The 56,828-nt window shown below is 67.5% G+C and carries 57 protein-coding genes (1 of these 57 running past the window's edge); 27 read left to right on the top strand and 30 right to left on the bottom strand.

All coding sequences use genetic code 11. The features are described from left to right. The 3 genes in view from G154_RS06740 to G154_RS06730 are tightly spaced (at most 30 nt apart) and all read right to left on the bottom strand, a layout consistent with a single transcriptional unit that may run on beyond the window. Positions 1-297, bottom strand: partial view of a hypothetical protein gene (locus tag G154_RS06740; protein WP_023985221.1) — the start only. The gene continues 306 nt to the left of window position 1, outside the view; 297 of the gene's 603 nt are visible here — the first part of the coding sequence; the start codon lies at positions 295-297; its stop codon lies off the left edge, out of view. Between the two features lie 30 nt (positions 298-327). Beyond that, positions 328-1,029 (bottom strand): PaaI family thioesterase, encoded by a 702-nt coding sequence (locus G154_RS06735; RefSeq protein WP_081649944.1) that lies wholly within the window; start codon positions 1,027-1,029, stop codon positions 328-330. Then, complete coding sequence (locus tag G154_RS06730; protein WP_019512806.1) at positions 969-2,258, bottom strand: adenylosuccinate synthase; 1,290 nt, start codon at positions 2,256-2,258, stop codon at positions 969-971. The genes G154_RS06735 and G154_RS06730 overlap by 61 nt, the downstream gene beginning before the upstream one ends. A 69-nt stretch (positions 2,259-2,327) precedes the next feature. On the opposite strand from G154_RS06730, the gene G154_RS06725 reads away from it, so the two are divergent. Genes G154_RS06725 through G154_RS06715 form a run of 3 tightly spaced genes read left to right on the top strand, consistent with a single transcriptional unit; the run spans position 2,328 to position 4,640 of the window. Further along, positions 2,328-2,909: a hypothetical protein gene (locus tag G154_RS06725; protein WP_023985220.1), complete on the top strand. Its 582-nt coding sequence runs from the start codon at positions 2,328-2,330 to the stop codon at positions 2,907-2,909. Positions 2,910-2,922: 13 nt separating this feature from the next. Then, positions 2,923-3,702 (top strand): site-2 protease family protein, encoded by a 780-nt coding sequence (locus tag G154_RS06720; RefSeq protein WP_019512808.1) that lies wholly within the window; start codon positions 2,923-2,925, stop codon positions 3,700-3,702. 44 nt (positions 3,703-3,746) lie between these two features. Next, positions 3,747-4,640 carry a cation diffusion facilitator family transporter gene (locus G154_RS06715; protein ID WP_023985219.1) on the top strand — a complete coding sequence of 298 codons (894 nt, stop codon included), beginning with the start codon at positions 3,747-3,749 and terminating at the stop codon, positions 4,638-4,640. Positions 4,641-4,650: 10 nt separating this feature from the next. On the opposite strand, the gene G154_RS06710 is transcribed toward G154_RS06715, so the two are convergent. Next, positions 4,651-5,067: a DUF3151 domain-containing protein gene (locus tag G154_RS06710; protein WP_019512810.1), complete on the bottom strand. Its 417-nt coding sequence runs from the start codon at positions 5,065-5,067 to the stop codon at positions 4,651-4,653. Between the two features lie 80 nt (positions 5,068-5,147). On the opposite strand from G154_RS06710, the gene G154_RS06705 reads away from it, so the two are divergent. Further along, on the top strand, positions 5,148-5,840 hold the full coding sequence (locus G154_RS06705; protein ID WP_019512811.1) for a DUF4878 domain-containing protein: 693 nt from the start codon (positions 5,148-5,150) through the stop codon (positions 5,838-5,840). Between the two features lie 74 nt (positions 5,841-5,914). On the opposite strand, the gene fbaA is transcribed toward G154_RS06705, so the two are convergent. Beyond that, entirely contained in the window at positions 5,915-6,952 is a 1,038-nt protein-coding gene (fbaA, locus tag G154_RS06700; protein WP_019512812.1) for a class II fructose-bisphosphate aldolase, read from the bottom strand. Positions 6,953-7,054: 102 nt separating this feature from the next. On the opposite strand from fbaA, the gene G154_RS06695 reads away from it, so the two are divergent. Together G154_RS06695 and G154_RS06690 are read left to right on the top strand one after the other, a co-directional pair. Then, the gene (locus tag G154_RS06695; protein WP_019512813.1) at positions 7,055-7,579 is read left to right on the top strand and encodes a lipoprotein LpqH; all 525 of its coding nucleotides are present in this window, start codon (positions 7,055-7,057) and stop codon (positions 7,577-7,579) included. A 25-nt stretch (positions 7,580-7,604) separates the two neighbouring features. After that, a complete protein-coding gene (locus G154_RS06690; protein ID WP_019512814.1) occupies positions 7,605-8,297 on the top strand; it encodes a DedA family protein in 693 nt (230 codons plus the stop codon). Here G154_RS06690 and G154_RS06685 read toward each other — a convergent pair. Continuing rightward, the gene (locus G154_RS06685; protein ID WP_031601300.1) at positions 8,294-8,896 is read right to left on the bottom strand and encodes a TetR/AcrR family transcriptional regulator; all 603 of its coding nucleotides are present in this window, start codon (positions 8,894-8,896) and stop codon (positions 8,294-8,296) included. The genes G154_RS06690 and G154_RS06685 overlap by 4 nt on opposite strands. Positions 8,897-8,946: 50 nt before the next feature. On the opposite strand from G154_RS06685, the gene G154_RS06680 reads away from it, so the two are divergent. Beyond that, a complete protein-coding gene (locus G154_RS06680; RefSeq protein WP_023985217.1) occupies positions 8,947-10,371 on the top strand; it encodes an MFS transporter in 1,425 nt (474 codons plus the stop codon). Here G154_RS06680 and nhaA read toward each other — a convergent pair. The 7 genes from nhaA to clpB form a co-directional block, all read right to left on the bottom strand. Next, complete coding sequence (gene nhaA / locus G154_RS06675) at positions 10,368-12,155, bottom strand: Na+/H+ antiporter NhaA (RefSeq protein WP_019512817.1); 1,788 nt, start codon at positions 12,153-12,155, stop codon at positions 10,368-10,370. The two genes, G154_RS06680 and nhaA, sit on opposite strands and share 4 nt — an antisense overlap. Further along, positions 12,152-13,261, bottom strand: a complete 1,110-nt coding sequence (locus G154_RS06670) for a glycoside hydrolase family 76 protein (protein WP_019512818.1) — start codon at positions 13,259-13,261, stop codon at positions 12,152-12,154. Before G154_RS06670 ends, nhaA begins: the two co-directional genes overlap by 4 nt. A 15-nt stretch (positions 13,262-13,276) precedes the next feature. Beyond that, a complete protein-coding gene (locus tag G154_RS06665; protein ID WP_019512819.1) occupies positions 13,277-13,930 on the bottom strand; it encodes an RNA methyltransferase in 654 nt (217 codons plus the stop codon). Then, the gene (locus G154_RS06660; protein WP_023985216.1) at positions 13,923-14,819 is read right to left on the bottom strand and encodes a hypothetical protein; all 897 of its coding nucleotides are present in this window, start codon (positions 14,817-14,819) and stop codon (positions 13,923-13,925) included. Before G154_RS06660 ends, G154_RS06665 begins: the two co-directional genes overlap by 8 nt. Next, positions 14,819-15,586: an SDR family oxidoreductase gene (locus tag G154_RS06655; protein WP_019512821.1), complete on the bottom strand. Its 768-nt coding sequence runs from the start codon at positions 15,584-15,586 to the stop codon at positions 14,819-14,821. Before G154_RS06655 ends, G154_RS06660 begins: the two co-directional genes overlap by 1 nt. After that, positions 15,587-16,420 (bottom strand): trehalose monomycolate transport factor TtfA, encoded by an 834-nt coding sequence (ttfA, locus tag G154_RS06650; RefSeq protein ID WP_019512822.1) that lies wholly within the window; start codon positions 16,418-16,420, stop codon positions 15,587-15,589. It lies immediately after the preceding gene. A gap of 136 nt (positions 16,421-16,556) precedes the next feature. Next, the gene (clpB, locus tag G154_RS06645; RefSeq protein ID WP_019512823.1) at positions 16,557-19,103 is read right to left on the bottom strand and encodes an ATP-dependent chaperone ClpB; all 2,547 of its coding nucleotides are present in this window, start codon (positions 19,101-19,103) and stop codon (positions 16,557-16,559) included. Between the two features lie 163 nt (positions 19,104-19,266). Here clpB and G154_RS06640 point away from each other — a divergent pair, with 163 nt between their 5' ends. Genes G154_RS06640 through G154_RS06630 form a run of 3 tightly spaced genes read left to right on the top strand, consistent with a single transcriptional unit; the run spans position 19,267 to position 20,991 of the window. Next, complete coding sequence (locus G154_RS06640; RefSeq protein WP_019512824.1) at positions 19,267-19,905, top strand: adenylate cyclase; 639 nt, start codon at positions 19,267-19,269, stop codon at positions 19,903-19,905. Then, on the top strand, positions 19,902-20,294 hold the full coding sequence (locus G154_RS06635) for a hypothetical protein (protein ID WP_019512825.1): 393 nt from the start codon (positions 19,902-19,904) through the stop codon (positions 20,292-20,294). The genes G154_RS06640 and G154_RS06635 overlap by 4 nt, the downstream gene beginning before the upstream one ends. 25 nt (positions 20,295-20,319) lie before the next feature. After that, positions 20,320-20,991 carry a GAP family protein gene (locus G154_RS06630; RefSeq protein WP_019512826.1) on the top strand — a complete coding sequence of 224 codons (672 nt, stop codon included), beginning with the start codon at positions 20,320-20,322 and terminating at the stop codon, positions 20,989-20,991. On the opposite strand, the gene G154_RS06625 is transcribed toward G154_RS06630, so the two are convergent. After that, a complete protein-coding gene (locus G154_RS06625) occupies positions 20,992-21,942 on the bottom strand; it encodes a hypothetical protein (protein WP_019512827.1) in 951 nt (316 codons plus the stop codon). A gap of 60 nt (positions 21,943-22,002) precedes the next feature. On the opposite strand from G154_RS06625, the gene G154_RS06620 reads away from it, so the two are divergent. After that, entirely contained in the window at positions 22,003-23,169 is a 1,167-nt protein-coding gene (locus G154_RS06620) for an FAD-binding oxidoreductase (RefSeq protein ID WP_019512828.1), read from the top strand. Between the two features lie 11 nt (positions 23,170-23,180). Continuing rightward, on the top strand, positions 23,181-24,119 hold the full coding sequence (locus tag G154_RS06615; RefSeq protein ID WP_019512829.1) for an aldose 1-epimerase: 939 nt from the start codon (positions 23,181-23,183) through the stop codon (positions 24,117-24,119). On the opposite strand, the gene G154_RS06610 is transcribed toward G154_RS06615, so the two are convergent. The 6 genes from G154_RS06610 to nthB form a co-directional block, all read right to left on the bottom strand. Next, positions 24,059-25,141: a substrate-binding domain-containing protein gene (locus tag G154_RS06610; protein ID WP_019512830.1), complete on the bottom strand. Its 1,083-nt coding sequence runs from the start codon at positions 25,139-25,141 to the stop codon at positions 24,059-24,061. The genes G154_RS06615 and G154_RS06610 overlap by 61 nt on opposite strands. Before the next feature lie 126 nt (positions 25,142-25,267). Further along, positions 25,268-25,726 (bottom strand): MarR family winged helix-turn-helix transcriptional regulator, encoded by a 459-nt coding sequence (locus G154_RS06605; RefSeq protein ID WP_031601298.1) that lies wholly within the window; start codon positions 25,724-25,726, stop codon positions 25,268-25,270. Between the two features lie 61 nt (positions 25,727-25,787). Further along, positions 25,788-26,312, bottom strand: coding sequence for a DUF1097 domain-containing protein (locus tag G154_RS06600; protein ID WP_019512832.1), 525 nt, complete (start codon positions 26,310-26,312; stop codon positions 25,788-25,790). Positions 26,313-26,325: 13 nt separating this feature from the next. Then, positions 26,326-26,736, bottom strand: coding sequence for a nitrile hydratase accessory protein (locus tag G154_RS06595; protein ID WP_019512833.1), 411 nt, complete (start codon positions 26,734-26,736; stop codon positions 26,326-26,328). Continuing rightward, the gene (nthA, locus tag G154_RS06590) at positions 26,737-27,333 is read right to left on the bottom strand and encodes a nitrile hydratase subunit alpha (RefSeq protein WP_019512834.1); all 597 of its coding nucleotides are present in this window, start codon (positions 27,331-27,333) and stop codon (positions 26,737-26,739) included. Positions 27,334-27,358: 25 nt separating this feature from the next. Next, positions 27,359-28,054, bottom strand: a complete 696-nt coding sequence (gene nthB, locus G154_RS06585) for a nitrile hydratase subunit beta (protein WP_019512835.1) — start codon at positions 28,052-28,054, stop codon at positions 27,359-27,361. 254 nt (positions 28,055-28,308) lie between these two features. Between nthB and G154_RS06580 the strand changes: the two genes are divergently transcribed. Genes G154_RS06580 through G154_RS06570 form a run of 3 tightly spaced genes read left to right on the top strand, consistent with a single transcriptional unit; the run spans position 28,309 to position 30,290 of the window. Continuing rightward, complete coding sequence (locus G154_RS06580; RefSeq protein WP_019512836.1) at positions 28,309-28,527, top strand: CbtB-domain containing protein; 219 nt, start codon at positions 28,309-28,311, stop codon at positions 28,525-28,527. A gap of 13 nt (positions 28,528-28,540) precedes the next feature. Beyond that, positions 28,541-29,302: a CbtA family protein gene (locus tag G154_RS06575; protein ID WP_019512837.1), complete on the top strand. Its 762-nt coding sequence runs from the start codon at positions 28,541-28,543 to the stop codon at positions 29,300-29,302. Next, entirely contained in the window at positions 29,289-30,290 is a 1,002-nt protein-coding gene (locus G154_RS06570; RefSeq protein ID WP_019512838.1) for an acetamidase/formamidase family protein, read from the top strand. Before G154_RS06575 ends, G154_RS06570 begins: the two co-directional genes overlap by 14 nt. Here the strand turns inward: G154_RS06570 and G154_RS06565 are convergent. From G154_RS06565 to G154_RS06545, 5 genes are all read right to left on the bottom strand, one after another. Beyond that, entirely contained in the window at positions 30,278-30,634 is a 357-nt protein-coding gene (locus tag G154_RS06565) for a heat shock protein transcriptional repressor HspR (RefSeq protein WP_019512839.1), read from the bottom strand. The genes G154_RS06570 and G154_RS06565 overlap by 13 nt on opposite strands. Continuing rightward, positions 30,631-31,812, bottom strand: coding sequence for a molecular chaperone DnaJ (gene dnaJ / locus G154_RS06560; protein WP_019512840.1), 1,182 nt, complete (start codon positions 31,810-31,812; stop codon positions 30,631-30,633). Before dnaJ ends, G154_RS06565 begins: the two co-directional genes overlap by 4 nt. 19 nt (positions 31,813-31,831) lie before the next feature. Continuing rightward, positions 31,832-32,443, bottom strand: a complete 612-nt coding sequence (gene grpE / locus G154_RS06555; protein WP_019512841.1) for a nucleotide exchange factor GrpE — start codon at positions 32,441-32,443, stop codon at positions 31,832-31,834. Then, positions 32,440-34,293 carry a molecular chaperone DnaK gene (gene dnaK, locus G154_RS06550; protein ID WP_019512842.1) on the bottom strand — a complete coding sequence of 618 codons (1,854 nt, stop codon included), beginning with the start codon at positions 34,291-34,293 and terminating at the stop codon, positions 32,440-32,442. The genes grpE and dnaK overlap by 4 nt, the downstream gene beginning before the upstream one ends. Positions 34,294-34,512: 219 nt before the next feature. Continuing rightward, positions 34,513-35,451: an alpha/beta fold hydrolase gene (locus tag G154_RS06545; protein ID WP_235215547.1), complete on the bottom strand. Its 939-nt coding sequence runs from the start codon at positions 35,449-35,451 to the stop codon at positions 34,513-34,515. 70 nt (positions 35,452-35,521) lie between these two features. Here G154_RS06545 and G154_RS27055 point away from each other — a divergent pair, with 70 nt between their 5' ends. From G154_RS27055 to G154_RS26340, 7 genes are read left to right on the top strand one after another with little or no spacing between them, the layout of a single operon-like run. After that, positions 35,522-36,427: an Abi-alpha family protein gene (locus tag G154_RS27055; protein ID WP_019512844.1), complete on the top strand. Its 906-nt coding sequence runs from the start codon at positions 35,522-35,524 to the stop codon at positions 36,425-36,427. Then, positions 36,420-37,739 (top strand): DUF445 family protein, encoded by a 1,320-nt coding sequence (locus G154_RS06535; RefSeq protein WP_019512845.1) that lies wholly within the window; start codon positions 36,420-36,422, stop codon positions 37,737-37,739. Before G154_RS27055 ends, G154_RS06535 begins: the two co-directional genes overlap by 8 nt. Before the next feature lie 54 nt (positions 37,740-37,793). Then, positions 37,794-38,336 carry a hypothetical protein gene (locus tag G154_RS06530; protein ID WP_045546650.1) on the top strand — a complete coding sequence of 181 codons (543 nt, stop codon included), beginning with the start codon at positions 37,794-37,796 and terminating at the stop codon, positions 38,334-38,336. Positions 38,337-38,352: 16 nt separating this feature from the next. Beyond that, positions 38,353-38,976 carry a TIGR03085 family metal-binding protein gene (locus G154_RS06525; protein ID WP_019512847.1) on the top strand — a complete coding sequence of 208 codons (624 nt, stop codon included), beginning with the start codon at positions 38,353-38,355 and terminating at the stop codon, positions 38,974-38,976. A 2-nt stretch (positions 38,977-38,978) separates the two neighbouring features. Then, complete coding sequence (locus G154_RS06520) at positions 38,979-39,599, top strand: DUF6461 domain-containing protein (protein WP_019512848.1); 621 nt, start codon at positions 38,979-38,981, stop codon at positions 39,597-39,599. 10 nt (positions 39,600-39,609) lie between these two features. After that, positions 39,610-40,548 carry an LLM class F420-dependent oxidoreductase gene (locus G154_RS06515; protein ID WP_019512849.1) on the top strand — a complete coding sequence of 313 codons (939 nt, stop codon included), beginning with the start codon at positions 39,610-39,612 and terminating at the stop codon, positions 40,546-40,548. A gap of 22 nt (positions 40,549-40,570) precedes the next feature. Continuing rightward, positions 40,571-40,981: a hypothetical protein gene (locus G154_RS26340; protein WP_131701348.1), complete on the top strand. Its 411-nt coding sequence runs from the start codon at positions 40,571-40,573 to the stop codon at positions 40,979-40,981. Here the strand turns inward: G154_RS26340 and G154_RS06505 are convergent. From G154_RS06505 to G154_RS06490, 4 genes are all read right to left on the bottom strand, one after another. Beyond that, positions 40,978-42,489, bottom strand: a complete 1,512-nt coding sequence (locus G154_RS06505) for a dynamin-like GTPase family protein (protein ID WP_019512851.1) — start codon at positions 42,487-42,489, stop codon at positions 40,978-40,980. The genes G154_RS26340 and G154_RS06505 overlap by 4 nt on opposite strands. Before the next feature lie 20 nt (positions 42,490-42,509). After that, positions 42,510-44,339 (bottom strand): dynamin family protein, encoded by a 1,830-nt coding sequence (locus G154_RS06500; RefSeq protein WP_019512852.1) that lies wholly within the window; start codon positions 44,337-44,339, stop codon positions 42,510-42,512. Positions 44,340-44,428: 89 nt separating this feature from the next. Beyond that, on the bottom strand, positions 44,429-45,400 hold the full coding sequence (locus tag G154_RS06495; RefSeq protein WP_019512853.1) for an IniB N-terminal domain-containing protein: 972 nt from the start codon (positions 45,398-45,400) through the stop codon (positions 44,429-44,431). Between the two features lie 247 nt (positions 45,401-45,647). Continuing rightward, positions 45,648-46,130 (bottom strand): IniB N-terminal domain-containing protein, encoded by a 483-nt coding sequence (locus G154_RS06490; protein WP_019512854.1) that lies wholly within the window; start codon positions 46,128-46,130, stop codon positions 45,648-45,650. Positions 46,131-46,350: 220 nt separating this feature from the next. Between G154_RS06490 and G154_RS06485 the strand changes: the two genes are divergently transcribed. The 3 genes from G154_RS06485 (at position 46,351) to G154_RS06475 (ending at position 53,849) form a co-directional block, all read left to right on the top strand. Continuing rightward, the gene (locus tag G154_RS06485; RefSeq protein ID WP_019512855.1) at positions 46,351-48,138 is read left to right on the top strand and encodes an Hsp70 family protein; all 1,788 of its coding nucleotides are present in this window, start codon (positions 46,351-46,353) and stop codon (positions 48,136-48,138) included. A gap of 7 nt (positions 48,139-48,145) precedes the next feature. Beyond that, positions 48,146-50,617: an isoniazid response ATPase/transcriptional regulator IniR gene (gene iniR / locus G154_RS06480; protein ID WP_019512856.1), complete on the top strand. Its 2,472-nt coding sequence runs from the start codon at positions 48,146-48,148 to the stop codon at positions 50,615-50,617. 214 nt (positions 50,618-50,831) lie between these two features. Beyond that, positions 50,832-53,849 carry a (Fe-S)-binding protein gene (locus tag G154_RS06475; RefSeq protein WP_187697589.1) on the top strand — a complete coding sequence of 1,006 codons (3,018 nt, stop codon included), beginning with the start codon at positions 50,832-50,834 and terminating at the stop codon, positions 53,847-53,849. 79 nt (positions 53,850-53,928) lie between these two features. Here the strand turns inward: G154_RS06475 and G154_RS06470 are convergent, their stop codons facing one another. Further along, the gene (locus G154_RS06470) at positions 53,929-54,336 is read right to left on the bottom strand and encodes a hypothetical protein (RefSeq protein WP_234713158.1); all 408 of its coding nucleotides are present in this window, start codon (positions 54,334-54,336) and stop codon (positions 53,929-53,931) included. 109 nt (positions 54,337-54,445) lie between these two features. Between G154_RS06470 and G154_RS06465 the strand changes: the two genes are divergently transcribed. Both G154_RS06465 and G154_RS06460 read left to right on the top strand, forming a co-directional pair. Continuing rightward, positions 54,446-55,744 (top strand): pyridoxal phosphate-dependent aminotransferase, encoded by a 1,299-nt coding sequence (locus tag G154_RS06465; RefSeq protein WP_023985212.1) that lies wholly within the window; start codon positions 54,446-54,448, stop codon positions 55,742-55,744. A gap of 26 nt (positions 55,745-55,770) precedes the next feature. Then, a partial coding sequence (locus G154_RS06460) for a YibE/F family protein (protein WP_036479170.1) occupies positions 55,771-56,828 on the top strand: 1,058 nt, incomplete at its 3' end.

Here is a 56,828-nt window from a genome sequence, read left to right as displayed (position 1 = left end):
AGCGGCAACGAACATCATCGCCAAGAACAACAGACCGCTGCCGATGAATACCGTCGAGAAGAACCGGTCCTCGTAACCGCCCAATCCATCGCGAACCACCGCCATGAACCACAGGAACGCTATCCCGGCGAACGGCATGATCTTCGCGGCGACATCCAGGTTCGTACTGCCCTCTACCAGCCACTGCGCACCCGAGTCGGCACCCTCGGGCAGCGCCAGTCGGATCAGGACCAGCGCAGTCCCGAACAACACCGCGAAAACCACCCCGGCCGCCGCGGCAGCCCGCGGGGTCGTCAGCCTGTCCGTCACACAGACATGGTCACACGATCAGGGCTGACCGGGCAGCAATCTGATCATCAAACCGTTGCTCTCGGCCAACAGCTTCCCGTCGCCGTCGACCAGTTCGGCATTCACAAACGCCTTGCGCCCCTCGGATTCACGCACCCACCCACGCGCGGTGAGCGTCTGGTCGATCGGGGTCACGGCTCGGTAGTCGACATGCAGAAAAGCGGTCCGGCTGACGGGTCGGCCCGCCGCGTGGATCACCATGCCGAACACCGAGTCGAACAGCAGCGGCAGCACCCCACCGTGCACGGCGCCGTTTCCGCCGACGTGATATCGGCTGAACTGCACCGTCAGTTCGACACCGTCGGCGTCGAACTTGGTGATCTGCCATGGCGGCATCAACAAGCTGCCCGCCCCGGGCAGGGACGGCACCCTGCTCGCGGGCCCGACCCCCTCGGCGGCCCGATGCGGTTCCAGCAGGCCCACCAGCTGTTCGGCCAGATCGGCTGCGGCATCCCAGGTCTCACCATCGGGATCGGCCGATACCGCGAGGTCCTGCGCATGACGCATCGCCGTCAGGAAGCGGGCGAATCCCGGGCCCGGATCCGCGAGCTCGAAGACCGGAAACCCGCCGTGCCGGTCGTACTCAGGGTCGGCTCGGCGCGGATCCAGCCCGAAGTCGGTCACGCCAGGATATCCCGGCGGACAATCGTCTGATCCCGCCCCGGGCCGACGCCGATGCATGAGACCTGCGCTCCGGCAAGCTCTTCGAGCCGCAGCACGTAATCGCGGGCGTTCTTCGGGAGATCGTCGAACTCCCGCGCACCGGAGATGTCCTCCCACCAACCGGGCAACTCTTCATAGATCGGCTCGGCCTTGTGGATATCGGCTTGGGTCATCGGCATCTCGTCGGTGCGCTTGCCGTCCACGGTGTAGCCGACGCACACCGGCACCGTCTCCAGGCTCGACAGCACGTCGAGCTTGGTTAGGAAGTAGTCGGTGATGCCGTTGACGCGGGTCGCGTACCGGGCGATCACGGCATCGAACCAGCCACAGCGCCGGGCCCGGCCGGTCGTCACGCCCACCTCGCCGCCGGTCTTGGCCAGGTACGCCCCGTGCTCGTCGAACAGCTCGGTCGGGAACGGGCCCGAGCCCACCCGGGTGGTGTAGGCCTTCAGGATGCCCAGCACCGTGGTGATGCGCGTCGGCCCGATACCCGAGCCCACCGACGCACCGCCTGCGGTCGGGTTCGACGAGGTGACGAACGGATACGTGCCGTGGTCGACGTCGAGCAGGGTGCCCTGCGAGCCCTCGAGCAGCACCGTCTGACCGTCCTCCAGCGCCTGGTTCAGCAGCAACCGGGCATCGGAGATGCGGTGCTTGAAACCCTCGGCCTGGGTCAGCAGGTTCTCCAGAACCTCGGCAGGCTCGAGTGCCTTGCGGTTGTAGATCTTGACCAGCACCTGGTTCTTGAAGTCCAGCGCCGCCTCGATCTTCTGCTCGAGCAGTGCAGCATCGAGCACATCGGCTGCCCGGATGCCCAGGCGCGCGACCTTGTCCTGGTAGCAGGGCCCGATGCCGCGACCCGTGGTGCCGATCTTCTTGCTGCCCATGTACCGCTCGGTCACCTTGTCGATGGCGACGTGATACGGCATGAGCAGGTGCGCGTCGGCGGAGATCAGCAGCCGGGACGTGTCGACCCCGCGCTCCTCCAGACCCGAGAGCTCGGTGAGCAGCACACCCGGGTCCACCACGACACCGTTACCGATGACGTTGGTGACACCCGGGGTGAGGATTCCCGAGGGGATGAGGTGCAGCGCGAAGTTCTCACCGGTCGGCAACACCACGGTGTGACCCGCGTTGTTACCTCCCTGGTAGCGAACTACCCATTGCACACGTCCACCGAGCAGGTCGGTGGCTTTACCTTTGCCCTCATCGCCCCACTGGGCGCCGATGAGCACGATTGCCGGCATGGCATTTCTCCCGCTTAAAGTGATGCAGCCGGTGACCCACCCTATCCGAGCGGAGCCGTAGGAGTTGCGTTGGCCACACATGACGTGGGCGTTTTGTTGTTCGGCGGTCGTCGGACACCCCGTTCGCTGCGCGGACTACCGGGGATTTCTCCCGAGGAGGTGACCGATTTCCGGCGCGTCATCGTGGTCGGCGCCGACGCCGATCTGGCCTCGGTGCTCAAGCGTCTGCTGCGGGCGGACCGCCTCGATATCGAGGTCGCGCACGTGCGCAGGCCCTGGGGAGCGGGTCGGGCGTTGTCCGGTCGGGCCACGCGGGTGCCGCTGATCAGGGACGAAACGGGGTCGGTGATCGTGGGTGCCGCCGTCTGGGTCGGCGCGAATTCGGCATTGGTCGGTGAGGCGGTGGTCGACGACACGGTGCTGTTCGACGGCGAGGTCGCCGGGGTGCGGGTGGAACCGATTGCCGACCAACCCGGGCTGCGCGCCACCGTGTTGTCGCGGCGCATGCGGCCGGGCCGCTGGGTGACCGGACGCGCCGCGCAGCTGGGGACGCCGGGTGCGTTGGTGGTCCGCGACGGCGAGCCGAGCACCCGCGCGGTCAAGCGGTCGACGTTCTACCGGCACACACAGGGCTGGCTATCGGTGCACTAGGTAGCGTCGGGACGTGAACATCAGACCTCTGCGTCAGTCGGTGCGCCCCAGCCCGATCTTCCTGGCCATCGTCGGGTTGACCGTGGCAGGCGGGGTGGGCGCGTGGTTGTGCGCCGACCGCGTGCAGACGCTCTCCTACGTCTCGGTCTTCGTGCTGGTGATCGCCGGCTGGTTGGTGTCGCTGTGTCTGCACGAGTTCGGCCACGCCTACACCGCATGGCGGTTCGGCGACCACAACGTCGAGGTCCGCGGGTACCTGACGCTCAACCCGCTCAAGTACGCCAATCCGCTTCTGTCGCTGGGCCTTCCGATGTTGTTCATCGCCATCGGCGGGATCGGGCTACCGGGCGGTGCGGTCTATCTGCATACCTCCTGGATGACGGCGCGCCAACGCACGCAGGTCAGCCTGGCCGGCCCGCTGGCCAACCTGGTGCTGGCCATCCTGCTGCTCGGCGCGACGCGCCTGTTCTACGACCCGGCCCACGCGGTGTTCTGGGCCGGCCTCGCATTCCTGGGCTTCCTTCAGGTCACCGCCGTGTTGTTGAACCTGCTGCCGATCCCCGGCCTGGACGGCTACAACGCCCTGGAACCCCATCTGAGCACCGACACCCAGCGCACCCTGGACCCGGTCAAGCAATGGGGTTTCGTCATCCTGCTGATCGTGCTGCTGGTGCCGCAGCTCAACCAGCTCTTCTTCGGTGCGGTGTTCTGGTTCGTCGAGCTCTCCGGCGTTCCCGGCCCGCTGGTCTCCCTGGGCGGTGGCCTCACCCGATTCTGGTCCGCCTGGCTCTAGGGCGCTCTTGCAACATATGCATACTTCCGCATATATTCGGCGGCATGGGTGCCGGACATGACCACAGCCACGGTGGAAGCGATACGCGGGTAGGCCGCATGATGATCGGCGCGGCCATCCTGGCCACGTTCTTCGTCGTCGAACTCGTCACCGCGCTGAGCATCAACTCGATCGCCCTGCTCGCCGACGCCGGCCATATGCTCACCGACCTGGTCGCCATGTTCATGGGGCTGACCGCGGTGCTCATGGCCCGCCGCGGATCGACCTCGGCGGCGCGCACCTACGGCTGGCACCGCGCCGAGGTGTTCACCGCCGTGGCCAACGCAGCACTGCTGTTCGGTGTCGCCGCATTCATCCTCTACGAGGCCTTCGAGCGCCTCGGCGATGCGCCCGATGTCCCCGGCGTGCCGATGATCGTGGTCGCCCTGGCGGGACTGCTGGCCAATATCGCGGTGGTGCTGCTGCTGCGCTCGGACGCCGAGCACAGCCTCGCCGTCAAGGGCGCCTACATGGAGGTCGTCGCCGATACCGTCGGCAGCATCGGCGTGCTGATCGCGGGCATCGTCACCGTGACCACCTCCTGGCCCTACGCCGACGTCGTCGTCGCCGTCCTGGTCGCGCTGTGGGTACTGCCGCGCGCCGTCGCACTGGCCAGGGCCGCGCTGCGAATCCTCAGCGAATCGTCACCGGCGCACATCGACGTCGAGGAACTGCGCAGCGATCTGGAGTCGGTCGACGGCGTCACCGGCGTGCACGATCTGCACGTCTGGACGCTCGTTCCTGGCAAGGACATGGCCACCGCACACCTGACCAGCAGCGCGGACTCCTCGCGGGTGCTGGTCGATGCCCGGGCGGTCCTGGCCGCCCACGGCCTGGAGCACGCCACCGTCCAGGTGGAGCCCACCGGCGATGACGATTGCGGGGCCCACGGCTGTTGAGAAAGGGGTGTCAGGCCAGGCCCAGCGCCGCACGGGCGTCCGGGTCACAGTCGTCGAGCAGGTCCAGGCACCGGGCGTATTCCGGGGTCTCCCCGATGGTCTGGGCCGCCTTCGCCAGCGATGCCACACAGCGCAGGAAACCGCGGTTGGGCTCGTGTGCGTAGGGCACCGGACCGAAACCCTTCCAGCCATTGCGGCGCAGCTGATCGAGCCCGCGGTGATACCCGGTCCGTGCGTAGGCGTACGCGGTGACGGGCTGTTCGTCGGCCAGCGCCGCCTCGGCCAGCGCGGCCCAGGCCACCGACGCACTCGGGTGCGCCGCAGCCACGATGGCGGGCTCCTCGCCCGCCGCCAGTTCCTCTTCGGCCTCCGTATCACCCGGCAGCAGCACCGGATCCGGCCCCAGCAGGTCACCCATACGCGTCATGGGCCTATTGTGCCGTGCGGGGATATGCCGCCAGTGACTAGGCTTGCGGAGAGCGTTCGCGAGGGAGGACCGCAGCAGGGATGTCGAACCCAACAGAACCCGGGGACCCGAACACCGAGCCCACCGCGGACGCATCGGAGGCCGAGGATTCCTCGGAACGCCGGTTCACCGCGCCGTCGGGATTCGACGGCTCCACCCAGATCATCCAGTCGGTGCCCGAGCCGCCGACCGAGATCTTCGCCGCGGGTGCGCCGACGGAGATGATCGACACCTCCAAAGTGGCTGCGCCTCAGGTGATTCCGCCCCGCGAGGATGCACCCAAGGCGTCCACGCGCAGGCGCAGCTGGGGCTGGGTTATCGCGGTGGTGCTGGTGATCGCCGCCGTGGCCGCGGTCGCGATCCTCGGCACCGTGCTGCTCACCAGGGGCAGTGACGGCGCCGCCTCCCAGGAGGATCAGGTTCGCTCGACGATCGAGAACTTCGATGTCGCGATCCAGAAGGGCGATCTGGCCGCGCTGCGGGGGTTGACCTGCGGCGCCACCCGCGACAGTTATGTCCGCTATGACGACAAGGCCTGGACCGACACGCATCGCCGGGTCGCGGCGGCCAAGCAGTACCCCGTGGTGGCCAGCATCGACGAGGTGGTCGTGGTCGACGATCATGCCGAGGCCAACGTGACCACCTTCATGGCCAATGCCCCGCAGACCCGGTCCACCCGCAGCTTCGATCTCCAGTTCCGCGACGACCAGTGGAAGATCTGCCAGAACGGCTGAGCAGAAGAAAAAATCGGCGCGTCCCCGGCTGGGGAACGCGCCGATTCTTGTTCTCCGGTCCTGGCTGTCGTGACCTAACCGGCAGAGACCGACCGGCCTGCGCTGTGCAGGTCGTTGCAGGCCTCGATGACGCGCTCGGTCATCCCGGCCTCGCCCTTCTTCAGGTAGCTGCGCGGGTCGTAGACCTTCTTGTTGCCGACCTCGCCGTCGATCTTGAGCACACCGTCGTAGTTGGTGAAGAAGTGCCCGGCGATGGGACGGCTGAACGCGTACTGGGTGTCGGTGTCGACGTTCATCTTCACCACGCCGTAGCGCAGTGAGTCCTCGATCTCGGACTTCAGCGAGCCCGAGCCGCCGTGGAAGACGAAGTCGAACGGCTGGGCGCTGTCGGCGAGGCCGAGCTTGGCCGCGGCGACCTGCTGGCCCTGCGCCAGGATCTCCGGCTTGAGCTTCACGTTGCCCGGCTTGTACACCCCGTGCACGTTGCCGAAGGTGGCCGCCAGCAGGTACTTGCCGTTCTCGCCGGCGCCGAGGGCGTCGATGGTCTTCTCGAAATCCTCGGAAGAGGTGTAGAGCTTCTCGTTGATCTCGGCCTCGACGCCGTCCTCTTCACCGCCGACGACACCGATCTCGATCTCGAGGATGATCTTGGCCTCGGTCGACAGCTTCAGCAGTTCCTGCGCGATCTGCAGGTTCTCGTCGATCGGCACCGCGGAGCCGTCCCACATGTGCGACTGGAACAGCGGGTTCTGGCCGTTCTTGACGCGCTCGGCGGAGATGGCCAGCAGCGGGCGGACGAAGCTGTCCAGCTTGTCCTTGGGGCAGTGGTCGGTGTGCAGTGCGACGGTGATGTCGTACTTGGCGGCGACGACGTGGGCGAACTCGGCCAGCGCGGTGGCGCCGACAACCATGTCCTTGACCCCGAGGCCGGAACCGAATTCCGCACCGCCGGTCGAGAACTGGATGATGCCGTCGCTACCCGCGTCGGCGAATCCCTTGATCGCGGCATTGATGGTCTCCGAGGAGGTGCAGTTGATCGCCGGGAAGGCGAACGAGTGCTCCTTGGCACGGCCGAGCATCTCGGCGTAGACCTCGGGCGTGGCGATGGGCATGGACTTCCTCCTGGGTCGCGTGCGCTGTCCCAGGCAGTATCTCAAGAAGCCCCCGACGGCGGCAGGGCGGATGCCGGGTACACCGGTTACTCTCGGGTAGAAATGCGCGCGCTGCCGGTCCCGACCCTGTTCGTCATCCTGGCCACCGCGATGGCGGGCACGCTCTCCGGGTGCGGGCAGCCGGCCCCGCCCGAGACCGTCCCCACCACGGCATCGGCCCCTCCCCCACCACCGGTTCAGGTCGACTCGGTGCCTGCCGGCACCGCGCAGGTCGTCGTCAACGGCGCCCCGGGCCCCACCGGCCCGGTGCAGTGCGATGACGCTGCCGGCCCGCTCACCATCAGCATCGGGGAATCATCGCTGGGGGTCACCGTCATCATCGACGAGCCCGACGACGAGGCCGGCCAGGATGCTCCCGCCGTGCGGTCGGTGACCATCGGCGACGTCGGCGGCGTCGCCCTGGCCTACGCCTTCGGCGTCCCGGTGCCCGCAACGGCCGGACGCGCCCCGACCGTGCTGCGCAACGACGCCACCTGGATCGTCACCGGGTCGGGCAGCGGCACCGATTCCGCCGATCCGGCGCGCATCGTCGATTCCAGCTACCGGATCGCCGTGGCCTGTCCCTAAGGTCGAGCCGGTATCTTCGAACCCCATGACCACCACCCTGGCGCTCATGCCGGATTTCATGGACCCGATCAACCTGCTGAGCTACTTCGGCACCTGGGCCTTGATCGGGCTGCTGGTGGTCGTCTTCGTCGAATCCGGGGTGCTGTTCCCGATCCTGCCCGGTGACTCGTTGCTGTTCGTGGCGGGCATGCTGGCCGCGGGCATCCAGACCGCCTCGGCCGAGGGCAACGTCGCCGACGTCAACTTCCAGCTGTGGCAGCTGCTGGTCTTCATCCCGGTCGCGGCGATCCTCGGCGCGCAGCTCGGTTACTGGATCGGCCGCAATGTCGGTACGGCGATGTTCAAGCCGAACGCGCGATTCCTCAAGCAGAAGTACCTCGACGAGGCGCATGTGTTCTTCGAGCAGCGCGGGCCCTTCGCCATCGTGATCGCCCGGTTCGTGCCGATCGTGCGCACCCTGGCGCCCATCACCGCCGGCGCGGCCAAGATGAACTATGCGGTGTTCACGCTGTACAACGCCATCGGCGCCATCGTCTGGGGTTGCGGGCTGACACTGCTGGGCTTCTGGCTCGGCCGCTTCGAGATCATCCAGAAGCTGCTGGAGCCGATCGTCATCGGCATCGTCATCCTCTCGGTGCTGCCCATCGCCATCGAGTGGTACAAGCGGCGCAAGGCCGTCAAGGACGCCGGCGAGGGACCGCTGGCCGAGCAGGGCTAGAGCCCGCCGCGCAGGGCGTCGAAGAGCGCCGTCAATCGCGCCCGGTGATCCTCGACCACCGGATCCGGTGCGTCCGCGGCGATGACACGGCGCGCGGTCCCGGTCAGCACCGTCGTGTAACCGGCGATGAACAGGGCGGCGAACAGCGTCGGGTCCCCGTCGAACTCCGCGTCCACCTCCAGATCGGCGGCCAGGGTCTGCTCCAGTTCCGCGGCGATCTCCCTGGCCCGCGCGATCAGCGCGGGTGAGGCGGCCACCGTCCGATAGAACGGGATCGATCCCGCTTTCACCCCGGACAGCGCGTGGCGCTCGTCGACCAATCGGAAGGACGCGTCGCGCAGCGAGGTCAGCGCGTCGACGCCGGCACCCCGGTCGCGCACGGCCGCGCGCAGGATCGCGACCGCATCCTCCACGCGGTCGAAGAGCAGGTCCTCCTTGCGGGGAAAGTGCTTGAACACCGTCACGCTGGACACACCGGCCTGACGCGCCACATCGGCGACGGTGACGGTGTCGAACCCGCGCTCCAGGAACAGCATCGTGGCGACGTCGGAGATCTTGCGGCGGGTCAACGGGCCCCCGCGCTCCGAAGTTCTCGGCATGACCATCCCATCTGTTGACTCACTAAGTTTAGTGACTTAACTTAGTGCGTATGTCCGTTGCTTCCCGCATTCTGCCTCCCCGGTCACTGACCCAGACATGGATGGCCCTGACGGGTCTCAGCGCGGTGTTCCTCTTCGAGATGCTCGACAACTCGGTGCTGACCGTCGCCCTGCCCACCATCGGCCGCGATCTGCACGCCTCGACGACCGCCCTGCAGTGGGTCGTGGGCGCCTACGCCGTCGTGTTCGGCGGGCTGATGCTGGTTTTCGGCGCGCTCGCCGACCGGTTCGGTCGACGGCGGCTGATGATCATCGGCCTCACCCTGCTCGCCGCAGCCAGCCTGGCCACCGCCTTCGTCACCACCGCCGAACAACTCATCGCGGTCCGAGTACTCACCGGCGTCGCCGCGGCGATGACCACGCCCGGCTCGATGGCGCTGGCGTTCCGGCTCTTCGACGAGGACACCCTGCGACTGCGCGCCATCACCCTCATCTCCACCGTCGGCCTGGTCGGGCTGGCCATCGGACCCACCGTCGGCGGACTGGTCATCCAGATCGCCCCGTGGCAGCTGCTCCTGCTGGTGAACGTCCCGATCGCCATGCTGGCGATCATCGGGGTGGGTCGCGGCGTGGCGGCCGACCGCCCGGCCGATCTGCACCGCGACCCACTGGACCTCCCCGGTGCGGCATTGGGGACCACGACGATCGTGCTGGCGCTGCTGACGCCCACGCTCTTCGTCGACCGCGGTGTCGGATCATGGCTGCCGTGGGCGACCGCCGCGGCAGCCGTCACCACCCTCGCCTTGTTCGTCGTTCGTGAACGGCGCACAAGCTTTCCGCTGATATCTCTGGAAATCATTGCACGCCCGTTGGTTTCGAGCGGGTTGGCCTTCAAGGCAGCCGCCGGGCTGGCGGTTGCGGGCCTCGGCTATCTGGTGACGCTGCAGTTGCAGCTCGACTGGGGGTGGCCACCGGCGCTGGCCGCGCTCGGCATGCTGCCCCAGGTCCTCGTGTTGATCGCGGGCAGCGCCTTCGTCGATCCGTTCGTCCGCCGCGTCGGACCCGAACGTGCCGCCTGGCTCAGCGCCTGCACCGTGGTGATCGGCCTGGCCGTGTTCGGGTTTTTCGGCCGGTTCGGCTATCCGTGGGTTGCCGTGTCGCTGGCCCTGGTGGCCGCGGGCATGCGGGTGGTCGGCGTGGTCGCCGCGCTCAACGTGCTGCGCGGGCTGCCGGAGGACCGGACCTCCCTCGGCACCGCACTGACCGATACCGCCGCACAGGTGACCTCGGCGATCGGGATCGTCGTCACCGGCACCATTCTGGCGGCGCTGTTCACCGGCTCGCTGGCAACCGGGAACTGGACCACGGTGCAGACCGGCCAGTTCCGGCAGGCCGTCACGGTGGCCGGGCTGGTGCTCACCGCTCTGGCAGCGACGCTGGTGGTCTTCGGTTCGGTGCGCGGGCGCAGCCGTTAACCCTCCAGCGCGCGGATCAGGCTGGCGGCGTCGTACGGCCCGGTGTGCCGAACGCCATTGACGAAGAACGTCGGCGTCCCACCCAGATCCATCAGTTCGGCATCCTCGATGTCATCGGTCACCCGGTGCATCACCCTGGCCGACTGCACATCCTCGTCGAACTTCGCGATATCGCAGCCGACCCCGTCGGCGTAGCGGTAGATGTGCTGCCATTCCAGGTGGTCCTGCATCTCGAACATGCGGGCACCCATCTCGAAGAACCGCCCCTGCAACGCGGCGGCCTCACTGGCTCGGGCGGCATCCACCGAATGCGGGTGCACCCGTTCCAGCGGCAGATGCCGCCACACATAGCGCAACCGATCCCCGAAATGCGCCCGCACCTCGTCGATCGAGCCGGTCGCTCGGCTGCAGAACGGGCATTCGAAGTCGGCGTACTCGACCAGGGTGAGCGACGCGTGCGGATTTCCGGCGATGTGGTCGCGCTCGATATCGACGGGGCGCAGCAGGGTGGCGCCGACGGCAACCGGTGGGCTGAGCCGGTCGGTGACGGCGAACAGCAACCAGCCGAGGGCGAACGCCACCACCGAGGCCACCAGCACACCGACGCGGGCCAGATCCTGGCTGACCGGATCGCTGATCGCGATGTCGACGATGAACAGCGAGATGGTGAACCCGATCCCGGACAGCGCCGCGCCGCCGGCCACCCGGCGCAGGGTCAGCCCCGGCGCCAGTTGGCCGAGGCCGCTGGCCCGCACGATGGCCGTCGCCGCGGTGATACCGACGAACTTGCCGACCACCAGGCCGGCGATGATGCCCCATGTCAGCGGGGAGCGGACGGCCAGTTCGATGGTCTGCATGTTGAACTGCACGCCGGCGTTGGCCAGTGCGAACACCGGCAGGATCAGGTAGGACACGTACGGCGTGAACGTGGTCTGCAGCCGCTCGTTGATGGAGATCGAATCACGCAGCCGTCGTGCCGCTTCCCGCGCGTACTCGGAGTTCGGGGACTGCCGGAAGACACCGATCATCTCGACGGCCTCCTCCACCCGGTCGCGTTCGGGGGTGAAGACCGGGATCAACAGGGCCACCGCGACACCGGCCAGCGTCGGGTGCACGCCGCCCTGCAACAGGGCGAGCCACAATCCCAGACCCAGCACGAAGTAGGCCGGGCCGCGCGCGGCAGGCAGCAACCGCACCATGGCCAGCAGTGCGATCAGCACCACCGACAGCAGCAACGGCCAGATCCGGATCTGATCGGAGTAGAACAACGCGATCGCCAGCAGCGCACCGACATCGTCGACGACGGCCAGGGTCAGCAGGAACGTCCGCAGCCGGGACGGATGCTTGGGCCCGATGATGGCCAGCGCGCCGACCAGGAAGGCGGTGTCGGTCGAGATGACCACACCCCAGGCCCGCGCCTCGTCGCCGCTGGGATTGAACAACAGGAACACCAGCGCCGGCACGATCAGGCCGGCCAGCGCGGCCAGCACCGGTACCGCCGCCCGGGACCGGTCGGTCAGTTCACCGATGACGAACTGGCTCTTGACCTCGAGGCCGACCAGGAAGAAGAAGAATGTCATCAACGCGTCGTTGACGAGATGTTTGACGCTCATCTCGGCGTGCATGCTGCCGAAGGTCAACCCGACGTGGGTGTCCCAGAAATCGGTATAGCTGTGCGCCCACGGCGAATTCGACCACAGGATGGCCAACAGGGTGAACAACAGCAGCAGACCGGCAGCAGTGTTCTCGCCGCTGCGCGCGGCGGTCGGGTTGCGCCGGATCACGCGGTACCGGCATCCAGGGTGTGGGCGACCTCCATCAGCATCCAGCCCGACAACTGCACCGACAGATCGCGTTCGGGCATCTCGGAGGCGTTGACCGCACCGTCCACCGACTGTGCGGCCTTGGTCGCCGCCTGCGGCACCTCGGCGTTGCGATCCCAGAACGGGCCGAACAGCGGCATACCGTCGACGGTCTGGCGGTAGTCCCACGCCGACTGCGCGGAGGTCAAAACGATCGTGCGTGCGGTGGCGCGGGCCTGCTCGTCGGCGGGAGTGCTGCCGGGCAGATCGGTGGCGACCAAGGCCAGATAGCGGGCGGTGATGGCGTTGAACAATCCCCCGTCACCACCGCCGGCACCGCGGATGACGCCGCCACTCGTCATGTGCTGCTCGACGGCGGCGACCAACCGGTGCACCCGTTCGGCGTGCTCGAGGTCGCCGGTGCGGTTGGCCAATTCGACCTCGAGACCGAGCACGACCCCCTGGCAGTAGGTGTACTGGGCGCGCACCAGCGACCCGGCCTTGATGCCGTCGAAGACCAGCTTGGTCTCGGGATCGATCAGGGTGTCCTCGATCCAGTCGGCCATCTGCTGCGCGCGGCGCAGCCGGTCCTCGGACCGGGCCAGGAAGATGCCGGCCGGACCGTTGGCCGGGGCGTTGAAGAACTGATCCTGTTTGCGCCAGGGAATTCCGCCGCCGTCCTCGGGAACCCAGGAGTTGAGGAACTGCTCGGTGAAGGTGCGCAGCGCCTTGGGTCGGCCGACACCCACCAGCCTCTCGGAGCGTTCCAGGGCCAGGGCCAGCCAGGCCATATCGTCGTAATAGCTGTTGGTCCAGCGCAGGTTGTTACGAAGATGGTGACCGCGGATCTGACGCTTGATCCTGGTCAGGCGCTGCGGCTGGGGATCGCGCAGCTGGGCATCGACCAGGCAGTCGAGCAGATGCGCCTGCCACCAGTAGTGCCAGGTGCCGAAGAGCGACTGGTTGCGCGCCGCCGGCCACGCGGTGACCCCGAGTTGGGTTCCGGGCAGCCCCCACAGCCGTCGCAGGTGCCGCGCGGTGACGGCGGCCTCCGAACTGGCGGCGCGATTTGCCCATACCTCGACCATGGGCACGATTTTGCCCTACCAGGCCGCGGTTATGTCGGCATGTGTGCGGACCCAGGCGTGCATCGCGATACCGGCAGCCACGCCGGCATTGATGCTGCGGGTCGAGCCGAACTGCGCGATGGACACCGTGAACGCCGCACCGGCCGACGCCTCCGGGGTGATCCCCGGGCCTTCCTGACCGAACACCAGCAGGCAGTCGCGCGGCAGCACCGCGGTCTCCAGCGGACGCGATCCTGGCACGTTGTCGACCGCGACGACGGTCAGCCCGGCTTCGGCGGCGAAGGCCAGCAGTGCGGGGGTGTCCTCGTGGTGACGCAGCCGCTGATAGCGGTCGGTGACCATGGCGCCGCGACGGTTCCAGCGGCGCCGCCCGACGATGTGCACGGTGTCCACGGCGAACGCATTGGCGGTGCGCACCACGGTGCCGATATTGGCGTCGCTGCCGAAGTTCTCGATCGCGATGTGCAACGGGTGCCTGCGCCGGTCGATATCGGCGATGATCGCCTCGCGGGTCCAGTACCGATATGCGTCGACGACATTGCGGGTGTCACCGGCGCGTAGCAGCTCAGGGTCGTATCGGGCGGCGTCCGCTCCGGTGGGCAGGGGTCCTTGCCACGGTCCGACGCCGGGACTTTCGCCCCACTCGGTGGGTCCGGGCGACTCAGTCATCGGGGGTGGTCCACAACGCGGCGTGGGTACCGACCACCGAAACGGTCGGGTACAGCAGCGCGGCGTTGATCTCGCCCTGGGTGCACAGTGAAGCCCGGATCGCGACGGCATCGCGGGTCTCGTCGGGCAACACCAGCAGCGAGGACCCGTACGCCGAACAGGCATACGAGAGGCCCTTTCCCGGCAGTGTCGGACCGGTGAGCACCATCAGCGGCCCGCCGCGGTGCTGCGAATCCTCCCGATACCGCTGCGCCAGACCGTCGATCGACAGACCGAGCAACATGTATCCGTTACCGGTGAACGCGTCGGGGTCACCGATCGCCTCGGGCCGCAGCTGTGACCCGTCGGCGGCGAATCCGTCGACGCTGGTGGAGGTGATGACCAGTCCGGTGTCGTTGTCCGGCGTGGGTGCCAGGCCCAGTGGGAAGGCGGCCGGGTAGGCGACGGTGGTCTTCGGCATCCGGTCCTTGGGCGAGTACACGTAGATGCCGCGCACCTGACTCTGGTCGCGCAGCGGGCCGAGACAGACGGTGCCGCTGAGCCTGGCGGGATCGGCGGCGGTGACCGGTTGCAGGTTCAGGTCGGTGACCGAGTCACAGCTGCCGACGGCGGTGGCCTCCAGCGGATGCGACAGCGCGCCGTAGAGACCGAAGCGCAGGCTGTCCGCGGCGACATGGTCGGCGTTCTCGTCGGCGACGGCTGCGTCGACGTCCACCAGCACCTGGTTGCCCTCGAAGCGCAGATTGGCCACCGAGATGTTCCAGCCGAGCAGCGACTGGGCCTCGCCGAGGGTGGCCTGCTGGGCGCCGAAGGGCCCCTGGTGATCATCGCTTGCTGCACATCCAGCCACCAGCATGACGGCCGCCAGCAGCGCGATGGCGGTGCGGATCACGTGCGATCACGGCCCTTGCCGACTCGTTTCGTCAAGCCGCGCAACAGGGTTCGCGGAAGCAGTCGACTACCGGTGGTCAGCGCCTTGTACTGCAGGCCCGGCACGATGACGACCTCGTGGTCGGCCACGCCGGCGAGGGTGTCCTCGACGACATCGTCGACCTCCAGCCAGAACCAGGACGGGGTTCCGGCCATATCGATACCGGCCCGCTCGTGGAATTCGGTACGCACGAATCCGGGGCACAGGGCGTGGACGCCGACCCCGGTGCCGCCGAGGCCGTTGGCCAACCCCTCGGAGAAGGCGATCACCCAGGCCTTGGAGGCCGAGTAGGTCGACCCGCGACCCGGCATCAGGCCGGCGACGCTGGCGACATTGATGACGGTGCCGGTGCCGGCAGCCAGCATGGGGGGCAGCGCGGCATGAGTGAGCGCCATGACGGCGGTGACGTTGACGTCGAGCTGGGACTGCAGCTGCGCGTAGTCCGCGGTCCAGAACTCACCGGAGGTGCCGAACCCGGCGTTGTTGATCAGCACCTGCACGCCGTCGCGCAACCGTGCGCAGACGGCATCGCGGCCGGCTTGGTCGGCGAGGTCGGCGCGGAGCACCTCGACGGAGACACCGTGCCGATCACCCAGTTCGGTGGCCAGCGCCCTCAGCCCGTCGGCATTGCGGGCGACCAGGATCAGGTCATGGCCGTCCGCGGCGTAGCGGCGGGCGAATCCGGCACCGATGCCCGAGGTCGGGCCGGTGATCAGTACCTGCATCTACCGCTGGAAGTGGGGCGCCTGGCGGGGCTGGTGCACCGGCGGGCGTTGCTGGGTGTAGCGGCTGACATCGCTGCGGCTAGGCGGCTGATCGCCGCGACCGGCGGGCAGTTCGGCCGGGCTCTGCAGCGCAGCGGGCCGGGGCGCCAGCGGCCGGCTCGGGGAGCCGCTCCGGCGGGCCAGCGCGGGCTGTCCGGCGCGGGCGCCGTTGGTGCCGGGCTGCTGCACGGGCGGGAGCACCCGCAGCAGGTCGTTGAACTGGCGCACCGTGCGCAGGCCCTCGTCCCACTGGGCGCGAGTGCTGGTGACCGGCATGGCCACCAACGTCCAGTTCTGCTCGTTCCACATGATCTCGGCGCAGTCCGGTGCGGTGTGGGCGAAGGTCACCATCCGGCGGTCGCAGGCCCGGCGGGCCGCATCCAGATTGGTCGAGTACACCATCCGCGGGCCGATCGCGCCGAGCAGCCAGATATCGCTCTCGCGGGGCTCCTTGATGTCCTTGAGTCGCAGGTCGACCACCACATTGGTGCCCACCTTGCGGTGCAGGGCGATCACGGTGGCCACATCGTCGATATCGAAGATGAAGACCGCCTCGCCGCGGATCTGGCCGAGCACCACGTTGCGGGCGTGGGCGCTGTCACCGACGGTTGACATCACGCCGCGCTTCCAGCGGTCGAGGATGTCGGCGGATTCGTGTTCGTAGTCGAACCCGTGCGACTTCGCCCACGACTTACGGCGTCGGCCGAGACCTCGCCGACGGCCGAAATCCACGTACAACAGGACTGCCGCACTCACGAAGCAGAGTGCGGACAGCGTGAACCAGAGAGGAACCATCGCCCTCAGCGTACTTGCTGGACCGGGATTCGCCAGAACTCGAAGTGGTCACAATCTTCGACCGGAACGCCGAATGGCCACTTATCGCCCGGAATCTTTGCGAAACCGTGCAACAAGTGGCCACTCAGCGGGCAGGTCAGCCCAGGACCAGACCGTCACCTGCCGCGTTGACGTTGACGGGGACGACGTCGCCGTCGTGCACGTCGCCGGCCAACAACATCCTGGCCAGCTGATCGCCGATGGCCTGCTGCACCAGCCTGCGCAGCGGGCGGGCACCGTAGAGCGCATCGAAACCGCGCTCGGCCAGCCATTGCTTGGCAGGCAGTGAGACCTCCAGCACCAGACGCCGCTGAGCCAGCCGCTTCTGCAACTGGGCCAGCTGGATGTCGACGATGGAGACCAGCTCCGCCGGGTTCAGCGCATCGAAGATGAGCACATCGTCGAGCCTGTTGATGAACTCGGGCTTGAAGGCCGAGCGCACCGCCGCCATCACCTGCTCCTCGCTGCCACCGGCGCCCAGGTTGGACGTCAGGATGAGGATGGTGTTGCGGAAGTCGACCGTGCGGCCCTGACCATCGGTCAGCCGACCCTCGTCGAGCACCTGCAGCAGCACGTCGAACACGTCCGGGTGGGCCTTCTCGATCTCGTCGAACAGCACCACCGTGTACGGACGCCTGCGCACCGCCTCGGTGAGCTGACCGCCCTGGTCGTAGCCGATGTAGCCCGGAGGCGCACCGACAAGTCGCGCGACGGAGTGCTTCTCGCCGTATTCGCTCATGTCGATGCGGACCATGGCGCGCTCATCGTCGAAGAGGAACTCCGCCAGCGCCTTGGCCAGCTCGGTCTTACCGACACCGGTCGGGCCGAGGAACATGAACGAGCCGGTCGGCCGGTTCGGGTCGGCCACTCCGGCGCGGCTGCGCCGCACCGCATCGCTGACGGCCTGCACCGCGGAGCGTTGCCCGATGACGCGCTTGCCCAGCTCCTCCTCCATGCGCAGCAGCTTGGCGGTCTCGCCTTCGAGCATGCGCCCGGCGGGGATGCCGGTCCAGGCCTCCACCACCTCGGCGATATCGTCGGGCCCGACCTCCTCCTTGAGCATCACGTTCTCGCGCGCCTCGGCGACCGGCAGTGCGGCGTCGAGCTTCTTCTCCACCTCGGGGATGCGGCCGTAACGCAGCTCGGAGGCCTTGGCCAGATCACCGTCGCGCTCGGCCCGGTCGGCCTCGCCACGCAGCGATTCGAGCTGCTCCTTGAGCTCGCGCACGACGTCGATGGCGCCCTTCTCGTTCTGCCACCTGGTGGTCAGTTCGGAAAGCTGTTCCTTCTTGTCGGCGAGCTCGGCCCGCAACTTCTCCAGCCGGTCCTTGGACGCGTCGTCCTCCTCCTTGGCCAGCGCCATCTCTTCGATCTCCAGGCGCCGGACCAATCGCTCGACCTCGTCGATCTCGACGGGCCGGGAATCGATCTCCATCCGCAGCCGGGATCCGGCCTCGTCGACCAGGTCGATGGCCTTGTCCGGCAGGAAGCGGCTGGTGATGTAGCGGTCGGAGAGGGTGGCGGCGGCGACCAGCGCCGAGTCGGTGATGCGCACACCGTGGTGCACCTCGTAGCGATCCTTGAGGCCACGCAGGATGCCGACGGTGTCCTCCACCGAGGGCTCCCCGACCAGCACCTGCTGGAAGCGGCGCTCCAGGGCGGCGTCCTTCTCGATGTACTTGCGGTACTCGTCGAGCGTGGTCGCGCCGACCAGACGCAGTTCACCGCGCGCCAGCATCGGCTTGATCATGTTGCCCGCGTCCATCGCGGATTCACCGGTGGCACCGGCGCCGACGATGGTGTGCAACTCGTCGATGAAGGTGATGACCTGTCCGGCCGAGTTCTTGATGTCATCCAGGACGGCCTTGAGCCGCTCCTCGAACTCACCGCGGTACTTGGCGCCGGCCACCATGGACCCCATGTCCAGTGAGACGACGGTCTTGTCCCGCAAGGACTCCGGCACATCGCCTGCGATGATGCGCTGGGCCAGGCCCTCGACGATGGCGGTCTTGCCGACACCGGGCTCACCGATGAGCACCGGGTTGTTCTTGGTCCGGCGGCTCAGCACCTGCACGACACGACGGATCTCGTTGTCGCGCCCGATGACCGGGTCGAGTTTGCCTTCGCGCGCCCGCGCGGTCAGGTCGGTGGAGTACTTCTCCAGCGCCTGATAGGTGCCCTCGGGATCCGGGTTTGTGACCCGGGCGCTGCCGCGCACCTTCACGAAGGCGTCACGCAGTGCCTGCGGGGACGCGCCCGCACCGGTGAGCAGCTTGGCGGTATCGGAGTCGCCGCTGGCCAGCCCGTACAGCAGGTGCTCGGTGGAGACGTACTCGTCGTCCATCTCGGTGGCGAGATGCTGGGCGGTGGTGATCGCCGCGATCGCATCCGGGCTCAGCTGGGGTTGCGAGGTGGAGCCCGAGACGCTGGGAAGCCGCCCGAGCATGCGCTCGGCCTCGGCCCGGATGGTCGCGGGCTCTACTCCGACCGCCTCCAGCAGTGGTGCAGCGATGCCGTCGTTCTGGGTGAGCAACGCCATCAACAGATGGGCGGGAGTGATCTGCGGGTTGCCTGCGGTGGTCGCCGCCTGCAAGGCCGAGGTCAGTGCCGCCTGGGTCTTCGTGGTCGGATTGAACGAGTCCACGACACCTACCTTTCTAGGTTGTGCAGCTTGGTAAAAATGCTTGTCGTGTAGTGCAACGCAGTCAAGGTTGAGTCTGTTCCGCTCAAGTCTATCTTTTTTAGACGTCGGTGACACACAGTCTCCGCGCCCGGCCGCAGTGGCGGCTAGGGACTAACGTCGGTTCATGTCCGAATCCCAGGAATTCGGGGACTTCGAGTTCGAGCGCAAGTTCTACGTCGAACAGCTGCCCGCCGTCGCCGCCCTCGATCCCCGACCCGCCCTGATCGTGCAGGCCTACCTGTTCGCCGCCGACGGGTACGCGGTGCGCATCCGCCTGCAAGGTTCCGCACCGGAAAACCTCGATGCCACGCCGGCCGAGCTGATCGACGCGCTCGGCGACGACGCCATCGGCACCATGACCGCCAAGGGCCCCGCCGCCGGTGGCACCCGATACGAGGCCGAACGCAATCTGGACCCGATGGTCGCCGGGCAGATCGTCGCGCGCGCCGCGCATGTCATCGCCAAGGTCCGCTACTCGGCCTGGCTCGGCGAGGACGGCTGGGTGATCGACCGGTTCCTCGGTCGCAACGCCCCACTGCTGCTGGCCGAGGTGGAACGCAACGCACCGGTGGTCGACCTGACCATTCCGGCCTTCTGTGCCACCGAGGTCTCCGAGGACGACCGTTTCCGCAACGAATACCTGGCTCACCGTCCCTTCGGGGGGTGGGCCACCGCCTATCGCGACGAGCTCGCCCGCGTCGGCCCCCGCTTCGTCGACACCCTCGGGCACAACGATGTCGAAGGGTCCTCGCAACGACCATGACCCGGCTGGTGGTGGTGCTCATCTGCACGGCCCTGAGCCTGGTCGGCTGCGCCCGGTCCACCACCGGGACCGCCTCGGCGCCGGACGATGTGCAACCGTGGTCCGCCGAAGCGCAGATCGTCGAACTGGTTCAGGAGTTCGAATCGGCCTGGAATACCAGTGATTTCGATGGCCTGAGGCAGTTGATGTGTGCCGAGCTGCTGGCTCAGGACGTGTTCTCCGACGATGAACTGCAGGACGCCCGCGCCGACGGCACGCTGGATCTGACGATCCTGGAGTTGGAGGTCGACGGTTCCACCGCGCGCGCGGTGATCGAGAATCACGGTGCGGACGCCGACGAGATCGCCTTCGTCAGCGAGGGCGGCCGGTGGAAGTGGTGCGAATACTGACCGGCACCTTGCTACCTTCTGCTGCATGACCACAGGTTGGGGATCACTACTTGCCGAGCTGGCCCCGCTGGCGATGGTGATCGCGCTGTCCCCGTTGTCGATCATCCCGGCGGTGCTCGCCCTGGACAGCGCCCGCGCCCGCCCCACCGGGCTGGCATACCTGGCCGGCTGGCTGGTCGGGCTCGGGGTGCTCACCTCGGTTTTCGTGGCCGCTTCGGGACTGGTCGGATCGTTCGACGAACCCCCGGGCTGGGCGTCCTGGTTGCGGCTGGTGGTGGGCGCCGCGCTGATCGTGTTCGGCGGTTACCGGTTCGCCACCCGGCACAAGTCCGAGCACTCCCCGGCCTGGATGCGCAAGCTCAGCGGCCTGACCCCGGCCCGCGCGGCGGCGACCGCGGCGGTGCTGGCGGTGGTGAACCCGAAGGTGCTGTTCATCTGCATCGCCGCGGGGCTGGCCATCGGCAGTGCCGGTGTCGGTGTCGAACACGCCTGGCTTGCGGTCCCCTACTTCGTGGTGGTCGCCGCGAGCACCGTCATCGTGCCGATCGTGGCCTACACGATCAGCGGTGAGCGACTGGCCGGACCACTGCGTCGGCTACGGATGTGGATGGAGCACCAGCACGCCACGCTGGTCGCCGCCATTCTGCTCGTGATCGGCATCATGGTGCTGTACAAGGGTATTCACGGATTGGCTTGATCAGTTGGTGTAGTCCCAGTACTGCAGCCACCGGACCGTCCCGAACAGCCACAGCGTCACCACGTAGGCCAGCGCGATCGCCGAGGCGCCGGCCACGTTGCTGCGCCAGCCCGAGCCCTCGACCGGATCGAGCCAGCGCCGGAACGGTTTTGACGCCCAGGGCATCAGCCACCACTGCATCAGGACGACGCTGGCCACCTGACTCAGCCACAACGCCAGCCACGGGTCCGCTCCCGAGCGATCCAGCTGCGGCCCGAGGAATCTCGACAACAGCATCACCGTCGGGTAGAGAACCAGCATCACCAGCATGGCCGACTTCCAGTTCGGCGTCATCAGCACCCGGCCGCCCTCGGTGCGCACCGTGGTGCCGAACGCGGTGGTGCCCGACACCGATGCGAACTCGCCGCGCAGGCTCGACCGCAGGGAGGGCAGGGCATTTTCCCGTTGGCGCGATGACGTCCACGCGGCCAGCTGCCGGTCGGTGCGGAATCGCAGCACCGACAGCGCTTCCTCCTCGCCCTGCACGAACAACGAGGTGCCCTCGTAACCGCTGAATCCGCTCGCCGCCGCGGTGAGATGGGTTTGCGATTCCAGGAATTCGCCGACCCGGCCCGCCCTGATCTGATGCCGGAAAGCACCGATTCCGGGTGGCGGTGCACCCGTCCCGTCAAGCAGCAGTGCCGGCGCGGCGGACCGCCAGCCGAGCGCGGCACCGGCACGCATCACCTCTGCGCGCTCCGCGCTGTCCAACCAGTCATCGGCCGCGGCGCCCGCGCTGAAACTCACTGCCAGCGCCGGCTCGAAGGGCCCGTCGACCACCGACACCCACGCCGCGACATGACCGGCTGCCGCCGACGCGGATGCCACCACCGTGTCGGCCCACTCGGAGAACGAGCCGTCGCCACCGTGGTGAAACACCAGAATCGCCGTTGTCTCTTCGATGGTGCACACGGTATCGCGGCAACCTGCCGTGCGTCGGCATTGGTGGCGACTCACCTAAACTCGGCGGACGTGGGACTCGATGACCGTGACGCGCTGCAGACACTGCGCGCCGCCGTCGACCCCAACGGCCCTCATTCGGACGCACTGATCGGTCGCTTCTACACCCACTGGTTCGCCATCGATGCGACCGTGCGCGACCTGTTCCCGCCGGATATGGCGCCCCAGCGCCGTGCGCTCAGCCAGGCGCTGGGCTGGCTCCTCGGTGAGATGATCGCCCAGCGCGCCGAGGAACCGGTGGCCTTCCTGGCCCAGCTTGGTCGCGATCACCGCAAATACGGTGTGACGCATTCCCATTACGACACCATGCGGGAAGCGCTGCTGGCCACCCTGCGCGGCCATCTGACCTATGTGTGGGACGGCCGGATCGCCGAGGCGACCGTCGACTTCGTGGATCTGGTCATCGGGGTGATGCGCGGCGCGGCCGATGCCGAGCAGGGGCCGCCGTTCTGCGACGGCACGGTCGTCGAGCACATCCGCGCCACCCGGGATGTCTCGGTGGTCCGACTGCAACTGGACCAGCGGCTGCCGTACCACCCCGGGCAGTACGTCACGGTGCAGGTTCCGCAGTGGCCACGGCGGTGGCGTTACCTGAGCCCCGCGATCCCCGATGACGGCACCGGATCCGTCGAGTTCCACATCCGATCCGTGATCGGCGGCATGGTCAGCCCGGCGATCATCGGTGAGACGACGGTCGGCGACCGCTGGCGCCTGTCGCACCCGCTCGGCGGCCTGCATGTCGACCGCGAAGCCGGTGACGTGTTGATGGTGGCCGGTAGCACCGGGTTGGCCCCGCTACGTTCGCTGATCATGGATCTGTGCCGGGAGGCCGAGAACCCGCGCGTGCACCTATTCTTCGGCGGCCGGTACCCCAGCGACCTCTACGATCTGCCGACACTGTGGCAGATCGCGTCGATGAACCCGTGGTTGTCGGTCACGCCGGTGTCCGAATTCTCCACCGATCCGCCGTGGGCCGCCGACTACCCGGATCACACACCACCGCGCGGCCTGCACGTGCGCCAGACCGGATTGCTCCCCGAGGTCGTGACACGCTACGGCGGCTGGGGCGACCGGCAGATCCTGATCTGCGGCGGGCCACAGATGGTGACCGCGACGAAGGCCGCGCTGATCGCCAAGGGTGCGCCACCGGAGCGCATCCAGCACGATCCGCTCTCGTGAAAGGACGGGCCATGCCCGAATCCCTGGTGCTCCATGATCGGTCGTCCTCGCTGAGCGCGACCTTCGTCCCCGGTGCGGGCATGATCGGCACCTCACTTGCCGAGGACGGCACCGAGTTCCTCGGTCAGCGCCGCGGCCTGAATGCGTACATCGCCGACGGCAAGACCATGGGCATCCCGATCCTGTATCCGTGGGCGAACAGGTTGAGCGGCAAGGACTATGCGGTCGGCACCGCGACGGTGCGGTTGGACGGTGCGCCCGGTGTGCGGACCGATCCGCACGGCGCGCCGATGCACGGGGTCCTGGCCGCGCACCCCGGCTGGCGGGTACGGCATTCGACCGACGAACTGATCGCGGTTCTGGAGTACACGACCCCGGAGCTGCTGGCGGCGTTCCCGTTTCCGCACGTGCTGACCCAGCGGGTGCGGCTGGCAGACCGGACGCTGACCATTACGACGACGGTGGCGCCGGAGCCCGGCGTCGCCGTACCGCTGTGCTTCGGCTATCACCCGTATCTCACGATCCCCGACGTGCCACGTGCCGACTGGATGTTGAGCACTCCTGGCATGCGATGGCTGCCGGTCGACGATGCCGGTCTGCCGACCGGGGAACACCAGGTGTGGCCGGCGTCTGCGGAGCCGCTGGCCGACCGCGCGCTCGACGACGGTTTCGATGAGGTGCCCGAGGGCGCGGTGTTCGCCATCGCCGGCGGAGGGCGGCGCATCGAGGTGCGTTTCGGTCGTGGCTATCCGGCGGCTCAGCTGTTCGCGCCGCCCGGCGCTGACCTGGTCGCCATCGAGCCGATGGCGGCGCCGACCGACGCGTTACGCCGCGGCGGCTACCGGGTGGCCGAGGGCGATCCCGCGGAGTTCGAGTTCAGCATCACCGTTCAGGCGGCCGAGATCCTCTCCCGCACCTCGAAATCCAGCCCCAACGCCTCGGCGATGTAGATGTCCTGGGACATCTGGTTGCCGTGCATCCGCACCTCACCGCGCGGGCTGGAGTAACGCAGGTCGGTCGCCGCCATGGTCATCGACTCGATGCCGAGTGAGCCGGCACGTGAGACCAGCGTCACGAACAATGTCAGTGCCTCGTAACAGGATTCACCGATACTGTTCAGGGCCGGCGCCGCAGCCCCGAAATGACCGTAATAGTGGCGGGCGAAATCCATACTGGCAGTGGTGTTCAGTGCCTCGAAGTACCCGGCGGCGGCGAACAGACCCTCGTTGCTCTCGGGTCCACTGGCCAGCAGCATGTTCTCCTCGACGTGCGGGCTCAGCCTGGGTACCGCCCGACCCAGGCCCGCGGCCGCGAACTGGCGGTTGAACGCGACACCGTCGCCACCGACCAACAGCAGCAGGACCCCGGTGGCCTCGGTCTGTTCGATCTGGCGGATTGCCGCACCGAAATCGTCGGTTCCCAGCGGGAAGTACATCTCTGCCAGCAGCGGTTGCCCGGAAGCCCTGGCGTGAACCCGCGCCGCCGACCCGGTCTCCCGTGGCCAGACGTAGTCGTTACCGATCACCACCCAGCGATCGATGCCGTACTCCGATTTCATCCAGTTCATCGCCGGCAGCAGCTGCCTGGACGGGGTTTCGCCGGTCAGGAAGAGACCGGGCGTGCGCTCGCCGCCCTCATACAGCGGCCCGTAGACATACGGCACCCGGCCGGCGGTGACCTCGGCAATCGCCTTGCGCACCGGTGAGATATGCCAGCCGGTCACCGCATCGACGGCGCCCAGATCGATCAGCGCGGCGATCTCGGCGGCGACGACTGTCGGTGCGCGACTTCCGTCGACGGGGACCAATCGCACCTGTCTGCCGAGCAAACCCGGTCCGGCGTTGATATCGGCGATGGCGAGTTCGGCACAGGCTTCACATGACGGACCGTAGATACCGGCCGGTCCGCTGAACGGCACCACGAGCGCGACGTCGATGGTGTCGCGCCCGATCCGTACCGATTCGTCGAACATCACCGCATCTCCGTCCCGCCACTATCCGGGTTCGATCATCGACCGCTGTCGTTACCGCCGCGTTGCGCAACTGTTGGTTCGATGAAAAGTTGTCCTGCGGCCCGAACAGCTCACACCCGATCGGGCTCAGCGGGAGGTGGGCATCGACAGGTCGCTGACCCGCGCCAAAGTGCGGATCAGATGAACCGCCGTGTCCTCACCGAATTCGTCGATGAGGGCGGATTTGACCAGGCCCTCCTGTCGAACCAACCTGCGCACCTTGGTCTTTCCCCGCGCCGAAAGGTAGATCAGCACCCGCCGGCGATCCATCGCATCGACCCGACGCACCACGAATCCGCCATCGACGAGCTTATCGACGATCCTGGTCAGGGAAGGGGGCGGAATCGTCAGGGCAAGCGCGATATCGCTCATCGTGAATCCGTCGCCGCCGCGCAGCGATCCGAGCACACGCCACCCGTCGATACTGGTGATATCGGCGTCCAGCAGTCCACTCGCCAACGCATCCGACCACCACCGGCCGGCCCGGAACAGGACCTCCGACACGCTGTCCGGACCGGTCGTCGTCGGCACCGCTCCCCCGCTCATCTCTTCCATCTCGAATAATTGGGTTCGTGCAGGATATCCGGCCTCATCACGACCCGCACACTCACGCCGGCTGCGCCATATCGGGGGCTTCGCCGGGCACGGGCCACGCCCGCAGCACGATCTGGGCCAACCATTCCGACGCCACGCCGAAGGCCGCGCCCACCAGGGCCGTCGTCGCGGCGATCAGCGCCGGATTGGAGACACCGGAGGTGGTGATCGGATGCGCGGTCGCCGCAATGGTGCCGACGGTCATCGCGAAGCCGAAGACGATCGCCGGCGTCGCCGACAACCACGGCAGCCGCGACACCTGAACCATTGCCAGACTGCCGATCCCGACGGCGACGGCCGGCAGTACCGCACTCTCGGTTCCGTTCACCGCCAGCAGGGTGCACGTCGCGATGGCGATGCCCGTCCAGTTGCACGCCACCGATTTCAGCAGCCCACCGATGCCGGACCCGACGAAGAAGAACGACGCCCACGCCAGGAACAACACCCATACGGGTAACGGCCAGACGGCGGCGGTCAGCCAGGTCGACAGGGCGCCGAAGATTCCGACGCTGATGGACAGCGCAGTGGCCTTGCTCATCGCATGTTCTCCATCAGTGAGCGTGCCCGTGGTCATGGTCGTGGTCATGGTCGTGGTCATGGTCGTGGTCATGGCCTGCGTGCGCCAACCGCTCACCCTCGACGAGGGTGCGGCGCTCGAGCGTCGAGGCGTCGAAGAGGCCCTTCTGCGTGGCCAGTCGGCAGAATGCCTCCCCGAACTGGCGGTAGTAGATCGCCGGGTCGCAGACATCGCTGAGCCCGGATTCGTCGATCACCGCGATGAGATGTGACTTGAACTCGTCCCACTCGAAGGTCCCTGCCTTGCAGAGGTGTACGACGAGCCCGAACAGCCGACCCTGCCATGGTGCATCGAAGATCAATTCGCCGTTGGATCGGGGCAGCGCGGTTGCGCCGTCCTGGTCATCGAAACCGGCGATATCGGTGACATCCTGGGTGACGGTCATCTAGCTCTCCCGCCCCGCGGAGACCAGTGCGGTTCCGACCATCGAGTCACGACTGATCAGATCCACCAGTTCGTCGACCGAGAGCCCTTCGGTGCCCGACGGACGCTGCGGGACAACCAGATAGCGGATCTCGGCGCTGCTGTCCCAGACGTCGATGGCGACATCGTCGGGCAGCGTCACCCCGAATTCGGCGAGCACGCTGCGCGGCTCCTTGACCACGCGGGCGCGGTATTGGGGGTACTTGAACCACGCGGGCGGGATGCCCAGCAGCGTCCACGGGTAGCAGGAGCACAGCGTGCACACCACGATATTGTGCTTTTCCGCTGTATTCTCGACCGCCACCATGTGTTCGGTCTGCAGCCCGGTGAATCCCATATCGGCGATCGCGGCGGTGGCATCACGCAGCAGCCACTCCTTGTACTCCGGGTCGGTCCAGGCGCGCGCGACCACCTTGGCGCCGTTGACCGGGCCCATGTCGTTCTCGAAGGACGACACGACGGCATCGACGGCCTCGTGCTCGGCAAGTCCCTTCTCGACCATGAGCGATTCCAGCGCGTTCACCCGCGCCTCGACATCGGATAGTGAAAGCCAGTCCATGTGTGTTCTCTTCCTGCGAGTTTCGTCAGTGTGCGGGTTCGAGGTAGTCCTCGAACAGGTCGGCGTACAGGTCGAACTTCTCGGCGGCGGCCTCGCCCCACAGTTCGGTCGAGGTGAACCGGACCATGTAGAGCTGGTGTGGGACGTCGGTCTGCTGGTGGGCGCTGGCCGCGGGGTCGTGATAGGCCCCGTACTGCTTGGCGACGACACCGGTGGCGCGATTGAGATACCCAGGCAGCCGGTTGTGGGTGACCTCGTGGATATTGCGCACCGTCACCGTCGCACCTACCTCATAGGCCGGTGGAGCATCCGCAGGCAGGTCATGGGGCGTGCCCTTCCACAGCACGTCGACCATCTGTTCGGCGAACGGGGACAACGTGTCGGGCTTGTCGGGATGTGGGTTCATCGACGGCGCGCCGAGTTGCTGCATCCGCGCATCGATCTCCTCGTGGGAGATGTATCCCTTGTCGTTGAGCAGCTTCTCCACCGAGAACAACCAGTGTGCGTAGTAGGTCGAATCGGTGTAATCGCTCCATCCCATGAGTTCGATGCCGTGCCGCTGCTCGTCGAGATTGAAGGCACCCTTGGCGATCGCCATCGCGGTGACGGCGTGCATCCGGCCTTCGAAGGGATAGCGCCAATTGGGAATGTCCGGCTCAAGGAACACGGGATCGATGGGACCGAGCCCATCCCGTCCGCCGACGTCATGTGGACCGTGCATTTTCTGAGCACTCCTGTCGATTGATTCGTCTCCACAACACTTCGAGTTGGAAGTATTCGCCGGTGCAACGCGGGTCGCAATCCGTCCAGAGATCCGTAACACGGCATTTACCACCGGTCGCTCGGATGTTAAATATGCGTTTCATGAGCTGTTTTATCCGCCTGTAGCGGTTGCGTCAGTCCGGGTCGACGGTAACCATCACACATCAGCGGAATATTTGTTGCGTGGAACTAATAGTCAGGAGAGAGATCCTCATGAGCACTTCACGCACTGCGCGGGCGGCTGCGGTCACCCCCGCAGATGATGCCGCCGTCGGCTCGGCCCTGTGGTTGACCGGCACTGTCACCCTCGCGCTGATCGCGTACTACTTCCTCGGCTATGACCAGGGCGCGGTCTCGGTCTTCGGGTCGGACACCCATGTGCACGAGTTCCTGCACGACGCCCGCCATCTGCTCGGCTTCCCCTGCCACTGAGAGGATTCCGACAATGGAAAAGAGACTCATCGGGCTGGGACTCGGTGCCGGCGCGCTCGCCGGCATCGTCACCTTCGGCTTCGCCCGGGTCAAGATCGCCCCGCTCATCGATGTGGCGATCGGTATGGAGGGCGCTCACACGCACGGGCCAGCCGCGGAGACACACGAACACGAGCCCGAGGTGTTCAGCAGGACAGTCCAGGAGAATATCGGTGCCGCCGTCGGCTCGGTGATGTTCGCGGTCATCATGGGTGCGCTGTTCGCCGTCGCGCTCGCGGTGCTGCTGAACATGCTGCGCAACCGGCGTATACCTGCCGATCCGCGCACCGTGGCGGCACTTGTTGCGGCGGGGGCGTTCTGCGTCGTCTCGGCGGTGCCGCTACTCACCTATCCGGCGAGCCCACCCGGCGTCGGCGACGACGCCACCGTGGGCGCCAGGACCACCGCTTACCTTGTCGTGATCGCCGGTTCGGTCGCCATCGCCTGTGCGGCGCTGGCGGTGGGGCTCGCGCTGCGCACACGCGTCGGGGCCTGGCCGTCGACAGTGGCGGCCACGGTCGGATACCTGGTGGCAGTGACGCTCCTCGCGTCGGTGCTGCCGTCGTTCGACGAGACCCCGCACGGCTTCCCCGCCGACGTCCTCGCCGATTTCCGGCTCGCGTCGCTGACCAACCAAGCTCTGCTGTGGTTGGTCATCGGGTCCACATTCGCCTGCCTGTTGCCCCGCGCGCTGCGCACCGTCACCCCAGAGGAGCACCTGCGTGCCCATCGTTGAGTTCACCCCGACCCCCGATCAGTACGTCTGGACGTTCGGGGGCGCCGATCCGATCATGGAGGTGGCGCCGGGGACGGTGCTGAAGCTGTGGACCGAGGATGCCTTCGCGGGCCGAGTGACGTCGAGCTCGGACAAACCGAGCGAGGTGCTCAATCCCAAAGAGCTCAACCCACAGACCGGCCCGTTCTACGTCACGGGCGCCGAACCCGGTGACACATTGGCGTTGCACATCGTGTCACTGGAGCCGGCGCGTGACTGGGCCGCGTCGACCACCATTCCGTTGTTCGGGGCGCTCACCGGCACCGACCGGACCGCTGGCCTGCAGCCTGCGCTACCCGAGAAGACCTGGATCTACCAGATCGATCGCGCGGAATCCACCGCGGTCTTCACCGCGCACGAAACCGATTTCACGCTGACGGTGCCACTGGCTCCGATGCTCGGCACCGTCGGGGTCGCCCCCGCGCTGCGGGAGGTGCGAACGACGTTGGTGCCGGACTACTTCGGCGGCAACATGGATACCCCCGAACTGCGCGCCGGCACCACGGTGTACCTCGGGGTGAATGTGGAAGGTGCACTGTTCTCGGTGGGCGACGGCCACTACCGGCAGGGCGAGGGGGAAACCTGTGGCACCGCACTGGAGGGCGCGATGAACGTCACGGTGCTCGTGGAACTGATCAAGGGCGGCGCACCCGCGTGGCCGCGCCTGGAACACGACGACGCCCTGCTGACCGTCGGGTCGGCACGCCCACTGGAGGATGCGTGGCGCTGCTCGCAGGTGGAGATGGTCCGTTGGCTGACCGAACTGTACGACCTCGCCACCATGGACGCCTACCAGCTGTGTTCGCAGCTGTGCCTTTCACCGCTGGCCAACGTCGTCGACGTGAACTACAGCGCGGTGACGAAGATTGCCAAATCACTTCTGCCACAATCTGATCCGTACAGCGGCACGCATGCTCGCATGCGTGCCGCCGCCGGTCAGCTCGACTGACGCTTCCCGCGGGGTTGCCACAGGACCAGCGCGGTGCTGGGTTTACGCAACCGGTCGACCTCGGCGGTCAGCTCGGCAACGCGGCTCTGCAGCGCCTCGACCTGGTTGGTCAGTTCGATGATCCGTTTGATACCGGCCAGGTTGACGCCCTCGTCCTGGGAGAGCCGTTGCACCTCGCGGAGCAGGTCGACGTCGTGCTGTGAATAACGTCGACCTCCTCCGGAGCTGCGCTGCGGTTTGACCAGACCGAGTCGGTCATAGGTGCGCAGGGTCTGCGCGTGCATACCGGCCAGCTCGGCGGCCACCGAGATCAGGAAGGTCCTGGCGTCCTCTTGGCGGCTCATGACAGGTTTCCTGCCCAACCCGCCCTGGGGTCGAATCCGGTGGCCCGCTCGGCCTTTGCATAGTTCTCCAGCGCCTCGGCCGCCTCGCCCTCCAGATTGGGCGGCACAGCGACCTTCACGGTGACCAGCAGGTCGCCGTGTCCGCCGGAGCGCTTGGGCACCCCGCGTCCACGCACCCGCAGGATCCGGCCGTCGGAGGTGCCCTTGGGCACCCGGACTCCGACCTTGCCCTCCAGGGTGGGCACCGAAAGTGTTGTCCCCAGCGCCAATTCGTGGAACGACACCGGGACGGTGACGGTCAGGTCGTCACCGTCGCGACCGAACACCTTGTCGGCGCGGACGTGCACGGTGACGTAGAGATCACCCGACGGCGCGCCACGCAGGCCCGCTTCACCCTGACCGGCCAGCCTGATTCGCTGCCCGTCCTCGACACCCGGTGGGATCCGGACGTTGATGGTGCGGGTCCTGGTGGTCACCCCGGTGCCCTTGCACTCGTCACACGGGTGCTCGATGATCGACCCGCTGCCACGGCATTCGGTGCACGGCTCGGAAAAGCCGAACGCGCCCTGGTTGCGGTTGACCACCCCGGCGCCGTTACAGCCGGGGCACACCTTCGGACTGGTGCCCGGACGCGCGCCGCTGCCATGACAATTGGTGCACGGGGCCGGGCTGGTGAGCCGCAGCGGCATCGCCACACCCTTGGTGGCTTCCAGGAACGAGAGCTCGGTCTCGGTCTCCAGATCGTTACCGCGCCGGGGGCGGCTCGGCCGGGGCTGTTGAGCACCCCGGCCGAACAACCCGCCGAACAGATCACCGATGTTGGCACCGCCGGCCTGCCCGGCCTGGTCGAACAGGTCGCCCAGGTTGAATTCCACTCCGTCACCGGAGAACCCGCCGAAGCCGCCACCGGCGCCGCCGGGTCGGCGGCCGAAGCCACCGCTGGCGAACAGCCGACGGGTCTCGTCGTACTCTTTGCGCTTGGCGTCGTCGGTCAGGACTTCCTTGGCTTCGGAGGCGGCCTTGTAGCGCTCCTCGGCGGCGGAGTCACCGGGATTTCGGTCCGGATGGTTCTCGGCCAGGATCTTGCGGGCGGCCCGCTTGATCTCGTCCTTGCCGGCGTCAGAGGTGACACCGAGCTCCTTGTAGAAGTCCTTCTCGACCCATTCACGTTGGGCCATCCGTCACCTCCTTCGCTGGCTAGTCTTCTGATTGTGCAGGTTGTGCATTGCCGGAGTCAGCATTCTCGACCGTGTCGACCACTCCGACCATTGCGTGGCGTACCACCACGTCACCGACCTTGTATCCACGGCGCATGACGGTGCCGACCACCGGGGCCGACCCGTCACCCTCGTGCTGGACCGCTTCGTGCAGCGACGGATCGAAGGCATCGCCCTCGGCGCCGAAGCTACTCAATCCGAGTCCTTCCAAGGTGGTGACCAGCTTCTCCGAAACCGCCTTGAGCGGACCGGATTCCAGGTCACCGTGGCTGCGGGCGCGTTCCAGATCGTCGAGAATGCCCAGCAGCTGGGTGATCACGCCGGCCTTGGCCCGGTCGGCGGTGACCTGCTGATCGCGCAACGCCCGCTTGCGGTAGTTGGCGAACTCGGCCTGCACCCGTTGCAGATCGGCGGTCAGTTCGGCGACCTTCTCGTCGGCGGCTCCGGGAGCACCGGCGGCCTCGGCGGGCGCCGAGCCCTCAGGATTGCCCTGAGGGTTCGGCTCCTGCTCGCGAACTTCGCCGGTGTCCGGATCGATACGCCGTTTGTCGGTGATGGTCACCGGCTCTTCGTGCGAATCGGTCTGACTCACTTGCGCTCCTGGTCATCCTCGACAACCTCGGCGTCCACGACGTTGTCATCGGCTTGCTGGGAACCCGCATCGCCGCCGGCACCCTGCTCGGCCTGGGTGGCCTCGTAGATGGCCTGACCCAATGCCTGGCTTTCGGTGCCCAGCTTCTCCATCGCGGACTTGATGGCCGCGATATCGGTACCGGCGAGTGCGGTCTTGGCCTCCGCGATGGCGGAGTCGACCTTGGCCAGGGTGTCCCCGGGGACCTTGGATCCACCCTCGGCGCTGCGCTGCTCGGCGACGAACTTCTCCGTCTGGTAGACCAGCGACTCGGCCTGGTTGCGGACGTCGGCCTCCTCGCGACGCTGACGGTCCTCGTCGGCGTGCGCCTCGGCATCCTTGATCATCCGGTCGATCTCCTCCTTGGAAAGGCCGGAGCCTTCCTGGATCTTGATCGTGTTCTCCTTGCCGGTGCCCTTGTCCTTGGCCGTGACGTGGACGATGCCGTTGGCGTCGATGTCGAAGGTGACCTCGATCTGCGGCACGCCGCGCGGGGCCGGCGGGATACCGGTCAGCTCGAAGGAGCCCAGCAGCTTGTTGTGCGAGGCGATCTCGCGCTCACCCTGGAACACCTGGATCTGCACCGAGGGCTGGTTGTCATCGGCCGTGGTGAAGGTCTCGCTGCGCTTGGTCGGGATGGTGGTGTTGCGCTCGATCAGCTTGGTCATCACGCCACCCTTGGTTTCGATACCGAGGGACAGCGGGGTGACATCAAGCAGCAGAACGTCTTTCACCTCACCCTTGAGCACACCGGCCTGCAGCGCGGCGCCCGCGGCGACAACCTCGTCGGGGTTGACGCCCTTGTTGGGCTCCTTGCCACCGGTCAGTTCCTTGACCAGGTCGGTGACCGCGGGCATACGCGTCGAGCCACCGACGAGCACCACGTGGTCGATCTCGCCGACCGAGATACCGGCATCCTTGATCACCTGCTGGAACGGCGCACGGGTGCGGTCCAGCAGATCCTGGGTGATGCGCTGGAACTCCGCGCGGGTCAGCTGCTCGTCGAGGAACAGCGGGTTCTTGTCCGCGTCGACGGTGATGTAGGGCAGGTTGATCGAGGTGCTCTGTCCGGAGCTCAGCTCGATCTTGGCCTTCTCGGCGGCTTCCCGAAGCCGCTGCATGGCCATCTTGTCCTTGGTCAGGTCGATGCCGCTGGTGCTCTTGAACTTGTCGACCAGCCATTCGACGATCCGGTCGTCCCAGTCGTCGCCACCGAGGTGGTTGTCACCGGAGGTGGCGCGCACCTCGACGACACCGTCGCCGATTTCCAGCAGGGACACGTCGAACGTGCCGCCGCCGAGGTCGAAGACCAGGATGGTCTGTTCCTTCTGTCCCTTGTCCAGACCGTAGGCCAGGGCGGCCGCGGTGGGCTCGTTGACGATGCGCAGGACGTTGAGGCCGGCGATCTGGCCGGCTTCCTTGGTGGCCTGCCGCTCGGCGTCGTTGAAGTACGCGGGCACCGTGATGACGGCGTCGGTGATGTCCTCACCGAGGTAGGCCTCGGCGTCGCGCTTGAGCTTCTGCAGCGTGCGCGCGCTGATCTCCTGCGGGGTGTAGTCCTTGCCGTCGATTTCGACGGTCCAGTCCTTACCCATGTGCCGCTTCACCGAGCGGATGGTGCGGTCGACGTTGGTGACCGCTTGGTTCTTGGCGGGCTGACCGACCAGCACCTCGCCGTTGCGCGCGAACGCGACGACCGACGGGGTGGTCCGGGAGCCCTCTGAGTTGGCGACGACGACCGGGTCGCCACCCTCCAGCACTGCGACGACGGAGTTGGTGGTCCCGAGGTCGATACCGACCGCACGAGCCATAGTTCATTGCCTCCTGTTTGGCTTGAATAGGATCTGAGTGAACCTCACTCAAGCCTGCACCCGACCGGTTCACCCTGTCAAGTGGAAGTTGAGTCTGATTCACTCAAGTTGTTGTCGAATTGGTCAACGTCACCGTCGCCGCGATTTGTTCCCGGACCTGCCCACCTCGCCGAAAGTGACGCTGCGGTCGTGGCGGATGTGCCCCGAACAGCCGAAACGTCACTCTCGGCGAGAGCGCAGGAACTCGCGCAGCACGCGGAGAACCTCGGCGGGCTGGTCGTAGGTGACGATGTGGCCCGCCCCGGCGATGGCGACCAACTGCGAATCCGGGGTCCGGGCGTGCGCCTCGTCCAGCACGTCGGCGCCGACCAACGGATCGCCGCTGCCGCGAATCCACAGTGTCGGGACGGCCAGGCGGTGCAGCTCGGGAGTCAGATACACCCGCATCGTTCGCGGCGCGTAGGCCTGGACCTGCCAGTCGTCGAGTGCACGCTCGCCGTGACGGTTCTTCGCCAGGGCCTCCTCGACCGCGGATCCGACGATGCGGTCGAAGCCCGGGGTATCTACACCCGCGGTCAGGGTGGCCGCCAGCGACGACCGGACCAGTCCGGGAAACCTGGCCAGCAGCCAGCTGGTCGCCCGCAGCAATCCCGGCGTCCGGGTGACCACCCAGGTGAGGAACTGGTAGGGGCGGACGGCGTCGAGCCCGCCCGGACCGATCGCGACCAGGGCATCGACGCGGTCGGGGTGCTCGAGCGCGAACCCGGTGGCCACCCCGCCGCCGAGTGACAGACCGATCAACCCCACCCGATCCAGCCCGAGCTCGTCGAGCAGCGCACCCATGAACCGGCGGTAGAACCGGTCGTCGAGGGTGCCGCGCCACGGTCGGCTGCCGCCATGTCGGGGCAGGTCGACGACGTACACCCGATGGTCGCGTGCCAGGTCGGCGATGACGTCGTGCCAGACACCCAGCCCGGTGTCGAGCATCGCACCGTGCAACAGCACCAGCGCCGGGCCCGCTTCACCGGCCAGGTACACCCGCACCGGGCCGCCGCCGACCGTGATGTCGACATGCCTCATCCAGATCGCCTCCGATCGATGTTCGGGCCGCCACCCCATGGCATCACCGCGGCTACCGATCCCGATTCGCGACGGCACCCGCCCACGGATATCTTCGCAGCCGGTAACCTGCGGTATCCGTTGCGCGCAATTGGGGGTTCGATCACAGGTGAGAGAGCAGATTCCGCATCACGACCCGGTCCAGGTACCGGTCGACGTGCCGCCTGCACACGTGATCGACAGCGAACCCGAGTCGCCGGAGATCCCCGAACTTCCCGAGCCCGACGAGCCGGCCCAGCCTTCCGAGGGCGTGGTCACCGACAAGGCGCCGGTCAAACGCAACGGTTTCAACCGGCGCGGGTTCCGCTTCTCCACGCCTCTCGGCGACATCGCGATCGCGGTGCGTACCCCGAAACAGCAGCCGGTGGTGCCGAAGTGGTTCGATCCGCTGGGGCTCACCGATCGTGCGGTCGACGCGGCCAAGACGGGCCTCAAGCTGGCCGCGTGGGGCGAGGAGCAGGTCGTCACCTACGTCAAGAACCGCCTGGACGCCGTCGAGCCCACCCCGCGGCCGCTGCCTCAACCCGAGGCCTCACCGCATGACTCGCTGCACACCAAACTGGGTCGCCTGTTGGACAGGGCCCTGGACCAGAGCACCGCGGGCAGTCAGCAGGAGCTCTACCACCGCCTGCTTGACCAGCTGGTGGCCGACGAGGCCCGCATCATCGGCGCGCTGTCCGACGGGACCTCCTCCCCGCTGGTCAACATCTACAGCCGGTCCCGCAACCAGGTCGTCCTGCAGAATGCGTGCCTCATCGGACGTACCGCGAATGTCGCACTTCCCCATATGGTCCCGCAGTACGTCGATCATCTGCTATCCCTTGGTCTTGTCGAGACCGGTCCGGAGGACCCGTCCAAGAAATCCGACTACGAGGTGCTGATGGCCGAACCGATGGTGCTCAAGGCGGTGAAGGGTGCCTCGAAGGGTCCGTTGATCGCCAGGACGGAGAAGCTCTCCCTGAGCCTCTCCACGCTCGGCATGGGTCTGTGGGCGGCTGCCGTCGCCGATGGCTAACGAGACCCTGCTCGCCATCCAGTCCTGGCGGGAGATCACCGCCGACTTCGAGGTCAACTGGTTCATCTATCTGTCGATGCCGTTCGTGGCCGCCTTCGTCGGCTGGAGCACCAAGATCGTCGCGGTCGAAATGCTCTACCGGCCAATGGAATTCCGCGGCATCGGCCCGTTCGGATGGCAAGGCATCGTCCCGCGCCGGGCAGGCAAGGTCGGCTCGAAGACCATCGAACTACTCACCCAGAATCTGCTCAAACCCGAGGAACTGCTCGAACGCGTCGACGCCAGGGAAGCGGTCGAGGCACTGCGTGAACCACTCACCGAGGCCATCGACGAGGTGTCCCGCGAGGTCGCCGAGCAGATCCGGCCCGGCCTGTGGGACGCCCTGCCCGACCCGGCCCGACGTGCCATCCAGAAGCGCATCCAGGACGAGACCCCCCGCGTGGTCGAGTCACTGCTCAACGAGATGCGGGCCGACCTCCCGCGTTTCGTCGACATCCAGTTCCTCGCCGTCACCACATTGGTGCGCAACAAGGACAAGCTCAACAAGCTGATGCGCGGGATGGGCGATGACGCGATGGCGTTCGTCCGGCGCAGCGGCATCTATTTCGGTCTGGTCATCGGTGTCGTGCAGATGATCGCGTGGGCTCTGTTCCAGAACCCGTGGATCATGCCGGCGTTCGGTTTCGGTGTCGGCTTCATCAGCGACTACATCGCGTTGAACATGCTGTTCCGGCCGATCGAGCCGAAGAAGTACCTGGGCTTCATCCCCTTCCAGGGACTGCTGCACGCCCAGCGTGACAAGGTCACCCGCGATTACGCGAGGATCCTGGCCGATGATCTGTTCTCCCCGGAGATCCTGTTCGACGGGGTGTTACGCGGACCGGGCGCGGACAAGTTGTTCAGCCTGGTCGGCAAGGAGGTCAGCGCGGCGATCGACGCCCAGACCGGGGTGGCCACCCCACTGGTCAAGCTCGCCGTCGGCAGCCAGCGATACAACGCATTGAAAGACAGCCTGGTTCAGGTCGTACTGGAGCGGCTGCCCACCACACTGGTGGAGGCGCAGGACTACGCCATGAAGACCCTCGATCTGGAGAACACCATCATCGAGAAGATGGGCCAGCTCACCAACGAGGAGTACGAGTCCATCCTGCGACCGGTGTTCAAGGACGACGAGCCGACGATGATCGCCGTCGGCGCCGTCCTCGGCGGCGTCGTCGGTGAACTCCAGGTGGTGCTGATCGAGAACTTCGGCAACGAGCCGGCCGCGGTGAGCGCGCTACCCCAGCTCGTCCGGCACGCCCTGCACCTGTAACCGCGTCGCGACGGTAGCCTCGCAGGTGTGACGGGTGGGGCGAAACGGACAGCGCTGTGGTTCGGCAGCGGCGGCATCGCTCTGGCGCTGCTGATCGGCGGGTGTTCGGACAGCACCGAGGGCCGCCCGGTAGGCGCCGGACCCACAGGCACCGAGCCGGACTTCCCCACCTCGCGCCCGGACCGCACCACCACCACGCCCACCCAGTCGCCCATCACCCCGGCCCCGGCCCCGCCGCCGGTCACCGTGCCTCCGGGTGGCGAGAACCTGGCCCCGCAGAACGGCTACGTCTTCATCGAGACGAAATCAGGCCAGACGCGCTGCCAGATCTCCGACCGGGCGGTCGGCTGCGAGGCCGAATTCGAGAACTCCCCGGAGGTCGACGGTTTTCCCGCCAACGGGGTCAACATCACCGCTGCCGGCGAAGTCACATGGTTGACAGGAAATCTCGGCGACATCCCGACGGTGCAACTGGACTACCGCACCTACACCGCGCTGGGCTGGACGATCGTCGCCACCGAGGACGGCACCCGTTTCACCAACGACGGAACCGGGCATGGAATGTTCGTCCGGATCGAAGGTGTGGAGACGTACTGATGAACGGCCTACCGCTATGAGCATTGCCCGCAACGAGCGCGCCGCGCTGGTGGCCACCATGCGTGCCGCAGGCCCCGATGCTCCGACCCTGTGCGAGGGCTGGACCACCCGCGATCTTGCCGCGCATCTGGTCGTGCGGGAACGCCGCCTCGACGCCGCGCCGGGAATCCTGATCCCGCAGTTGGCCGATTACACCGCCCGGGTTCAGGACCAGCTGACCGCCTCCACCGATTGGCACGACCTGCTCGGTCAGGTTGCCGACGGACCGCCGCTGTACTCGCCGTTCAAACTTCTCGACCCGCTGGTCAACGTCGCCGAGATGTTCATCCACCACGAGGATGTGCGACGGGCGGGAAAGAATTGGGAGCCAAGGGTTCTCGATGAGTCCACGACGGCGGCACTGCGAAGGCAGGTCCGCTCGTTCGCCAAGATGACGCTGGCCAAGTCCCCGGCGAAGGTGTCACTGTCCACCCCCGACGGAGTCGTGCTGACCACCGCGGGCAAGGGCGCCCCGGTGACGGTGTCCGGCGAGCCCGGCGAACTGCTGCTGTTCGCTGCCGGCCGCGAACCCGTGCGGGTGGACTTCACCGGGGACGCCGACACCATCGCCGCCGTGAAAGCCGGCCGCCGCGGACTCTAGGTATGAGCGCCACGATCGCGGATTACCTCTGGTGGCAGGAGTTTCGGCCGGACTGGGCCGTTGCGCACTGCGTGACACTGCTCGATGCCGCGACCCCGGATCAGGTGATCGGCGCTCTCGGCGGTGACACCATCGATCGGATAACCGGTATCGATGCGCTACTGGTGCACGCCGCCGACCATGCGGGTGAGTGCTACAACCCGACCGAGGCGGTCATCGGCGTCACCACCACCGAGACCGGCTGGGTGCTGATGGCCGAGGTGAACGGATATCTGGGCGTCACGCCTGAACTCATCCGGCCGCTCACCGTGGGCCGGACCGTCGTCTCGCATTTCCGCAACATCAACGCGCTCTACCAGTTCACCTGGTGGCACGATGGGCGCCTACTGACCGATCTCGATCTGCTGTTCCCGTCCGAGCGGGCCGGCGACAACCCCGACGCCGCGCTGGAACACCTGCACGCCGTCGGGCTGCCGCTGGACCCCGACGCCGACGTGTCGGCACTGGATCTCAGTGCGGCCGCATTCGCACTCGCCGAGCGGATCACCGGGGTGGCCTGCACCCCCATATTGTTCGAGCGGGCCGACTTCACGGTCGCCGTCGTACCGATGTCCGCGGGCTAGGGTGGAAACCATGTCCAGCATCGATTTCCGGGTCTTCGTCGAACCACAGCAGGGCGCGAGCTACGCCGACCAACTCGCGGTGGCCCGCGCCGCCGAACAGCTGGGGTATTCGGCGTTCTTCCGGTCCGACCACTACCTGGCGATGGCCGGTGACGGGCTGCCCGGCCCCACCGACTCCTGGGTCACCCTGGCCGGTATCGCGCGGGAAACCTCCACCATCCGGCTCGGCACCATGGTCACCTCGGCCACCTTCCGGCATCCGGGTCCGCTGGCCATCGCGGTGGCCCAGGTCGACGAGATGAGCGGCGGACGGGTCGAACTCGGTATCGGCGCCGGGTGGTTCGAGGCCGAACACCAGGCCTACGCCATCCCGTTCCCGCCGTTGGGCGAGCGCTTCGACAGGCTGACCGAGCAGTTGCAGATCCTGACCGGACTATGGGGCACCCCGATCGGCGAGACCTATGACTTCGCCGGCACCCACTACACGGTCAAGGACTCCCCCGCCCTGCCCAAACCCGCACAGCAGCGGGTGCCGATCATCATCGGCGGTGCGGGCCCCAAGCGGACCCCGGCGCTGACCGCGCGCTTCGCCGACGAGTTCAACATCCCGTTCGCCTCGCTGGAGGATCTGACGGCCCAGTTCGACCGGGTCACGGCCGCCGTGGCCGCCGCCGGGCGCGCCCCGGGGTCACTGGTGTATTCGGCGGCATTCGTGCTGTGTGCCGGCGCCGACGAGACCGTGCTGACGCGGCGGGCCGGGGCGATCGGGCGTGAGCTGGACGAGATGCGGGGCAATTCGCCGGTCGTCGGCACCCCGGCCGAGATCGTCGACAAGCTCGGCGCCTTCACCCAGGCCGGTGTTCAGCGGGTCTACCTGCAGGTACTGGACATGTCGGATCTGGACCACCTGGAGTTCTTCGCCACCGAGGTCATCGGGCAGTTGGACTGACACACGGCTACCATCGGTGGCCGTGACGGGCGATCCCAAATGGCATGAGCGAACGCCCACCCTGCTCGCCGCGAGTGTCGCGGCACTGGTCGCCATCGGCCTGGTCGTGTGGCTGACGTTGACGCTGGTCCGCCAGGTGAACACGCCGGCACCCCCGCCGGAGTATGTGACGCCGACCTTCACCGATGACAGCGGTACCTCGTCGGCCACCACCACCGGGTCGGCCTCGACGACCAGCAGCTACGTGCCGCCGCAGACCAGCGACATCCTGGGACCCGAAACCAGCGAGACGACCACGACCACCACCCGTGAGCGGACCCGCACCGAGCGCACCCGGCAGAACGACGACGAGGACGACGACGAGGAAACCACCACCACCCGGCGCAACCGGCAGAACGAGACCAGGACGCTGTACCCGCTCCCCGCTCCCTAGCGGCCCAACGCGTGGAATTCCGCGACCAGCGCCTCGGCGCTGCGGACGGCAGCCCGGCATACCCGCGCGGTGAACGGGTCATTGAGCGGGTGCTCCGCACGGCGGCGCCAGCGCTGGGTGGCGGCGAACGCCGCGCGCGGCCCGTCGTCGGATCCCAGGCCGGGGGCCAACGGCCCCAATCCGAGCCTGCTGGCCGCATCGGTACCCGCCGCCCCGATCAGCCTGCGCAGCGAGGCCATCTCGTCGTCGGTCAAGGTCGTTGGGCGCGAACGTAATTGGCTCAGCAGTCGGAGTTCCTCGAAGGCATGCGTGTCGGCAAGCAGCGGGTCGATGTCGGCAAGGATCTGCCGGGCCGCGTAGACCGGATTCACCTGCACGAACCGCCGAAGCGACAACAGCGCGGTGTGCGCCTTGAGCAGATCCGAACGCTGGGCGAACTGCTGGTCGATGACATCGCGCAACGCGATCAGACCGCTGCGCTCCAGCAGTTCGTCGGCCAGCGCCACCGAATCGCTGATACCGGCCCGCAGCACCGCGATCGAGATACGCAGGCCGAACATGCCGAACCGCTCCAGCAGCGCCGCGCGGGTCGCGGCGTCCACCGGCAACGACTCGTCCTCGCGGACGAACCGGTCAGCACTGAGCATCGCCTTGGTCAGATCGGCGGGTTCCATGGCCGCCAACTTCTCCAGTGCGACGAACTCGCTCTGGCGCAGCGTCCGCGCGGTCAGCGCGAGCAGCCCGGAGACCGGAACCACTGCCTGGCAGATGCCGGTCTTGTCCATCTCGGCGGTGAACCGCGTCGCCACCTCGCGTGCGGACAACATGGCGTCGAGACGTCCGGCGCCGATCTCGTCGGCACGCGAGGCGACCCCGATGACGCCCAGCGCGCCGGTCTCACCGCCGGTGAGCTCACCGATCTGTTTGAGCAGCGCGATATCGGCGGCATTGAGGGTGCGCAACAGGAACACGACCGCATCGACGCGCGGCACACCATCCTGGGGCACCAGCAGACGAAGGGTGCGCTCGGAGACATCGCGTGACAGCGAGGACGTGCCGGGAGTGTCGATGATGGTGGCGTCGATGAGTTCGGCGGCCGGCCAGGCGACGTCGAGATCCTCGATATCGGCCGGGTCCAGTCCGGCGAAGCTGAACGTCAGACCGCGCTGCCCGTCCTCGGTGGCCCGCGCGATCGGCACGTTCGAGGTCCGGCCGTCCCGATGGTTGGCGGTCACCTTGGGAGTGGGTCCGTGCCGGAACGAGGTCACGATGCGGGTGGCCTCGGTGGCGTCGGTCGGGGCGATGTCCTCCCCGACAAGGGCGTTCACCAGTGTCGACTTACCGGCCTTGAGGGTGCCTGCCAGTGCGATCCGCATCGGCTGATTGAGCCGGCGGCCGATGCGATCCAGTTCGGCATGCGCATCGGGCCGATTCCGGTAGGCGGGATCGGCGCGATAGGCGTTGACGGTGCCGGCCAGGATGGCGCGGACGTGATCGCTGGTGCTCATGACCCGGACAAGCTTAGTGACTACCCGCCCACCAGCTTGTCGGTGTTCTCGATCACCTGACGCAGGATGTCGAGCTGACGGCGCAGTTCCTTGATCCTGGTGTCGCGCTCGGCCTCCTCGAGTTTGGCCGAGGACAGCGCGGCCTGCAGCGACTCGTTGAGTGACCGACTGGTCTGGTCGGCGATGCTGCGGTAGTGATCGCGCAGCTGACGCTGGATGGCGCGCAAACGGTCCCGGGACTCCTTGTTCACCACGAAGGAGACGTCGTCGACGAAGCGGCGCACATTGGTCTTGGCTTCGTTGCGCACCCGCAGCATCCGGTTTTCCATGTCCTCCTTGTAGGCCTTGCGCCCCAACAGGAATCCCGCCCCCAGTGACAACGGGTTGAACATGCCGAGCCCGGCGAACGAGGTCAGCATGCCGAACATGAGGATGCCGCCGTAGGAGCCGCGCATACCGGTGACCACCTTGTGGCCCGCCTTGATCGGTTTGGCCTCCAGCCGGGCAAGCGATTTGAACTCACCGAACCCGGCGCCCATATCGCGGGCACTGACCTGGGGTAGTTCGACGGCGTCCAGGCCGGCCTCCATGAAGAGCCTGGCCACCTCGGCGGCCAGGGCGTCGGCGCGCTGGTAGGCCCAGACGAAGTTGTCACCGACGGCCGTGGCCACGGCATCCTCCAACTCGGCACCGACCTCGGCCCAGTGCAGGGTCGGGTCACAGCCGTCGATCACCTTCTCGGTGTGAGCGGTGATGTGGCGGAATCGGTTTCGCAGGTCGTGGTCGATATCTGCGGTCAGGTCGGCGATACCGTCGTTGAGCCGCTGCTGCCACAGCGCGGTCTGCTGGAGCGCGTTCTGGGCTTCCTGCTTGCGACGTTCCAGCTCGGCGGTGAGCTTCTCACGGGTGGCCGGGTCGTCCAGCGCGGCCAGCTCGGTATCGATGGATAGTCGCAGATGCTCTGCGGCGGCGCGTATTTCGGTGACGACATGGTCGCGGATCCGGTCGGTCTCGCGTGACATCACCTTCTCGGAAAGGAATGAGATGATGGCCGGGAAGTTCGACTCGGCGTTGAGCTCCTTGTCGTTGAGGCTGATGGCATGTCCGCGCAGCACCGAACTGGCCGGGATCACCGGGATCTGGACACCGGCGCGGCCCAGGTGCGCGGTGTCGACGCCGACGATATCGCGCCAGTACGGGTACAGATCGGTCTTGGTGGCGATGACGGCGGCCACCGGGCAGATCTCGACAGCCTGCCGGATGAACGTCAGTTCCGGTTCGGTGAACTCCTGGCTGGTATCGCTGACCATCAACAGCGCGTCGGCATCGGGCAACAGGCCCAGCGTGGCCGAAAGGTGCGGCTGCCCATGCCCGCCCACGCCGGGGGTGTCGATGAAGGTGAGGCCGTTCTTGAGCATCGGCGCGGGTGCGCCCACCTCCGCGCGCACTACCTCCCGGCCCAGCGCGACCGGCAGCCGGCGCAGGTCCTTCTTGAGGTCGGCCATCTCGATGGGCGCGTACTCCAGCCCACCCGGTCCGGCCAGGACCAGGCGAGCCGACGGTTCCTCGGCATAGGAGACGACGGTCGCCACGACCGTGCTCTCATCGTCGCCGACGCGGGCGACCGGCAGGTTGAGCAGCGAGTTCAGCAGCTGACTCTTGCCTTGTTTGAGCTGTCCGGCGATGACCACCCGGATGTGCGGATCGGCGATCTTGTTCTTGGCGACCCGTAGCCGTTCCACCAGATCGGTGCGCTCGTAGAGCTCGGCGATTCTGGTGGTGTGGTCGATGAGCTCGACGATGACCTTCGTCTTGCGAGGATCTGAGCTCGTCGGCGCGTTCGTCGTCATCGGGGTTCCTCTCCTGGGCGTCCACGGTAAACGTGCGAACTGGCGGGGACCAGGAGCGGTCCCCGCCAGTTCTCGGTGGAGGGATCTTCTTAGAACAGTCCGGCGTCGATATTGGTCTCGACGTGGGTGTCCATGTTGGTGTGGATGCCGACCGAGTTGTCGACCGAGTTGTCGACGGCGGTGTGCTCGGAGTGGTCGACCAGGGTGTGGTCGGCGCTGTTGTCGATCTCACCGGAGTTGTCGACGATGGTGATGCCACCGCCGTGACCACCGTCGCCACCGGCGGCGCTGCCGCCGCCGAGGAGGCCGCCGCCGGCCACCGCGCCGCCGCCGTGGCCGCCGCTGGTGTCGACATCGTTGAGCACCGGGCTCTTGTTGCCGGAGATGATGTCGTCGCCGGCGATCTGCGAGTTGTCATGCACCTCGTTCTCGCTGCCCACGATGACCGGCGAGTGGTTGCCGGTCTTGACGTCGACCTCGGAATTGTCGGTGACGTTCTCGTCGCCGACGACGTTGTGGTGACCGGTGACGTTGTCGTCGCCGACCACGATGTCCTTGCCGGTGACATTCTCGTCGCCGACCACGTTGCCGTTGCCGGTGGTGACGGTGCCCGCGTTGTTGCCGTCGACGACGACGCCGCCGTCGGTGGCGGTGTTGGCGGTCTTGTTGCCGAAGGTGATGTCACCGAAGCCCAGGTTGAAGCCGCCGACCTGAGAGTTGGCCCCGGAGCTCTGGTCCGGGCTGAGGAACTCGGCGTTGGTCCGGTTGTGGCTGGCGATGTCGGTCTCCGGTGCGAAGGTGCGCTGCGGGGCGTACATCGGGGCGAACGAGTTGGCCAGGCTGTGGTGGTCGGCAACCGCGCGCTGCAGGCCGAGGATGGGGTCCCCGCCGCCGAGGGCGACACCGGCCGGTGCGGCCGTGGCGGCGACAGCGTGCAGCTGGGCCGCGGTGACGTTGGGCAGACCGGCGTCGCGCAACGCCTGCTCCGGGTCGGCGATGAAGGCGCCTGCCACATCGGGGCTGCGGAACAGGTCGAGGATGTAGTCGATGATGGTGGTCATTTCGGTGCCTTTCTCGATCTTGGCTCAGGAGTCTTTGTTCCTGTCGCTGGATGGTCCGGCGAACTGAAGACAACGTTATGGATCCGCCGACCCCGCTGAAACGGGGCTGATTCCCCTCCCGCCCGAACCCCGTACAGGGGTTTAGGGGCCACCCCCATTAGGGGATTAGGGGATGCCGCCGGGGCGGATATCGGCACGCGAAAAAGCCCGCCCACAGTGGCTGTGGGCGGGCTCGTCCGGAGATCGATCAGTCGAAGGTGTGGAAGTCGTGGTGCTCGGGGTCGACGGGCTGCTCGGGCAGCGACCAATCGGCCACGACGGGTTCGAACACCGGGTCGGCGACCGGCTCGTCGACGATCACCGGACTTGCCGGGAGGTCCTGACCGGTGAACACGTCGTCGAGGGTGCCACCGACATCGTGGATCTCCGGCGCGGTGTCCACCACCGCAGGAATATCGAGATGGTGCAGGTCATCGACCGTTGTCGGGACCGCGTCATCGATACCGAAGGCGTCGAACGCCGCGGTGGCCGCGCCCGTGGCCCAGACGTTGGCATCGGCGGCGGGAGCCACGGTCTCGCTGACCACCGGAATAAGCTGGTTCACATCGGCGATGGTGATGTCGGTCAGCCCGGCATCGGCGATCGCCTGGGTAGGGTCGGCGGCATAGCTTGCCGCGACATCGGGGTCACGCACCACCGCCATCACGAAGTCGAGCAGCGAGTTACTCATCAATCCCCGTCCCTGAAGTCCGTTACATCTGGTGCTCGTGCACCGATGTTATCCACGACGGCGGCTCCCGAGATCGGTGTTGAACCCACTCGCCGGCATCGGCCGTTAGGGGATCACCCATTAGGGGTTTCGACACGTTAGGGGGATTACCGCGTCGACGGTATCCCAGCCGATAAGGTGTGGCAGGACTGATGAGCAAAGACGAGGGAGGGGCCGCTCCATGAGCGACTCGCTGGGGTTGTCCGTCGGGGCGACCAATTTGGTGGCGGCCCGCGCAGGTCGTGCGCCGGTCACCCGACGGTCCGTGCTGACCGTGTTCACCGACCGGGCCCCCGAGGTGGGCGTCCCGAGCGAGAACCCGAACCTGAGCGGCCAGGGCCTGGTGCTCGGCGGGTTCGTCGACCGGGTCGGCGACCCGGTGCCGCTGGTGGCTTCCGACGGCTCCTCACACCGTGGCGAGCAGGTGCTCGCGGAAGCACTCGACGCGATGGCCCACACCGTCGGCGGGGGCAATCCGATCACCATCGCGGTCCCGGCCCACTGGTCGGGCAACGTGGTGGCCGCCCTGCAGGGTGCACTGCGCAGCAAACCGGGTCTGGCCAATGCCGCCCTGGTGCCGGATTCCATTGCCGCACTTGCCGGTCTGCGCACCGCCGGTAACCTGCCGTCCTCCGGCGTGGTCGCGCTCGTCGATCTCGGTGGCAGCGGCACCAGTGTGACGCTCGCCGATGCGGGCGCCCAGCTCGCCCCGATCGGCGCGACGCTGCGCTACCCGGAATTCTCCGGTGACCAGATCGACCAGGCGCTGCTCAACCACGTCATCACCGGAATCGCCGATGCCGGTGCGGCCGACCCGGCCGGAACGGCGGCCGTCGGATCATTGGGCCGGCTGCGCGACGAATGCCGCCGCGCCAAGGAACGGCTGTCCGCCGAAACGGCGACCGCGATCCCGGCCGAACTCCCCGGATTCAGCTCCGAGGTCCGGGTCACCCGATCCGAGCTCGAGCAACTGATCGAAGAGCCGCTGAACGGCCTGCTGGGCGCCATCGACGAGCTGTTGCAGCACAACAATATTGGACCGGGCGACATCTCGGCGGTCGCGACCGTCGGCGGCGGTGCGGCCATTCCGCTTGTCACGCAGCGTCTTTCCGAACGCTTGCAGGCGCCGGTGAGCACCGCGCCGCTGGCGGCTGCCGGTGTGGCCGCGGGTGCGGCGCTGGTGGCCGACCTGGCGTCGGAGGCCGGCGCCGCGACCGGGCTGGCTCCGGTGGCCTCCCCGGATGCGGCACCGACCGGCATGGCGCCGACGATGGGCTGGGCCGGCGCAACACCCCCCGCCGAGGAGGGACCGTCGGGTGGGTTGGCCTGGTCCCAGGACGAGGACGCCCCCACCGGCGAGCCCGTGCCGTATCAGGGGCCGGACTATCAAACCGGTTACACCCCAAGCCCTACCGATGCCCGCCCGCAGCTCGAATTCGCCACCGGCGAGGACGACTATCCCGCCGAACCGGCGCCACTGCCCTGGTACAAGCGGCCACCACTGCTGTTCGGCGCCGCGGCCGCAGCGGCGCTGCTGGCCGTCGGCGGGTTGGCGGTCACGCTGACCGGCAACAGTGGACCCAGCGGCCCCGTCACCGAAACCGCGACAAGCTTCTCGACCGAGCCGGTGCAGACCACCCAGACGGTCACCGTCACCGGTGAGAACGGCGTTGTCACCACCTCGGAGATCCCGCCGCCACCGCCGCCCCCGTCCAGCAGCAGCACCACGACGACGCCGTCCACCACCTCGTCGACGACCACCACGACCACCACCACGACGACGACAACGACGACCACCACGACGACCACGACGACGCCGCCCACGACGACGACTCCGCCGGTGACCACCACCCAGCCTCCGGTGACCACCACGCAGCCGGTCGTCACCACCACGGCGGCCCCTGCCCCCGAACCGGCGCCAGAACCGGCGCCCGAGCCGGTGGATCCCGTCATAGACGGCGCCGCCTAGTCCGACCGTGATCCCGGCGCTGCTGCAGGCACCGGCCGATCCGGTCCGGGTGCTGGTCACCGGCGGGATCGGGACCGGTAAGACGACGTTGCTCGGCACGGTGCGCACCGCGCTGCGCAGCGCCGGGGTTCCCGTGCTGAGCCGGGTCCCGCAGGCCGGGGAAGTCGTTTCCGCGGCGCTGGTCATCGATGATGCGCACCTTCTCGACGACGACCAGTTGGCCGTGTTGACCGAGCTCGCGGCCGACACCGACCGCACCGTCGTAGTGGCCTGCGAACCCTCGGTGCACCGGGATGCCCTGCGCGCCTTGACCATTGCCCTCACCAGAGAGGGACCCGCTGTCCCGCTTGGCCCGTGGACGGGGGCCGAGATCCATCGCGCCGCGGCCGAGAAGAGCGGTGGCTCCCCCGACGCCGAGTTCGTCGCGGCGGTGCAGACCGCGACGGCCGGCCTGCCGTTCCTGGTGCACGCCGCGGTGTCCGCACCGCAGCGCCCGCCGGCCGATTCGGCCCGCTTCGCCCTGGTGGAGCGGCTACGCCAGATACCGCAACCGGTCCTGGACACCGTGTTGCTGTGCTCGCTGGTGTCCGGCCTGGGAGCCGACGATATCGCCGCGGCGCTGGGCCTGGACATCGACCCGGCCCGGCAGCTCGTCGGCGAGGCGCATGCCGGCGGGCTGCTCGCCGCAGGCCGGCATCGGGGTTTTGTCAGGACCGTGCACCGTGCGGCCGCCGAGGTCGTCGGAGCCGCCCGCCATCACGACCTCGAACTGTCACTGCTGCGCACCCAGATCCAGATGTCCACGCTGACAGTCGATCTGGCTCTCGCAATGGCCGAGCACGGGCTGCGGGATCCGCAACTGGCCGCGGCGCTGGCGGACCTGGCCGTCGACAACCGCGACCAACCGGCGCAGGCGGCACGGTTGTACCGCGCGGCCGCCGACGCCGGCTCGACCGAGCTCAGTGCCGAACTCGCCGACGCACTCGCCCTCAGCGGGGACTGCGCGGCCGCGGCGCGGCTGGCCGACGAGCTGCTCTCCGCGACCGATCCGGTCCAGCGCGCCGCCGCGGTCCGGGTCGCGGCCAGCGTCGCCATCCACGATGGTGGTGCGGCACAGGCCGGCGACGTGTTCGCCTGGCTGGGCCCCTACCCCGACGCCGTCATCGCATCCGCCGCCGCAGTGGTCGCGATCGGTACCGGCGACGCCGCGGCGGCCCGCGCCGCCCTGGCGATGCCGGACGCCGGACCGCCGACGTCGACCGCGCGGGCATCGCGCCGGCTGGCCGAAGGTCTGCTCGAGTCGCTGACGGCGCCGTTCCCGACCGCGATCGCGACGTTGAGCCAGGCGGTCACGGCCGACCACCCGATATCGGTCGTCATCCCCGACAGCCCGTCCGCTCTGGTCACCCTCGCCGCGCTGCACGGTGGCGACGCGGTCCGTGCCCGCAGCATCATCGGCAGGGCGACCCGCGGACACCCCGAACCCTTCACCGCCCACCGGCACCGGCTGCTGTGGGGATGGTCGCGGATGCTCGACGGCCGGTTGGCCGGGGCCAACGCCGAGGTCGCCGCGACCGACGGCGCGACGTTGCATCGCCGCGATGCGCTGTGGGCGGCGGCATTGCGCACCGCGATCGCGCGCCGCAACGGTGACAGCGGCGGGGTGCAGAAGCATTGGTATGCGGCCATGGAGGTGCTCTCGGAGTACTCGCTGGACCTCTACTCTCTGCTGCCGCTCGGGGAGCTGTGGGTGGCGGCGGCCCGGTTACGCCTGGTCGACCAGGTGCAGCACCACATCGACACCGCCTTCGACCTGCTGAACCGGCTCGGCAAACCGGTCCTGTGGTCGGTGCCGTTGCACTGGGCGGGCGTGCACGCCGGCATCCTGTCCAACTCCCCCGACGCCGTGGCACCGCACGGGCACGCGCTGACGACGGCGGCGCCGCACAGCAGCTTCGCCCGCGCGCTCGCGGCGGCGGGCCGCACCTGGCTTCGGGTGTTGGCCAATCAGGTCGATGTCGACGAGGTCACCGCGGCCGCCAACGGCCTGGCGCAGTTCGGACTCACCTGGGATGCGACCCGACTGGCCAGCCAGGCGGCGCTGCAGACACCGGATCCGCGCATCTCGGGCGTGATGCTGCAACTGGCCCGCGATCTCAAGATCACCATGGCGGACCCGGACGGATCCGACGGTGATCTTGCCCACAGACCTGACGGCCCGGTTCCGGGCACCGATCCGACCACGCCACCCACTTCCGCGCCGGCCCGGCCGACAGCGCCGTCGACGCTGTCCGACCGCGAGCGCGAGGTGGCCGAACTCCTTCTCCTCGGAATGCCCTACCGCGATATCGGCAGCCAGTTGTTCATCTCCGCCAAGACCGTCGAGCATCACGTCGCCCGCATCCGTCGCCGGCTGGGCGCGGAGTCCCGTTCGGAGATGCTGTCGATGCTGCGTGCGCTGCTCGGAACGACCGCCTGAGCGGTCTCCCGAGCCACCGAGCAGGGTAGCCAACCGACTAGTTAGGACAGCCTTGCTAGCGGCGCCAACTTTGGTGATGTAACTATGAGCAGGCAACTAGCCTAAGTTACCCGTGAGTAACCGCGCTCAAGTTACCGGCTAGTAACCGAAAACCACTGGGAGGCACGCCGTGCAGCACACTCTCGAAATCAGCAGATTGATCCTCGGCCTGCTGATGACCGCCGTCGTGTTGGTGTTTGCTGCAAAGCGCGTCCTGTGGCTCACCAAGCTGATCAGCTCGGGCCAGAAGCTCGGCGACGAACGCGGCCGCAAGGACGATCTCGTCCGCCGATTCCTGAACCAGAACAAGGAAGTCTTCGCCCAGTCGAAGCTCCTCAAGTGGTCCATCCCCGGCATCGCGCACTTCTTCACCATGTGGGGCTTCTTCGTCCTGGCCACGGTGTACCTGGAGGCCTACGGCGTCCTGTTCGACCCCGAGTTCCACATTCCCTTCGTCGGCCGCTGGGCCGTGCTGGGCTTCCTGCAGGATTTCTTCGCCCTCATGGTGTTCCTGGGCATCGTCACCTTCGCGATCATCCGCATCGCCCGCGAACCCAAGAAGATCGGTCGCGAATCTCGGTTCTACGGCTCGCACACCGGTGGCGCCTGGGAGATCTTGTTCATGATCTTCCTGGTCATCGCGACCTACGCGCTGTTCCGCGGTGCCGCGGTGAACGTGCTCGACGAACGCTTCCCCTACCAGAACGGCGCGTTCCTCTCCGACGGAGTCGCCTGGCTGCTGGCCCCGCTCGGACCGACCGCGAACATGTGGATCGAGACCATCGCGCTGATGGGTCACATCGGCGTGATGCTGGTGTTCCTGCTGATCGTGCTGCATTCCAAGCACCTGCACATCGGCCTGGCGCCCATCAACGTCACCTTCAAGCGGCTGCCCGACGGCCTCGGCCCGCTGCTGCCGATGGAGCACAAGGGCGAGAAGATCGACTTCGACGATCCCGCCGACGACGCGGTGTTCGGCCGCGGCAAGATCGAGGACTTCACCTGGAAGGGCTACCTCGACTTCACCACCTGTACCGAGTGCGGACGTTGCCAGTCGCAATGCCCGGCCTGGAACACCGGTAAGCCGTTGTCGCCCAAGCTCGTCATCATGAACCTGCGCGACCACATGTTCGCCAAGGCGCCCTACCTGATCGAGGGCAAGCCCATGCCCGAGGAGGGCTCGGTCGACTTCGCCGAGCTCGGCGACAGCCTGCACGGACACGGTGTGCCCGAGGACGGCTTCGCACGCATCGAAGGTTCCGGCCCCGAGCAGGCGCTGCGCCCGCTGGTCGGCACCGCCGAACAGGGCGGCGTCATCGATCCCGACGTGCTGTGGTCCTGCACCAACTGCGGCGCCTGCGTGGAGCAGTGCCCGGTGGACATCGAGCACATCGACCACATCGTCGACATGCGCCGCTACCAGGTGATGGTCGAATCCGAGTTCCCCGGTGAGCTCGGTGTGCTGTTCAAGAACCTGGAGAACAAGGGCAACCCCTGGGGCCAGAACGCCAAGGACCGCACCAACTGGATCGACGAGGTCGACTTCGACGTCCCGGTCTACGGCCAGGACGTGGAGTCCTTCGACGGGTTCGAGTACCTGTTCTGGGTCGGCTGCGCCGGCGCCTACGAGGACCGCGCCAAGAAGACCACCAAGGCCGTCGCCGAACTGCTGGCCACCGCGGGTGTGAAGTTCCTGGTGCTCGGCACCGGTGAGACCTGCACCGGCGACTCGGCCCGCCGCGCGGGTAACGAGTTCCTGTTCCAGCAGCTGGCCGCGCAGAACGTCGAGACCATCAACGAGCTGTTCGAGGGTGTCGAGACCGCCAAGCGCAAGGTCGTGGTGACCTGCCCGCACTGCTACAACACGATCAACCGCGAGTACCCGCAGCTCGGGTCCGACTACCAGGTCGTGCACCACACGCAGCTGCTCAACCGCCTGGTCCGCGAGAAGCGGCTCATCCCGATCAACCCCGTCGGCCAGGACGTCACCTACCACGACCCCTGCTTCCTCGGGCGCCACAACAAGGAGTACGAGGCACCGCGTGAGCTGGTCGGTGCGGCCGGCGCGAAGCTCACCGAGATGCCCCGGCACGCCGACCGCGGCCTGTGCTGTGGTGCCGGTGGCGCCCGGATGTGGATGGAAGAGCACATCGGCAAGCGCGTCAACCAGGAGCGCACCGAGGAGGCCCTGGACACCGGCGCCTCGGCCATCGCGACCGGCTGCCCGTTCTGCCGCGTCATGATCACCGACGGTGTCGACGAGGTGGCCACGGCGACCGACCGGCAGAAGGCAGAGGTGCTCGACGTGGCACAGCTGCTGCTGGCCTCGCTGGAGACCAGCCTCTACACGCTGCCCGAGAAGGGCACCGCGGCCAAGTGGTCGGCCGAGCTCGCCGAGAAGCGGGCCGAAGCCGAGGCCGCCGCCGCACCTGCGGTCGAAGAGGCCGCCGAAGAGGAAGCGGTCGCCGAGGAGACGGCCACTCCCGCGAAGGCCGCGGCTCCGGCCGCCGCCGCACCCGTCAAGGGCCTGGGCATCGCCGGTGCCGCAAAGCGTCCCGGCGCCAAGAAGGCCGCACCGGCAGCATCGGCACCCGCGGCCGCACCGGCCGCCGAGACGGCCGCTCCGGTCAAGGGTCTGGGCATCGCCGGTGGCGCCAAGCGTCCGGGCGCGAAGAAGGCCGCACCCGCGGCAGCGGCACCCGCCGCGACCCCGGCGGAGACGGCACCGGCCGAGCCTGCGAAGCCCGAACCCGAGGTCAAGGGATTGGGGATCGCCTCCGGCGCCCGCCGTCCGGGGGCCAAGAAGGCCCCAGCGGCACCCGCGGCAGCGGCACCCGCCGCGACCCCGGCGGAGACGACCACCTCGCAGGACACCGCCGGTGCGGATACGGGGATCGAGGAGTCCAAGCCCGAGCCGCCCGTCGTCGGATTGGGTATCGCCGCAGGCGCTCGTCGTCCCGGGGCGAAGAAGGCCGCCGCGCCCAAGCCCGCCGCCGCCGCACCTGCGGCGCCCGAGGCTCCGGAAGCCGCTGTGGTTCCTGAAACCGCTGCGGCCTCTGAACCGGCCGAGCCCGAGCCCGCACCGGCGCCGACCTCCAACGGTTCCGGTGGGGACGCCCGCGTCGTGGGTGACGAGCCCCCGGTGAAGGGTCTGGGCATCGCCAAGGGAGCCCGTCGGCCCGGTAAGCGCTGACCCCGCACCTACTGCCGAGCGGCCAGTTGTGACACGCTTTCAGCGCAAAGCCGTGTCATAACTGGCCGTTCGGCGTTGGCTAGAGCGCCTTCAATTGGAATGGTGTGGCGCTGATGATGCCGCCCGGGCATTCGCCGTTCGAATCGGCCGACAGCACGCCCCCGAGCGTCACCGGATCGACGGTCATATGGACTATTGCCGGGGCATAACTTCCATCCGGGCAGATGAATCCATCCGGTTTGGTGACCGAGAAATTCCAGATGCCGCCGACCAATGTCATGGGTGTCGACCAGCCCTGGTTGCTCGATACCGTCCCGGTACATCCGGAAGGGTCGCACGTGCTGGCCACCACCCAGACGTTGTCCGGGTCGCCCTCCGCCCCCGAATAGGAGCCATTGAGTAATGGCGGTGCGGCCTGGGCGGGCGCAGCCAGGGCCAGGGCTGCTGCCGCAGCAATTCCCATTGCCGCGGTCAGCGAGCGTGTCATCGACGTCATAATGGATCGGAAAATAGCACCGTAATGGCGAAAAACGGCGTCGAGCGGCCATGAATTTACCGTCGTGACAGTCAAACCGTTATGCGGCACGAAAATCCGGTTGTCAACGCGTGGGACACTATTTCTCGTGAGTACCCATCAGCTTCCCGACCGAACGTGGCATCAGAGCCCGCAGCCGCGTCCGCGGACGTTCGCCCAGTCGACCAAGCTGCAGGACGTCCTGTACGAGATCCGCGGGCCGGTACACGAGCAGGCCTCCCGGTTGGAGTCCGAGGGCCACCGCATCCTCAAGCTCAACATCGGCAACCCCGCCCCGTTCGGGTTCGAGGCCCCCGATGTGATCATGCGCGACATCATCGCCGCCCTGCCCACCGCGCAGGGCTATTCGGATTCCAAGGGCATCATCCCGGCCCGCCGCGCGGTGTTCACCCGCTACGAACTGGTCGACGGTTTTCCCAAGTTCGACGTCGACGACGTATTCCTGGGCAATGGTGTCTCCGAGCTCATCACGATGACGTTGCAGGCGTTGCTCGACAACGGTGACCAGGTGCTCATCCCGGCACCGGATTACCCGCTGTGGACCGCCTCGACCGCGCTGGCCGGCGGCACCCCGGTGCACTACCTGTGCGACGAGACCCAGGGCTGGAATCCCGATATCGCCGACCTGGAATCCAAGATCACCGAGCGGACCAAGGCGCTGGTGGTGATCAACCCGAACAACCCGACCGGCGCGGTGTACAGCCGCGAAATCCTGGAGCAGATGGTCGAACTCGCGCGCAAGCATCAGCTGCTGCTATTGGCCGACGAGATCTACGACAAGATCCTCTACGACGATGCCAAGCACATCAGCCTGGCGACCCTGGCTCCGGATCTGTTGTGCCTCACCTTCAATGGGCTCTCCAAGGCCTACCGAGTGGCCGGCTACCGGTCGGGCTGGCTGGTCATCACCGGCCCCAAGGAACACGCGAGCAGCTTCATCGAGGGCATCAACCTGTTGGCCAATATGCGGCTGTGCCCCAATGTGCCTGCCCAGCACGCCATTCAGGTTGCCCTGGGCGGCCATCAGAGCATCGACGATCTGGTGCTGCCCGGCGGCCGGCTGCTCGAGCAGCGCGATGTCGCGGTGGAGAAGCTGAATGCGATTCCTGGAGTGTCCTGTGTGAAGCCCCAGGGTGCGCTGTACGCGTTCCCGCGGCTGGACCCCGAGGTCTACGACATCCACGATGACGAGCAACTGGTGCTCGACCTGCTGTTACAGGAGAAGATCCTGGTCACCCAGGGCACCGGATTTAACTGGCCCACACCGGATCATCTGCGCATCGTGACGCTGCCATGGGCGCGCGACCTGGCCAACGCCATCGACCGGCTCGGCAACTTCCTGGTCAGCTACCGGCAGTAGCAGGCACACCGCCTACGCTGTTGCGGGTGGCCCATTCCCATTCACACTCGCATTCGCTGAGCGGCCCCTCGCCGTTGGGCCCGCTGGCCGCACGGGTCGTGGTCGGTCTGCTGATCGCGATCGGCGTCGCCACCCTGATCGGGGTGGGCTGGCTGTGGCCCAGTCAGCAGAAACTGGACATCCCGCTGCCGTTCCAGAATTCCGCGGGCGGTGGTGTCAGCACCGAGGCGGGCCGGGTGGTGTCGGTCTCGGAGGCAGCCTGCGGTGGGCCCACGGTCGGTGCGGTCATCACCTCCGCGCCCCCGCCCAGCACCGGTGACACGTATTGCACCCAGTCGTTCATCAGGATTGGCTCGGGCCCCAACGAGGGCGCCTACACACTGCTGGAGTTCAGCGGCGGACCCGGACAACCGCAGCTCGTCGTCGGCGACGATATCCGCGTCACCCGCGCCGTCGACCCGACCGGCACCACCATCTACTCGTTCTACGACTACGAGCGCAGTTGGACGCTCACCGCGCTGGCGGCGGCCTTCGCGATCGTCGTCGTGGCCGTCGCCGGCTGGCGGGGTCTGCGCGCCCTGATCGGTATCGCCGTCGCCTTCGCGGTGCTGGTGCTGTTCATGCTGCCCGCCCTGCGCGACGGGGCGAATGCCATTCCGGTGGCGCTGGTGGCGTCGTCCCTGATCCTCTACGCCGTGCTCTACCTGGCGCACGGGGTGAGTCTGCGCACCAGCGCCGCGCTACTGGGCACGCTGACATCGTTGCTGTTGGCGACGGCGCTGTCCTGGGGGGCCATCGAACTCACCCACCTCACCGGGCTGTCGGAGGAGGAGAACAACGCGGTCGCGACGTTCCTCGGTGGGGTGTCGATCACCGGCCTGCTGCTGGCCGGTTTCATCATCGGTTCCCTCGGCGTCCTCAACGACGTCACCGTCACGCAGGCCTCGACGGCCTTCGAACTGGCGCAACACAGCGATTCGCGGCGGGCGGTGTTCTTCGGCGCCATGCGGGTCGGCCGCGACCACATCGCCAGCACGGTCTACACGCTGGTGCTCGCCTACGCGGGCAGCGCGCTCCCGCTGCT

The sequence above is a fragment of the Mycobacterium sp. VKM Ac-1816D genome (assembly GCF_000416385.1).
Classification (GTDB): Bacteria; Actinomycetota; Actinomycetes; order Mycobacteriales; family Mycobacteriaceae; genus Mycobacterium; species Mycobacterium neoaurum_A.
The sequence above is the reverse complement of the archived record's forward strand: the minus strand, read 5'-3'. Positions and strand labels throughout refer to the sequence as shown.

Excerpts from the sequence above, each read along its gene's own strand:
- G154_RS06680 (WP_023985217.1), top strand. The coding sequence starts at position 8,947 with ATGTCCGTTGCTTCCCGCATTCTGCCTCCCCGGTCACTGACCCAGACA.
- dnaJ (WP_019512840.1), bottom strand. The coding sequence starts at position 31,812 with ATGGCCCAACGTGAATGGGTCGAGAAGGACTTCTACAAGGAGCTCGGT.
- G154_RS06685 (WP_031601300.1), bottom strand. The coding sequence starts at position 8,896 with ATGCCGAGAACTTCGGAGCGCGGGGGCCCGTTGACCCGCCGCAAGATC.
- G154_RS06665 (WP_019512819.1), bottom strand. The coding sequence starts at position 13,930 with ATGACTGAGTCGCCCGGACCCACCGAGTGGGGCGAAAGTCCCGGCGTC.
- G154_RS06600 (WP_019512832.1), bottom strand. The coding sequence starts at position 26,312 with ATGAGCAAGGCCACTGCGCTGTCCATCAGCGTCGGAATCTTCGGCGCC.
- G154_RS06515 (WP_019512849.1), top strand. The coding sequence starts at position 39,610 with ATGTCCAGCATCGATTTCCGGGTCTTCGTCGAACCACAGCAGGGCGCG.
- G154_RS06735 (WP_081649944.1), bottom strand. The coding sequence starts at position 1,029 with ATGCATCGGCGTCGGCCCGGGGCGGGATCAGACGATTGTCCGCCGGGA.
- G154_RS06705 (WP_019512811.1), top strand. The coding sequence starts at position 5,148 with ATGTCGAACCCAACAGAACCCGGGGACCCGAACACCGAGCCCACCGCG.
- G154_RS06630 (WP_019512826.1), top strand. The coding sequence starts at position 20,320 with ATGACCACAGGTTGGGGATCACTACTTGCCGAGCTGGCCCCGCTGGCG.
- G154_RS06565 (WP_019512839.1), bottom strand. The coding sequence starts at position 30,634 with ATGAGCCGCCAAGAGGACGCCAGGACCTTCCTGATCTCGGTGGCCGCC.
- G154_RS06475 (WP_187697589.1), top strand. The coding sequence starts at position 50,832 with ATGACCGCCGTCGTGTTGGTGTTTGCTGCAAAGCGCGTCCTGTGGCTC.
- ttfA (WP_019512822.1), bottom strand. The coding sequence starts at position 16,420 with ATGGTTCCTCTCTGGTTCACGCTGTCCGCACTCTGCTTCGTGAGTGCG.
- dnaK (WP_019512842.1), bottom strand. The coding sequence starts at position 34,293 with ATGGCTCGTGCGGTCGGTATCGACCTCGGGACCACCAACTCCGTCGTC.
- G154_RS06690 (WP_019512814.1), top strand. The coding sequence starts at position 7,605 with ATGACCACCACCCTGGCGCTCATGCCGGATTTCATGGACCCGATCAAC.
- G154_RS06520 (WP_019512848.1), top strand. The coding sequence starts at position 38,979 with ATGAGCGCCACGATCGCGGATTACCTCTGGTGGCAGGAGTTTCGGCCG.
- G154_RS06580 (WP_019512836.1), top strand. The coding sequence starts at position 28,309 with ATGAGCACTTCACGCACTGCGCGGGCGGCTGCGGTCACCCCCGCAGAT.
- fbaA (WP_019512812.1), bottom strand. The coding sequence starts at position 6,952 with ATGCCCATCGCCACGCCCGAGGTCTACGCCGAGATGCTCGGCCGTGCC.
- G154_RS06505 (WP_019512851.1), bottom strand. The coding sequence starts at position 42,489 with ATGAGCACCAGCGATCACGTCCGCGCCATCCTGGCCGGCACCGTCAAC.
- nthA (WP_019512834.1), bottom strand. The coding sequence starts at position 27,333 with ATGGACTGGCTTTCACTATCCGATGTCGAGGCGCGGGTGAACGCGCTG.
- G154_RS06470 (WP_234713158.1), bottom strand. The coding sequence starts at position 54,336 with ATGACACGCTCGCTGACCGCGGCAATGGGAATTGCTGCGGCAGCAGCC.
- G154_RS06615 (WP_019512829.1), top strand. The coding sequence starts at position 23,181 with ATGCCCGAATCCCTGGTGCTCCATGATCGGTCGTCCTCGCTGAGCGCG.
- G154_RS06485 (WP_019512855.1), top strand. The coding sequence starts at position 46,351 with ATGAGCGACTCGCTGGGGTTGTCCGTCGGGGCGACCAATTTGGTGGCG.
- G154_RS06495 (WP_019512853.1), bottom strand. The coding sequence starts at position 45,400 with ATGACCACCATCATCGACTACATCCTCGACCTGTTCCGCAGCCCCGAT.
- G154_RS06595 (WP_019512833.1), bottom strand. The coding sequence starts at position 26,736 with ATGACCGTCACCCAGGATGTCACCGATATCGCCGGTTTCGATGACCAG.
- G154_RS06525 (WP_019512847.1), top strand. The coding sequence starts at position 38,353 with ATGAGCATTGCCCGCAACGAGCGCGCCGCGCTGGTGGCCACCATGCGT.
- nthB (WP_019512835.1), bottom strand. The coding sequence starts at position 28,054 with ATGCACGGTCCACATGACGTCGGCGGACGGGATGGGCTCGGTCCCATC.
- G154_RS06575 (WP_019512837.1), top strand. The coding sequence starts at position 28,541 with ATGGAAAAGAGACTCATCGGGCTGGGACTCGGTGCCGGCGCGCTCGCC.
- G154_RS06635 (WP_019512825.1), top strand. The coding sequence starts at position 19,902 with ATGACCCGGCTGGTGGTGGTGCTCATCTGCACGGCCCTGAGCCTGGTC.
- G154_RS06535 (WP_019512845.1), top strand. The coding sequence starts at position 36,420 with ATGGCTAACGAGACCCTGCTCGCCATCCAGTCCTGGCGGGAGATCACC.
- G154_RS06730 (WP_019512806.1), bottom strand. The coding sequence starts at position 2,258 with ATGCCGGCAATCGTGCTCATCGGCGCCCAGTGGGGCGATGAGGGCAAA.
- G154_RS06610 (WP_019512830.1), bottom strand. The coding sequence starts at position 25,141 with ATGTTCGACGAATCGGTACGGATCGGGCGCGACACCATCGACGTCGCG.
- G154_RS06670 (WP_019512818.1), bottom strand. The coding sequence starts at position 13,261 with ATGGTCGAGGTATGGGCAAATCGCGCCGCCAGTTCGGAGGCCGCCGTC.
- G154_RS06640 (WP_019512824.1), top strand. The coding sequence starts at position 19,267 with ATGTCCGAATCCCAGGAATTCGGGGACTTCGAGTTCGAGCGCAAGTTC.
- G154_RS06655 (WP_019512821.1), bottom strand. The coding sequence starts at position 15,586 with ATGCAGGTACTGATCACCGGCCCGACCTCGGGCATCGGTGCCGGATTC.
- G154_RS06710 (WP_019512810.1), bottom strand. The coding sequence starts at position 5,067 with ATGACGCGTATGGGTGACCTGCTGGGGCCGGATCCGGTGCTGCTGCCG.
- G154_RS06695 (WP_019512813.1), top strand. The coding sequence starts at position 7,055 with ATGCGCGCGCTGCCGGTCCCGACCCTGTTCGTCATCCTGGCCACCGCG.
- G154_RS06715 (WP_023985219.1), top strand. The coding sequence starts at position 3,747 with ATGGGTGCCGGACATGACCACAGCCACGGTGGAAGCGATACGCGGGTA.
- G154_RS06605 (WP_031601298.1), bottom strand. The coding sequence starts at position 25,726 with ATGAGCGGGGGAGCGGTGCCGACGACGACCGGTCCGGACAGCGTGTCG.
- G154_RS06500 (WP_019512852.1), bottom strand. The coding sequence starts at position 44,339 with ATGACGACGAACGCGCCGACGAGCTCAGATCCTCGCAAGACGAAGGTC.
- G154_RS06490 (WP_019512854.1), bottom strand. The coding sequence starts at position 46,130 with ATGAGTAACTCGCTGCTCGACTTCGTGATGGCGGTGGTGCGTGACCCC.